General features: G+C 72.0%; 51 protein-coding genes and 3 pseudogenes (1 of these 54 running past the window's edge). 28 read left to right on the top strand and 26 right to left on the bottom strand.

Features of this window, described 5'->3' with window-relative positions; all coding sequences use genetic code 11:
- Positions 1-86 (bottom strand): annotated as a pseudogene (locus AC0NH5_RS37290) (MFS transporter); its annotated part reaches 148 nt to the left of the window's first position; the annotation flags it as partial.
- 119 nt (positions 87-205) lie between these two features.
- Between AC0NH5_RS37290 and AC0NH5_RS37285 the strand changes: the two are divergent.
- The 7 genes and pseudogenes from AC0NH5_RS37285 to AC0NH5_RS37255 all read left to right on the top strand — a co-directional run bounded on the left by AC0NH5_RS37285 (position 206) and on the right by AC0NH5_RS37255 (position 7160).
- A complete protein-coding gene (locus AC0NH5_RS37285; protein ID WP_474412105.1) occupies positions 206-1471 on the top strand; it encodes a threonine/serine exporter family protein in 1266 nt (421 codons plus the stop codon).
- A 342-nt stretch (positions 1472-1813) separates the two neighbouring features.
- Positions 1814-2251, top strand: a pseudogene (locus AC0NH5_RS37280) (threonine/serine exporter family protein); the annotation flags it as partial.
- 157 nt (positions 2252-2408) lie between these two features.
- The gene (locus tag AC0NH5_RS37275) at positions 2409-2801 is read left to right on the top strand and encodes a hypothetical protein (RefSeq protein ID WP_474412103.1); all 393 of its coding nucleotides are present in this window, start codon (positions 2409-2411) and stop codon (positions 2799-2801) included.
- Positions 2802-3026: 225 nt separating this feature from the next.
- Positions 3027-3611, top strand: a complete 585-nt coding sequence (locus AC0NH5_RS37270; RefSeq protein WP_474412101.1) for a DUF2231 domain-containing protein — start codon at positions 3027-3029, stop codon at positions 3609-3611.
- A gap of 173 nt (positions 3612-3784) precedes the next feature.
- On the top strand, positions 3785-5143 hold the full coding sequence (gene gadC / locus AC0NH5_RS37265; protein WP_474412099.1) for a glutamate/gamma-aminobutyrate antiporter GadC: 1359 nt from the start codon (positions 3785-3787) through the stop codon (positions 5141-5143).
- Positions 5140-5550: a hypothetical protein gene (locus tag AC0NH5_RS37260; RefSeq protein ID WP_474412097.1), complete on the top strand. Its 411-nt coding sequence runs from the start codon at positions 5140-5142 to the stop codon at positions 5548-5550. Before gadC ends, AC0NH5_RS37260 begins: the two co-directional genes overlap by 4 nt.
- A complete protein-coding gene (locus AC0NH5_RS37255; RefSeq protein WP_474412095.1) occupies positions 5550-7160 on the top strand; it encodes a M20/M25/M40 family metallo-hydrolase in 1611 nt (536 codons plus the stop codon). The genes AC0NH5_RS37260 and AC0NH5_RS37255 overlap by 1 nt, the downstream gene beginning before the upstream one ends.
- Positions 7161-7491: 331 nt before the next feature.
- On the opposite strand, the gene AC0NH5_RS37250 is transcribed toward AC0NH5_RS37255, so the two are convergent.
- Genes AC0NH5_RS37250 through ppk2 form a run of 3 tightly spaced genes read right to left on the bottom strand, consistent with a single transcriptional unit; the run spans position 7492 to position 9213 of the window.
- Entirely contained in the window at positions 7492-8169 is a 678-nt protein-coding gene (locus tag AC0NH5_RS37250) for a potassium channel family protein (protein ID WP_474412093.1), read from the bottom strand.
- Entirely contained in the window at positions 8166-8372 is a 207-nt protein-coding gene (locus AC0NH5_RS37245; protein WP_474412091.1) for a hypothetical protein, read from the bottom strand. Before AC0NH5_RS37245 ends, AC0NH5_RS37250 begins: the two co-directional genes overlap by 4 nt.
- Before the next feature lie 49 nt (positions 8373-8421).
- Positions 8422-9213 (bottom strand): polyphosphate kinase 2, encoded by a 792-nt coding sequence (gene ppk2, locus AC0NH5_RS37240; protein ID WP_474412089.1) that lies wholly within the window; start codon positions 9211-9213, stop codon positions 8422-8424.
- Positions 9214-9298: 85 nt separating this feature from the next.
- Here ppk2 and AC0NH5_RS37235 point away from each other — a divergent pair, with 85 nt between their 5' ends.
- The 3 genes from AC0NH5_RS37235 (at position 9299) to AC0NH5_RS37225 (ending at position 12185) form a co-directional block, all read left to right on the top strand.
- Positions 9299-10621, top strand: coding sequence for a diacylglycerol/lipid kinase family protein (locus tag AC0NH5_RS37235; protein WP_474412087.1), 1323 nt, complete (start codon positions 9299-9301; stop codon positions 10619-10621).
- Positions 10622-10762: 141 nt separating this feature from the next.
- Positions 10763-11164: a hypothetical protein gene (locus AC0NH5_RS37230; protein ID WP_474412085.1), complete on the top strand. Its 402-nt coding sequence runs from the start codon at positions 10763-10765 to the stop codon at positions 11162-11164.
- Entirely contained in the window at positions 11139-12185 is a 1047-nt protein-coding gene (locus AC0NH5_RS37225; protein ID WP_474412083.1) for a YihY/virulence factor BrkB family protein, read from the top strand. Before AC0NH5_RS37230 ends, AC0NH5_RS37225 begins: the two co-directional genes overlap by 26 nt.
- On the opposite strand, the gene AC0NH5_RS37220 is transcribed toward AC0NH5_RS37225, so the two are convergent.
- On the bottom strand, positions 12158-13693 hold the full coding sequence (locus AC0NH5_RS37220) for an MFS transporter (RefSeq protein ID WP_474412081.1): 1536 nt from the start codon (positions 13691-13693) through the stop codon (positions 12158-12160). The two genes, AC0NH5_RS37225 and AC0NH5_RS37220, sit on opposite strands and share 28 nt — an antisense overlap.
- Positions 13690-14238 carry an Rv1733c family protein gene (locus AC0NH5_RS37215; protein WP_474412079.1) on the bottom strand — a complete coding sequence of 183 codons (549 nt, stop codon included), beginning with the start codon at positions 14236-14238 and terminating at the stop codon, positions 13690-13692. The genes AC0NH5_RS37220 and AC0NH5_RS37215 overlap by 4 nt, the downstream gene beginning before the upstream one ends.
- A gap of 113 nt (positions 14239-14351) precedes the next feature.
- Between AC0NH5_RS37215 and AC0NH5_RS37210 the strand changes: the two genes are divergently transcribed.
- Entirely contained in the window at positions 14352-14846 is a 495-nt protein-coding gene (locus AC0NH5_RS37210; protein WP_474412077.1) for a hypothetical protein, read from the top strand.
- Between the two features lie 47 nt (positions 14847-14893).
- On the opposite strand, the gene AC0NH5_RS37205 is transcribed toward AC0NH5_RS37210, so the two are convergent.
- The 4 genes from AC0NH5_RS37205 to AC0NH5_RS37190 form a co-directional block, all read right to left on the bottom strand.
- Complete coding sequence (locus AC0NH5_RS37205) at positions 14894-15625, bottom strand: metallophosphoesterase family protein (protein ID WP_474412075.1); 732 nt, start codon at positions 15623-15625, stop codon at positions 14894-14896.
- A gap of 32 nt (positions 15626-15657) precedes the next feature.
- Positions 15658-17013 carry an arginine deiminase gene (locus AC0NH5_RS37200; RefSeq protein WP_474412073.1) on the bottom strand — a complete coding sequence of 452 codons (1356 nt, stop codon included), beginning with the start codon at positions 17011-17013 and terminating at the stop codon, positions 15658-15660.
- A 55-nt stretch (positions 17014-17068) separates the two neighbouring features.
- On the bottom strand, positions 17069-17905 hold the full coding sequence (locus tag AC0NH5_RS37195) for a class II glutamine amidotransferase (protein WP_474412071.1): 837 nt from the start codon (positions 17903-17905) through the stop codon (positions 17069-17071).
- A gap of 62 nt (positions 17906-17967) precedes the next feature.
- Entirely contained in the window at positions 17968-19962 is a 1995-nt protein-coding gene (locus AC0NH5_RS37190; RefSeq protein ID WP_474412069.1) for a phage holin family protein, read from the bottom strand.
- 86 nt (positions 19963-20048) lie between these two features.
- On the opposite strand from AC0NH5_RS37190, the gene AC0NH5_RS37185 reads away from it, so the two are divergent.
- Entirely contained in the window at positions 20049-20918 is an 870-nt protein-coding gene (locus AC0NH5_RS37185; RefSeq protein ID WP_474412067.1) for a YhjD/YihY/BrkB family envelope integrity protein, read from the top strand.
- On the opposite strand, the gene AC0NH5_RS37180 is transcribed toward AC0NH5_RS37185, so the two are convergent.
- Positions 20900-23437 (bottom strand): winged helix-turn-helix domain-containing protein, encoded by a 2538-nt coding sequence (locus AC0NH5_RS37180; RefSeq protein WP_474412065.1) that lies wholly within the window; start codon positions 23435-23437, stop codon positions 20900-20902. The genes AC0NH5_RS37185 and AC0NH5_RS37180 overlap by 19 nt on opposite strands.
- A 529-nt stretch (positions 23438-23966) precedes the next feature.
- Here AC0NH5_RS37180 and AC0NH5_RS37175 point away from each other — a divergent pair.
- A complete protein-coding gene (locus AC0NH5_RS37175) occupies positions 23967-24404 on the top strand; it encodes a DUF7144 family membrane protein (protein WP_474412063.1) in 438 nt (145 codons plus the stop codon).
- Between the two features lie 21 nt (positions 24405-24425).
- Here the strand turns inward: AC0NH5_RS37175 and AC0NH5_RS37170 are convergent, their stop codons facing one another.
- The 5 genes from AC0NH5_RS37170 to AC0NH5_RS37150 form a co-directional block, all read right to left on the bottom strand.
- On the bottom strand, positions 24426-27104 hold the full coding sequence (locus AC0NH5_RS37170) for a winged helix-turn-helix domain-containing protein (protein WP_474412061.1): 2679 nt from the start codon (positions 27102-27104) through the stop codon (positions 24426-24428).
- A 112-nt stretch (positions 27105-27216) separates the two neighbouring features.
- Positions 27217-28686: an alpha-amylase gene (locus tag AC0NH5_RS37165; RefSeq protein ID WP_474412059.1), complete on the bottom strand. Its 1470-nt coding sequence runs from the start codon at positions 28684-28686 to the stop codon at positions 27217-27219.
- Positions 28683-31373 (bottom strand): MGH1-like glycoside hydrolase domain-containing protein, encoded by a 2691-nt coding sequence (locus tag AC0NH5_RS37160; RefSeq protein ID WP_474412057.1) that lies wholly within the window; start codon positions 31371-31373, stop codon positions 28683-28685. The genes AC0NH5_RS37165 and AC0NH5_RS37160 overlap by 4 nt, the downstream gene beginning before the upstream one ends.
- A gap of 53 nt (positions 31374-31426) precedes the next feature.
- On the bottom strand, positions 31427-33127 hold the full coding sequence (locus AC0NH5_RS37155) for a SulP family inorganic anion transporter (protein ID WP_474412055.1): 1701 nt from the start codon (positions 33125-33127) through the stop codon (positions 31427-31429).
- Positions 33128-33209: 82 nt separating this feature from the next.
- Entirely contained in the window at positions 33210-33704 is a 495-nt protein-coding gene (locus AC0NH5_RS37150; protein ID WP_474412053.1) for a DUF1269 domain-containing protein, read from the bottom strand.
- 248 nt (positions 33705-33952) lie between these two features.
- Between AC0NH5_RS37150 and AC0NH5_RS37145 the strand changes: the two genes are divergently transcribed.
- From AC0NH5_RS37145 to AC0NH5_RS37125, 5 genes are read left to right on the top strand one after another with little or no spacing between them, the layout of a single operon-like run.
- Positions 33953-34243, top strand: a complete 291-nt coding sequence (locus AC0NH5_RS37145) for a hypothetical protein (protein ID WP_474412051.1) — start codon at positions 33953-33955, stop codon at positions 34241-34243.
- Positions 34240-34695 carry a DUF7144 family membrane protein gene (locus AC0NH5_RS37140; RefSeq protein WP_474412049.1) on the top strand — a complete coding sequence of 152 codons (456 nt, stop codon included), beginning with the start codon at positions 34240-34242 and terminating at the stop codon, positions 34693-34695. The genes AC0NH5_RS37145 and AC0NH5_RS37140 overlap by 4 nt, the downstream gene beginning before the upstream one ends.
- 54 nt (positions 34696-34749) lie before the next feature.
- The gene (locus AC0NH5_RS37135) at positions 34750-35922 is read left to right on the top strand and encodes an AI-2E family transporter (protein WP_474412047.1); all 1173 of its coding nucleotides are present in this window, start codon (positions 34750-34752) and stop codon (positions 35920-35922) included.
- The gene (locus tag AC0NH5_RS37130; protein ID WP_474412045.1) at positions 35919-36416 is read left to right on the top strand and encodes a DUF1269 domain-containing protein; all 498 of its coding nucleotides are present in this window, start codon (positions 35919-35921) and stop codon (positions 36414-36416) included. The genes AC0NH5_RS37135 and AC0NH5_RS37130 overlap by 4 nt, the downstream gene beginning before the upstream one ends.
- A 41-nt stretch (positions 36417-36457) precedes the next feature.
- Positions 36458-37894 (top strand): DUF2252 domain-containing protein, encoded by a 1437-nt coding sequence (locus tag AC0NH5_RS37125; protein WP_474412043.1) that lies wholly within the window; start codon positions 36458-36460, stop codon positions 37892-37894.
- 58 nt (positions 37895-37952) lie between these two features.
- On the opposite strand, the gene AC0NH5_RS37120 is transcribed toward AC0NH5_RS37125, so the two are convergent.
- Positions 37953-39473: a hypothetical protein gene (locus AC0NH5_RS37120; protein ID WP_474412041.1), complete on the bottom strand. Its 1521-nt coding sequence runs from the start codon at positions 39471-39473 to the stop codon at positions 37953-37955.
- Positions 39474-39630: 157 nt separating this feature from the next.
- Here AC0NH5_RS37120 and AC0NH5_RS37115 point away from each other — a divergent pair, with 157 nt between their 5' ends.
- From AC0NH5_RS37115 to AC0NH5_RS37105, 3 genes are read left to right on the top strand one after another with little or no spacing between them, the layout of a single operon-like run.
- Positions 39631-39837 carry a hypothetical protein gene (locus AC0NH5_RS37115; RefSeq protein WP_474412039.1) on the top strand — a complete coding sequence of 69 codons (207 nt, stop codon included), beginning with the start codon at positions 39631-39633 and terminating at the stop codon, positions 39835-39837.
- An 8-nt stretch (positions 39838-39845) separates the two neighbouring features.
- A complete protein-coding gene (locus AC0NH5_RS37110) occupies positions 39846-40301 on the top strand; it encodes a DUF6325 family protein (protein WP_474412037.1) in 456 nt (151 codons plus the stop codon).
- Between the two features lie 5 nt (positions 40302-40306).
- Positions 40307-40612 carry an SHOCT domain-containing protein gene (locus tag AC0NH5_RS37105; protein WP_474412035.1) on the top strand — a complete coding sequence of 102 codons (306 nt, stop codon included), beginning with the start codon at positions 40307-40309 and terminating at the stop codon, positions 40610-40612.
- A 68-nt stretch (positions 40613-40680) separates the two neighbouring features.
- On the opposite strand, the gene AC0NH5_RS37100 is transcribed toward AC0NH5_RS37105, so the two are convergent.
- From AC0NH5_RS37100 to AC0NH5_RS37090, 3 genes are read right to left on the bottom strand one after another with little or no spacing between them, the layout of a single operon-like run.
- A complete protein-coding gene (locus tag AC0NH5_RS37100) occupies positions 40681-41130 on the bottom strand; it encodes an RDD family protein (protein WP_474412033.1) in 450 nt (149 codons plus the stop codon).
- Complete coding sequence (locus tag AC0NH5_RS37095) at positions 41127-41636, bottom strand: hypothetical protein (RefSeq protein WP_474412031.1); 510 nt, start codon at positions 41634-41636, stop codon at positions 41127-41129. Before AC0NH5_RS37095 ends, AC0NH5_RS37100 begins: the two co-directional genes overlap by 4 nt.
- Before the next feature lie 11 nt (positions 41637-41647).
- The gene (locus tag AC0NH5_RS37090) at positions 41648-42121 is read right to left on the bottom strand and encodes a DUF6069 family protein (RefSeq protein WP_474412029.1); all 474 of its coding nucleotides are present in this window, start codon (positions 42119-42121) and stop codon (positions 41648-41650) included.
- A gap of 204 nt (positions 42122-42325) precedes the next feature.
- On the opposite strand from AC0NH5_RS37090, the gene AC0NH5_RS37085 reads away from it, so the two are divergent.
- The 5 genes from AC0NH5_RS37085 (at position 42326) to AC0NH5_RS37065 (ending at position 47506) form a co-directional block, all read left to right on the top strand.
- Entirely contained in the window at positions 42326-43588 is a 1263-nt protein-coding gene (locus AC0NH5_RS37085) for a pyridoxal phosphate-dependent aminotransferase (protein ID WP_474412027.1), read from the top strand.
- Positions 43589-43670: 82 nt separating this feature from the next.
- Positions 43671-44846: a GAF domain-containing sensor histidine kinase gene (locus AC0NH5_RS37080; protein WP_474412025.1), complete on the top strand. Its 1176-nt coding sequence runs from the start codon at positions 43671-43673 to the stop codon at positions 44844-44846.
- 29 nt (positions 44847-44875) lie between these two features.
- A complete protein-coding gene (locus AC0NH5_RS37075) occupies positions 44876-45460 on the top strand; it encodes a hypothetical protein (protein WP_474412023.1) in 585 nt (194 codons plus the stop codon).
- Positions 45461-45808: 348 nt separating this feature from the next.
- Entirely contained in the window at positions 45809-46975 is a 1167-nt protein-coding gene (locus AC0NH5_RS37070; RefSeq protein ID WP_474412022.1) for a S8 family peptidase, read from the top strand.
- A 147-nt stretch (positions 46976-47122) separates the two neighbouring features.
- The gene (locus AC0NH5_RS37065) at positions 47123-47506 is read left to right on the top strand and encodes a response regulator (RefSeq protein WP_474412020.1); all 384 of its coding nucleotides are present in this window, start codon (positions 47123-47125) and stop codon (positions 47504-47506) included.
- 280 nt (positions 47507-47786) lie between these two features.
- Here the strand turns inward: AC0NH5_RS37065 and AC0NH5_RS37060 are convergent, their stop codons facing one another.
- From AC0NH5_RS37060 to AC0NH5_RS37045, 4 genes are read right to left on the bottom strand one after another with little or no spacing between them, the layout of a single operon-like run.
- A complete protein-coding gene (locus AC0NH5_RS37060) occupies positions 47787-48479 on the bottom strand; it encodes an ABC transporter ATP-binding protein (protein WP_474412018.1) in 693 nt (230 codons plus the stop codon).
- Positions 48476-49297 carry an ABC transporter permease gene (locus AC0NH5_RS37055; protein WP_474412016.1) on the bottom strand — a complete coding sequence of 274 codons (822 nt, stop codon included), beginning with the start codon at positions 49295-49297 and terminating at the stop codon, positions 48476-48478. The genes AC0NH5_RS37060 and AC0NH5_RS37055 overlap by 4 nt, the downstream gene beginning before the upstream one ends.
- On the bottom strand, positions 49294-50241 hold the full coding sequence (locus AC0NH5_RS37050) for an aliphatic sulfonate ABC transporter substrate-binding protein (protein WP_474412014.1): 948 nt from the start codon (positions 50239-50241) through the stop codon (positions 49294-49296). The genes AC0NH5_RS37055 and AC0NH5_RS37050 overlap by 4 nt, the downstream gene beginning before the upstream one ends.
- Before the next feature lie 45 nt (positions 50242-50286).
- Positions 50287-50847: a nucleoside/nucleotide kinase family protein gene (locus tag AC0NH5_RS37045; RefSeq protein WP_474412012.1), complete on the bottom strand. Its 561-nt coding sequence runs from the start codon at positions 50845-50847 to the stop codon at positions 50287-50289.
- Positions 50848-50998: 151 nt separating this feature from the next.
- On the opposite strand from AC0NH5_RS37045, the gene AC0NH5_RS37040 reads away from it, so the two are divergent.
- Positions 50999-51964: a glycosyltransferase family 2 protein gene (locus AC0NH5_RS37040; protein WP_474412010.1), complete on the top strand. Its 966-nt coding sequence runs from the start codon at positions 50999-51001 to the stop codon at positions 51962-51964.
- A 129-nt stretch (positions 51965-52093) separates the two neighbouring features.
- Here the strand turns inward: AC0NH5_RS37040 and AC0NH5_RS37035 are convergent, their stop codons facing one another.
- Both AC0NH5_RS37035 and AC0NH5_RS37030 read right to left on the bottom strand, forming a co-directional pair.
- Positions 52094-53299 (bottom strand): DUF1444 domain-containing protein, encoded by a 1206-nt coding sequence (locus tag AC0NH5_RS37035; protein WP_474412008.1) that lies wholly within the window; start codon positions 53297-53299, stop codon positions 52094-52096.
- 29 nt (positions 53300-53328) lie between these two features.
- On the bottom strand, positions 53329-55302 hold the full coding sequence (locus AC0NH5_RS37030) for an MDR family MFS transporter (RefSeq protein WP_474412006.1): 1974 nt from the start codon (positions 55300-55302) through the stop codon (positions 53329-53331).
- A 368-nt stretch (positions 55303-55670) separates the two neighbouring features.
- On the opposite strand from AC0NH5_RS37030, the pseudogene AC0NH5_RS37025 reads away from it, so the two are divergent.
- A pseudogene (locus AC0NH5_RS37025) lies at positions 55671-56120 on the top strand (hypothetical protein); the annotation flags it as partial.

Genomic DNA, 56120 nt, shown 5'->3' with positions numbered 1-56120 from the left:
GTGTTGGCGTTGACGACCAGCGCCGAGACGCAGGCGGCCAGCAGCACTCCGAGACCGGCCACCCGGTCGGTACCCGTCGTCGACATGGGCGGCTCCTCACCGGCTGATCGATCTGGACGCGCCCAGACTCGCCGGTGCGCCGGGCGCGGGGATCCTTCGCGCCGGATGATTCAGGCGCGGCCGGGAGCCCCTAGCTTGCTGGTCTATGGCTCCTGTCCCGGAAAGCACGACCGCCGAACGCGAGCTCCAGGAGTTCCTGCTCTATCTCGGCAGCGCGCTCACCGTGGCCGGTGAGGCGGTCAACCAGATCCAGGACCGCCTTAAGCGGGTCGCCACCGCGTACGGCGCCCCGGAAGCCCGGGTCAGCGTGTTCCCCACTTTTCTGGTGGTGTCGCTGGACGCGTCGCGCCCGACCACGCAGGAGCCGACCCGGCAGCTGGGCGGCGGGTTGCGGCTGGACCAGACGGCCACGCTCTACCGCTTGCTCTACGCCGCCGAGCACGGCCGGGTCGAGCCGGCCGAGGGGATCCGGGAGGTACGCCGGCTGGTGGCGATGCCGGCGCGGTTCGGCCCCGTGGTGCGCGTGCTCGGCCACTCCGTGCTGACTGTGGGCATCTGCATGATCTTGAAGCCGGCCTGGGGTGACATCCTCCTGGCCGGGCTCTTCGGCCTGCTCATCGGTGTTCTCAAGCTGTCCGGCGCCCGCTGGCCCAGCCTTCAGATGATCATGCCGGTGATCGCCGCGTTCATCGTCGCGGGGATCACGTTCCTGCTCACCGGAAGCGGCTGGGGGGAGGCCGACCTGCGCGCCATGGTCGCCCCGCTGTCGACGTTCCTGCCCGGCGCGATGCTGACCATGGCGGTGGTGGAGCTCTCCGCGTACGAGATGATCACGGGATCGAGCCGCCTCGTCGCGGGCATCCTGCAGCTGCTCCTGCTCACCTTCGGGATCATCGGGGCGGCGCAGGTGGTCGGGGTGCCGGCGCCGGCAGCGGGCGTCGGGAACGGGCCGGACGCTCTCGGCGCGTGGGCCTCGTGGCTCGGCCCTCTGGTCGTCGGGGTGGGCAACTATCTGATGCTGGCCGGTCCACGGCGCTCGCTGGGCTGGCTGTGCCTGGTGCTCTACGCCGGCTGGATCGGCCAGAACCTGGGCAACCTGGTGCTCGGCGGCTATCTCAGCGGCTTCACCGGCGCCTTCGTGCTGACCCTGGTCGCCTATCTGGTCGAGCGGATGCCGTCCGGCCCACCCGCGCTGGTCTCCTTCCTGCCAGGGTTCTGGCTGCTGGTGCCCGGGGCGCTGACTCTGATCGGCCTGACCGAGTATCTCGGCCAATCCAGCGCGGTCGGCGCCGAGGACCTGATCGGGGCCACCGGGTCGATGGTCGCGGTGGCGCTGGGCGTGCTCTGCGGCCACCCGTTCTACCGGGCCATCGAACGCTCGATCGCGAGGAGCCGCCGTGCCTGGCGATAAGCCTGCCTCCACCGGCCCTGTCACTGCCGGCCCTGTCACTGCCGGCCCTGTCACTGCCGGCCCTGTCACTGCCGGCCCTGTCACTGCCGGCCCTGTTGCCGGCGGCCCTGTATTTGACGACGAGCAGGTACTCGGCCTGCTCGGTCCGTTGACGGAATGGCTGCTCACCTCGAGTTTCGAGGGCACCGTGCGCTGCGAGGCCATCGTCCGTGACTCGCCGCCTGCTACGGCCGGACCGTCGAGGTCACGTTCCTCGCCGACTCCGCGCTGCTGACGCTCGGCACGCGGACCCTGTCGTACGGGCGGGAGCCCGGCGTGCCACCACTGCACCAGGTGTCCCGGATGAAGACGTTGCTCGCCGAGATCCACCGGCACGACCTCACGCCCGGGGAGGCGTCCCGGCGGCTCGCCGCGATCCGCGCCCTGCCGCCCCGCTGGAACCGGCCGTGGCAGGTGCTGGGCCTGGTCGCCTTCACCGTCGGTTTCGGCATCTCGGTGCAGGCCACCTGGCAGCAGGTCGGCGTCTCGGCGCTGACCGGGCTGCTCGTCGGTGTGCTGGTGGTGGCCGGCGCCGGGCATCGCCGGCTGGTCCTGGTCTCGCCGTTCCTCGCCTCGCTCCTGGTCACCGCGACCGTGCTCCTACTGGACGAGCGGGGTCTGCTGGCGGGCGGCCCGATCCAGTTGATCGTGCCTGCGCTGTTCTACTTCATCCCCGGGGACGCCATCACCGCGGCCGCCCTGGAGCTGGCGAACAACCGGATGACCGCCGGGGCGGCCCGCCTGGTCTACAGCATGGCGGTGCTGTTGGTGCTGGCCTTCGGCGCGCTGGCCGCCACGGTCGTGGTGCGGGTGCCGCAGAGCGCCCTGTTCGACGTGCCGGTGCAGGCGAACCTCGGCCCGGCCGGTGTCTGGGGCGGCTGGGTCCTTCGCTGTGGGGGTGATGCTGACCTTCTCGATGGCGCCGCGGGACTTCGGGTGGGCGCTGGCGCTCGGGCTGCTCACCGTCGCGGCGACGGAGGTGGCGGTCCGCGCGTTCGGCGATCCGTTCGGCACGTTCGCCGGGGCGGTGGTGATGATGGGCACCGCCCTGCTGCTCGGCCGCCGGCCCGGTCTGCCGCCGTCCTACGTGCTCTATCTGGGCGCGTTCTATGTGCTCACGCCCGGCTCGCACGGGCTGCGCGGCCTGGAGAGCTGGGTCGGCGGCCATCCGATCCGGGGCCTGGCCGGCGTGGTGGACATGGTGGGGCTGCTGGTCGCCATCGCCGTCGGCATGCTGGTCGCGGCGGCTGCGGTCGGCCCGGGCCGGCGGATTCACCCGGCAGGGGACTGAATCACCCGCGTGGGGCGATCCCCGGCGGTGACCGGCGTACCAGGCTGGATCGGTCCGGTCATCGTGCCGTCCGGCAGGGGGAACCGCCGCATGCAGAGCCCACGGATGCAGAGCCGACTGCCGCAGAGCCCAGGGGTGCAGAGCCGACTGCCGCAGAGCCGACTGCCGCAGAGCCCACGGCTGCAGAGCTGACAGATGCAGAGCCGACAGATGCAGAGCCGACAGATGCAGAGCCGACTGCGACTCGCGGGACAGGCGGTGCAACCGCTGCTGCTGATGTTCCCGCTCGGACTGTTCGCGATGGCGCTGATCTTCGATCTGGCGACCGTGCTCGGCGCCCCGCAGCTGCTCGGCACGCTGGCGTTCTGGAACGTTCTGGCCGGTCTGATCGGTGGCGCCCTGGCCGCGCTGGCCGGCGGTTACGAGGCGGTGCGGGCAACGGACGCGGTCACTGCCCGGATCGCGTTCCTGAGCCTGCTGATCGACGTCGGCGTGCTGATCCTGTTCGCGGTGCTCACGCTCATGCGGGTGCGCAGCCCGGAGCGCGTCGTCGATGCCGGGCTGCTCGGCGTCGAGCTGCTCGGCCTCGGGTTCGCCGCGTTCGGCGCCTGGTACGGCGGCCGCTTCGGCGACCCGCGGGCGCCGATGAACAGCCCGCGACCGCCGGCGCACCCGTCCCGGTATCAACCTCAGCACCAGCCGCGGCAACGTGAGCAGCCCAGGGACCAGCCCAGGGAGCAGCCGCGGGGGCGGCCCCGAGACCGGGAACCGCTCTCCAGGGATGAGGCGGGCGCTCTCCTCGAAAGCTGATGATGCCGCCGGATCACTGATCAGTGAACGGGAGGCGGCATGAGCGCAATGGACGTGCCCGCCCAGCGGCCGGCGACATCGCCGGCCCCGGCGGCAGACAAGAGAACCACCCCGGTGGCGCAGACCGGACGAACCGCACGGTGGCCTACATCTCCTGGGTCGCCCTCGCCCTGATGACCACGAGTTCCGTCGCCAGTCTGCGCCCGGCGCCCACCATGGCGGTCTACGGGCTGGCGAGCATCTTCCTGTACGTCGTACCGGCCCTGGTCTTCCTGCTGCCGACGGCGCTCGTCTCGGCGGAGCCGGCCTCCGGCTGGGAGGGCGGCGTCTACAACTGGGTGAGCCAGGGGTTGTCCAAACCACTGGGATTTCTGGCGGTCTGGTGCCAGTTCGCCATGACGATCTTCTATTACCCCAGTCTGCTCGGGTTCGTGGCGAGCACGCCGGCGTACGTCATCAATCCCGATCTGGCCTCCAGCGGCGTCTGGACCGCCATCGTGATCATGGTCTGTTACTGGACCGGGGTCTGGGTCTCGTCCCGCGGCACCAGCGGTGTCGCCGGCCTGGCCAGCGGCGGCCTGATCATCGGCACGCTGATACCGGGCACCCTGCTGGTCATCCTCGGTGTCGCGTTCCTCGGCCAGGGCAACGAGTCGGCCGCGCCGATGACCGCGAGCAACCTGCTGCCGGCCTGGGCGGGTCTGTCCAGCCTGGTGCTGATCGTCAACAACTTCCTGTCGTACTCCGGCATGGAGATGAACGCCGTGCACGTCGGCTCGCTGAAGAACCCGGGCCGCGAGTTCCCGCGGGCGATGTTCATGGCGATGGGCCTCGTCCTGCTCATCTTCATCCTGCCCGCGCTGGCGATCAGCTGGGTGGTGCCGGCCGAGCAGCTGTCGCTGACGGCGGGCGTCATGCAGGCTTTCGACGCGGTGTTCGCGGCCTTCGGCTCAAAGTGGCTGACCCCGATCCTCGGCGTCATGCTGGTCGCCGCGTCCCTGGGCGGCATGCTGACCTGGTTGGCCGGTCCGTCCCGGGGCCTGCTGCTGATCTCTCGCCAGGAGGGCTACCTGCCGCCGTTCCTGCAGCGGCTCAACAAGCACGGCGTGCAGCAGAACATCCTGGTGACCCAGGGGCTGATCACCACGCTGATCGCACTGGCATACGCGTTCATCCCGGACGTCTCCAGCGCGTACTGGATCTTCTCGGTGATCACTACGCAGGTCTACCTGATCATGTACCTGCTGATGTTCGTCGCGGCCGTGCGCCTGCGCCGCTCCCAGCCCGACCACCCGCGCGGCTACCGGGCGCCGATGCTCACCGCGCTGTGCGGCGTCGGCTTCGCGGCGTCCCTGGCCGCCCTGCTGATCGGCTTCGTCCCGCCGTCGCAGTTCGGCGCCGGCAGCGTCGGGATCTACCTGGCAGTCGTCGCCGGCGGTGCGCTCGGCCTGGGCCTGTTCGTCCCGTACCTCTTCTACCGGCTGCACAAGCCGTCCTGGAAGAACGCGACTCCTGAGGAGGTTCAGGCATGAGTCACCGGGTTCTCTACATCACCTCCCTCGTCGTGCTGGTCGTCATGGCCGGCATCGCGCTGCTCACCTTCGGCAGCGCCCGGGAGACCGCGCAGGCGAACGAGAAGGCCGAACAGCTGATCGCCGAGACCCAGGCCGCCGGGCTGCGGGCGCCGCAACAGGACCAGATCGTCCGGGCGCTCGGTGACGACGGCGGGGCGGTCTGCGACGAGCCGGACGACGCGCTGCGCCGCTCGATCCTGAACGGCCAGCTCACGAACGGCGCGGCCGGGCCCGGGCAGCGGCCGGTCATCGCCGACAACAAGGTCGTCCAAGGCCAACTGCTGATCATGAAGGTCTACTGCCCGCAGCATCTGGAGGCTTTCCAGCAGGTCGTCGACGACCTCAAGCTCGAGGAGGTGGCGTGATGAGTCTTGCCGATCGGATCGCCGGGCTGATGGACCAGGCCCACGCGGACCTGTCCGAGCTGGTCGCCATCCCGTCGGTGGCCGACCCCCGGCAGTACCCGCCGGAGGAGTGCCTGCGGGCCGCGAACCGGGTGGTCGGCCACTTCGCCGAGCTGGGTTTCACCGACCTGGGACTGCACGAGACCAGTGACGGCAGCAGCGCTGTCTTCGGCGTCCGCCGATCGGCGACCCCGGGGGCGCCGACCGTGCTGCTCTACGCCCATTACGACGTCCAGCCGCCGCTCGACGAGGACGCCTGGCGCACCCCGCCGTTCCAGCTGACCGAGGCCGGCGGTCGCTGGTACGGCCGGGGGGTGGCCGACTGCAAGGGCAACATCGTCATGCTCCTCACCGCGCTGCGGGCCCTGGGCGACGACATCCCGGTCAACCTGAAGGTGATCGTCGAGGGCTCCGAGGAGCAGGGCACCGGCGGCTTGGAGGACTTCGTCGAGCATCATCCGGACCTGCTGCGCGCCGACGCCATCCTGATCTGCGACACCGGCAACGCGGCGGTCGGTGTGCCCGCGGCGACCGTCACCCTGCGCGGCATGGTCAACGTCGTGGTCGCCGTCGAGGCCCTCGACGGCGAACTGCACTCCGGCATGTTCGGCGGACCGGCCCCCGACGCCCTGGCCGCGCTCGTCCAGATCCTCGCCACGCTGCGCGACAGCGCGGGCAACACCACGGTCGCGGGGCTGGAGAACGGCCAGACCTGGACCGGTGCGCCGTACCCCACCGAACAGTTCCGTGCCGACGCGGGCCTGGCCGGCGGGGCGGGGCTGCTCGGCGACGGCACGGTGTCGGACATGCTCTGGGCCCGGCCCGCCGTCACCGTGCTCGGCATCGACTGCCCGCCGGTGGTCGGCTCGGCCGCGGCCATCCAGCCGCACGCCCGGGCCCGGCTCAACCTGCGTGTCCCGCCGGGCACGGACGCGGTCAAGGCACAGGACGCGCTGATCGCCCACCTGCACGCCGCCGCGCCGTGGGGGGTGCGGGTGACCGTCGAGAAGGAGGCCCTCGGCCAGCCCTTCGAGGCGCACACCGGCGGCCGTGCCCACCGGACCCTGGCAACCGCGATGCGGGAGGCGTACGGGCGGGAGATGGCCACGCTGGGGCAGGGCGGCTCGATCCCGCTGTGCAACGTCTTCGCCGACACGTATCCGCAGGCGGAGATCATCCTGATCGGGGTGGAGGAACCCCGGGCCCTCATCCACGCCCCCAACGAGAGCGTCGACCCCACCGAGATAGCCGGCGTCGCCCACGCGGTAGCCCTTTCCTGCAGCGCTACGGAGGATGACCCGTATCTGATCCGCTACAGCGGGCCCGGCGCCGAAAGACGTCGGGCCCGTTTCCGTGGCAGGGCCGCCGGCGGTCAGTCCTTCCGAGTGTCGGGCCGGCGTGCCGGCGCCCGGGGAAGGTCGCTGAACGCGGCGGCGACGAACGGGCCGACGAGGCCGGTGCGATCCGGCTCGGTGGCGGCGACCTCGATCATCGATCCGTCGCCGACCAGCAGCCGGACGGCTATCCCGTCCCGCCCGCAGCGCCGGGCGTCCCGCGGCCGGAGGGTGTAGACACCGATCGGGGAGACCTCGGCGGTCAGCCGGCGGATCCGGTCCAGGACCGGGCCGCGGCGGATCTCGAGAACCTCACCGCGCCAGCGCGCCCACATCGGCCGGGACCAGCGATGGCGGAACAGGCGCCGAACGCGGGCGGGTACGCGGACAGCCAGCCGGGCAGTGACTCGGCTCAGGAATCGCGCCCGGCGTGTCCTCGGGGTGCGGCCGCGGACGGTGCGGACACGGCACCGGAACGCGCCGCCGGTCTCGGCGAAGAGCCGCCGGCGACGGCGCTCGCGCGACACCGCGGTGAGCAGCAGGAGCAGGATGAGGAACAGCAGTGGCGTCATGTCCGGTCCTCCGTGGTCGCCTGCCAGTTGCGCGGCCGCCAGTTCTCCACCACCTTGGCCACCGCGGTGACCAGGAATAGCTGGCCGAGCAGGGCCTCCAGGACGGCGATGCTCTGTGCCGGATTGGTCACCGGGACGAGGTCGCCGTACCCGGTGGTGGTCATCGTGACGAAGCTGAAGAAGAGGGCGTCGGCGAGCGACGGGTCGCCGTCGGCGCCGAACAACGGGCCGGGCTGGAGAACGGCCACGCAGGCGTACGCGAACCCGAACGCCATCCCGATCAGCAGATAGGCGGAGAGCGCCCCGAGCAGGGTCTGCCGGTCCACCTCCCGGCGGCCGGCCAGGTCGCGCAGGATCGAGAAGGGCGCCAGCAGGTACAGCGTGCTGGCCGCCAGGAACGTCCATCCGGTCAGCGGCGACTTGGGCACGATCAGGTCGCCCACCGCCGCGAGCAGGGCCAGCACGAAGACCAGGGCCGCGGTGAGCCGGACCCCGGGCCGGGCCGAGGACACCCGCAGGACGTGCCACACGGTGAAGGTCTGCACGAACAGCAACACCGCGATGATCCAACGTTCGTCGGCGGACAGCGCCAGCACGTAGGTGATCCCGATCAGCAGCAGCACCGCGCCGTAACCACCGCGCGCCGGACGGGCTCGCCAGAGCCGCTGCCTCAACGGGACTCCTCCGGACTGTCCTGCGGGCCGTCCTCGGCCGGCAGGCGGCGCACCTCGATGAGCCGCAGCCCGAGGCCGTGGATCCGGGAGATGAGGCCAACCACGGCCGACTGGTCCGGCAGCGACCCGTGCAGCACGGTCTCCGGCGGCTCGACGCTGACCGTGAGGTCGCGCAGTTCCGCCAGAACCTCGTCGGGAATCATGCCGGACACTCTGAGCTGATATGACGCCTCGGGCACGATGATGGCCTCCTCACCCGGCGAACTTGCCGCTGCGCTCCCGCTCGGCCTCCATCGCGGCGATCTCCTCGACCCCGGGCACCACGATCGCGGGGTCCGGCGTGAAATCCAGACCGGGATCGCGTCCCTTGTAGTCGACCGCGTTGAGGATGACCTTCATGGTGTTCAGCCGGGCCTGCCGCTTGTCGTTGGAGCGGACGATCAGCCAGGGTGCGGCCCGGGTGCCGGTGCGGTGGAGCATCTCGTACTTGCGGTCGGTGAAGTCGTCCCAGCGGTCCTGCGCCTGCAGGTCGATCTCGCTGAGCTTCCACTGCCGCAGCGGGTCGGTGCGCCGGCGGTCGAACCGCCGCGCCTGTTGCTCACGGGTCACGCTGAAATAGAGCTTCACCAGCACGGTGCCCTGGCGGACCAGGTCCTTCTCGAAACCGGTCACGCCGCGCAGGAAGTCGCGGTACTCCTTCTCGCTGCAGAAGCCGAAGACCCGCTCGACCATCGCGCGGTTGTACCAGCTGCGGTCGAACAGGACCATCTCGCCGCCGGCCGGGAACTGGGCCACGTAACGCTGGAAGTACCACTGGGTGCGCTGTTCCTCGGTGGGCCGGCCGAGCGCGACGACCCGGTAGTGCTTCTCGTTCATGAATCGGGTGACCCGGCGGATGGCACCGCCCTTGCCGGCCGCGTCGCGACCCTCGAAGAGCACGATCATCCGGAGCTGTTCCAGCTCCAGATGCCGCTGCAGCTTCAGCAGTTCGACCTGCCAGGGGCGCAGCTCGCGCTCGGCGTTCAGCTTCGCAGCGGGTTCCATGGCTCCACCCTCGCTACGGGCCCGGCAGCGCACGTCATCCCAAGCGGATGAGGACCGGCCGCCGGGGCCGCGTGACGCTGACGACATGACTGAGCCGGCTGACCAGATGACTGAGCCGATCGAAGGGTCCCGGCGCTGGCTGGCCCGGCTGTCGTTCGCCACCGCGGCGATCGCCGTGCTGCTGGTGCTCGCCGTCGCGGGCCTGGCCCGGAGCCTCGCGTTGCTGCTGACCGGCGCGCTGGGCACGGCGGCGGGGCTGGCCGCGGCGTGGTGGTTCCTCACCCACCGGGGCGTGCTGCGCTGGCTGGCCGGCGCCGTGGTGGTCGTCGCGCCACTCGTGGTGATGACGCTGTTCGCCCGCGCGAACCTGGTCTGGGTGGTGGTGGTCTTCGGGCTGCTCTGGTCGGCCGCGGTCGCCGCCGGGCGGCATGCGCTGACCCCGGCCCGGCCGGACGAGGCGGTGGAGCACGAGACCACGGCGCCGCTCCGCCCGTACCTGATCATGAATCCTCGCTCGGGTGGCGGCAAGGTCGAGCGGTTCCGCCTGGCCGAACGGGCCCGCGCCCTCGGCGCGGAGGTGGTGTTGATGGACGGCCCGGCGGTGGACGTCGGCGCGCTCGCCCGGCAGGCCGTCCGCGACGGCGCCGACCTGCTCGGCGTGGCCGGCGGCGACGGCACCCAGGCGCTGGTCGCGGGCATCGCCGCCGAGCACGGGCTGCCCTTCCTGGTGATCTCGGCGGGCACCCGCAACCATTTCGCGCTGGACCTGGGCCTGGACCGGGAGGATCCGGCGAAGTGCCTGGACGCGCTCACCGACGGCGTAGAGATCCGGGTCGACCTGGGTCTGATCGGTGACCGGACGTTCGTCAACAACGCCTCGTTCGGCGCCTATGCGGCGATCGTGCAGAGCCCCGCCTACCGCGACGACAAGGTTCGTACGACCCTGAGCCTGCTGCCGGAAGTCCTCGCCGGAGAGCGTGGGCCGCGCCTGCAGCTGGACGTCGGCGACGTCTGCGTGACCGGGCCGCAGGCCGTGCTGATCAGCAACAACCCGTACACCGCGGACGACGTGGCCGGGCTGGGTGAACGGCCGCGACTGGACAGCGGGGTGCTGGGCGTGTTCGCGGTGAGCGTGCGCGGCGCCGCCGACGCGGCCGGCCTGGTCAGTGGGCGAGGGCGGCGCCGGTCGCTGATCGCGCGGACCGCCGGTGAGGCGGTCGTGGACGCCGACACGCCGACGCTGGCGGTCGGCATCGACGGCGAGGCGGTGAGCATGCCGACGCCGGTGCGGTGCGCGATCCGGCCAGGGGTGCTTCGGGTCCGGGTGCCGCGGGATCGTCCCGGGGTCCGCCCCGCCATGGACTGGGCCCGGCTCCGGCGGCTGGCCCGGTTCACCCGGCACACCTGATCCACGCCGCACTCTGATTCACCCAGCACCTCAGATTCACCCAGCACCTCAGATTCACCCAGCACCTCAGATTCACCCAGCACCTCCGATTCACCCCCCACAGATGACGCGCACATCCCGCTGCGGCGGGATCGTCAGGGCATGAGAATCCTGATTGTCGTGACGGCCATGGGCGTCCTCGCCGCCGGTGGGTGCGCCGGCCAGGACGAGCCGCAGGTGCCCGCCGTCTGCGAGAGCTGGGCCGCGGTGCAGAACACCGTCGGCCACATCCGCGAGGTGAACGTCTCGGAGAACGGCCTGACCGCGCTCCGTCCCTATGTGAGCGAGCTGCTGAACGAGCTCAACCAGCTGGTGCTGGACGCGAAGGCGCAGTTCGGCACGCAGGCGGACCAGCTGCGGACCACGGTGGAGCAGCTCCAGGCGAGCGTCGGCCCGGCACGCGAGGATCCGAACGTGACGAACCTGGCCGCGGTCCGCACGTCGGTCGCGGCCGTCCGGTCCAGCGCGCAGACCCTGCGTGAAGCCATCGCCGGGGTCTGCTGATGGCGGGCCTGCTGGTGGCGGGCCTGCTGACGGCGGGCCTGCTGGTGGCGGGCCTACTGACGGCGGGCGAGCAGAGCTGACCCTGCGCCGCCTGGACGAGCTGCAACGTCGACGTCCGGCGCTGGGCTTCGGGTACGCGGTGGTCCGCAAATTCCTGGACGACGGCGGGATGCGCGAGGCCGCCCTGATCACCTACTACGGCTTCCTCAGTCTGTTCCCGACCCTGCTGCTGGGTGTAGCGATCGTGTCCGAGGTACTGGCCCGCCGGCCGGAGCTGCGGGCCGAGGTGATCGCCGCGATCGTGCCGCCGGTGCTCCAGGACGGCATGGAGAGCGCGCTGGCCGGCCTGTCGGCGTCGGCCACGGCCTTCGTGGCGGGTGTGATCGGGCTGGTGCTGTCGGGGATCGGGGTGGTCGTCTCCGCGTACGAGACTCTCAACCACCTGGCGCACGTCCCGTTCCGGCTGCGGGCCGGCGTCGTCAGCCGTTATCTACGGGTCACCGTGGGCCTGACGGCCATCCTCACCGGCGCCCTCACCGCCGGCGGGCTGACGGTGGCGGCCGCCGCCCTGCCGATGCTGCCGATGCTGTCCCGGACCGGCGCGGTGCTCGGATCGTGTGCGGTGGCGTTCCTGGTGCTGCTGGCCGTGGCGTGGATCCTGCTGGCGCGGCCGGCGCCGTTCGCGGCGCTGTGGCCGGCCGCGGTGATCGGCGCTGTGGCGGTGACGCTGACCCTGAACCTCGGCGCGTTCGTGCTGCCCGGCCTGGTCCGCCGGGCCGGGCGCGTCTACGGCGGGTTCGCGACGGTGGCCGGGGTGTTCACCCTGCTCTACCTGTTGAGCAACCTGCTGGTGCTGGCGGCCGAGGTCGCGGCGGTCCGGCACGGGCGGCTGTGGCCGCGGGCCCTGCAGGAGAGCCGGCCGACACCGGCCGACGCGCGGGCCATGGAGCTGCTGGCCCGGGAGCAGGAGCGGTTGCCGGCGTCGACCATCGACTACGTGCTGCGCGACCCGCCGTCCTGATCGCTGACCCTCGCGCCGGGGAAGGCGGCCGGGTCGGAGACGGCAGCTGGATCAGGGACGGCAGCTGGATCAGGGACCGCAGCAGGATCAGGGACCGCAGCAGGATCAGCGACGGCAGTCTGGTCAGGGACGGCAGCCGGGCCGGTGCGGGGCAGGAACCACGCCGCGACGAGGCCGATCACTCCGGCGCCGGCCACAGCGATCATGGCCCAGACGTACGCACGACCCGGCGCCGCCCCGTCCACCCCCGCCACCAGGATCGTTCCGGTGAGCGCGGCGCCCAGCGACGAGCCCAGGTTGGACACGCTGCGCGACAGGCCGGAGATCTCCCCCTGCAGTTCCGCCGGGAAACTCGACTGCACCACGTTCACCGACGGTGTCAGCATCACGCCCAGCCCCAGGCCGATCACGAAGAGGCCGGGAAGCATCGCCACGATCCCTTCGGAGCCGCGGCCGAGCAGCAGGAGCAGCGCGATGCCCGCGATGGTGGTCGCGAACCCGGCGAGAATCAGGGTGCGCTGCGGCCGCCGCTTCGCCATCCGCTCGGCGAACAGCGACGAGATCAGCACCCCGATGGTGGTGGCGGTGAACACGCCGCCCGTCTCGATCGCGTTGTAGCCGCGGACCACCTGCAGGTAGGTCGACACCACGAACGAACACCCCATGACCATCAGCCACTGCGTGTTCTGCGTGACGAGTCCCAGATTGGAGACCCGGTTGCGGAACAGCGCCGTGGACAGCAGCGGCTCACGGCCGGTCCGTTCCTTCGCCCGCACCGTGGCGAAGAACCAGATGAGCGCGAGCGCACCGGCGACCACGAAGCCCAGCGACGCGAGCGGTTCGTCGTCGACGAGCAGGATGCCCAGCACGATCAGGATCAGGCCGGTCGCGGAGAGCACCGCCCCGGTGATGTCGAACGGCATCGACTTGTCGGCCGGCAGCGGGTCCCGCACCGCGCGCCGGCTGAGCAGCACGATCGCCAGGACGATCAGGGCCTGCAGGACGAAGGCGGCACGCCAGCTGATCGCGGAGGCGATGAAACCACCGATGAGCGGGCCCGCCACCGCGCCGATGCCACCCATCGCGCTGATCGCGCCGAAGGCGCGGGCCCGCGAGCCGATGTCCCGGAACAGCAGCGTGGTGAGGATGTAGACGGGCGGGATGAGCAGCGCGGTGCCGACACCCTCGAGCACCGAGTACCCGATGATGAGCACGCCCAGGTTCGGGGCGACGGCGCTGAGCAGCGCGCCCGAGCCGAACAGCAGCAGTCCGAGGATGAGGCACCACTTGCGACCGAACCGATCGGTCAGCTTGCCGCCGGGGATCATCAGGGCCGCCATGACCAGCAGGAAGAGCGTGATCGCGAACTGGACGCCGGCGACGGTGGTGTCCAGTTCCCGGCTGATGTCGGTGATCATCACGTTCATGTTGGAGCCGGCGAAACTGCAGATGAACTGGGCCAGCGCGAAGGCGGTCAGCGCCTGCCGCAGACCGGTCCCGCCGGTCATCGCTGGTCCTGGTTCCACCGGGGGCCGACCTCGAGCCATTCACGCTGCCAGGCCAGCGCCCGGCGCCGGTCCAGCAGGGCACACCCGGCGGCACGCAGGCCGGCCAGCGCGGCGGCCATGCAGAGCAGGACAGCCGCGACCACGAGCGCGGCCTGCGCGAGCGGATCGCGTTTCTGCGGCGGCGCGTGCAGCGCCCCGCGGTGGTCGGTCCAGATCAGCATCTGATCGCCGCGCCGCGCTTCCGGGGCGACCTGCATGATGCCGGTGCGCGGGGTGCCGTCCGGCGCCCGCCAGGTGGCGTTCGCGCCGCGTGGCGCGACTGTCCGCGACTCGCCCATGCCGACCGTCTCCGGCTCGGCGACCAGCACCGCCTCGACCTGGCGCAGGTGGTCGCGTTCCCACGTCGTGGCCCGGTCGTCGGCCAGGTAGCTGGACCGGGCGGCCCACCACCCCAGCAACGGCCCGGCCACGACGAACAGCAGGATCAGCGTGAGCGTCATGCCGCTCTCGATCCGGTCCGAGCGCCGGCGCAGCGGATTGTCCATGCGGCCAGCATCGGGCGCGGGAGGCGGCCGCCGGTTCATCCCGGCGGGATGAGGAGCCACCTCCCCGGCTCGGCGAGCCTGGATCCGGCCCAGCTTTCCCCGGGAGGTCCCACATGGCCGGCTCGATCCGCGTACGTCTGGCCCGGGAGACCGAGGAGGAGACCGCGACCGGCATCTACGGCTTGATCGTCGGCGCCGCCGTGGTGGTCGCCTCGCACGCGAAGACCGTGGTCGCGGTGGTCGCCGCCGTCCTGATCACGCTGACTGTCTACTGGGCAGCCGAGCGTTACGCGCGGATCGTCGCCGAGCGGATCCACACCGGACGGCGGCCGGCGTGGCACACGGTCCGGCACCACGTCACCCACGGCTGGGAGCTGGTGACCGCGACCTTCCTGCCGCTGCTGGTCATGCTGGGGTTCCGGCTGTTCCGGGCGGGACTGCTCGCCGCCGAGATCGCGTCGCTGGTCTGCACGACGGTGCTGCTCTGCGCCGCGGGGTGGCAGATGGGCCGGAACGGCCGGCTCAGCCGCACGGAGCGGCTGGTGTCGGCGATGGTGGCCGGCGCGTTCGGCGCGGCCCTGGTCCTGTTGAAGACCCTGCTGCACTGAAGACCCTGCCGCACTGAAGACCCTGCCGCACTGAACGCGCAGCAGGGTCAACCAGCGGGCAGCGTGACGATTCGCGCGGTGTGCCAGCCGGCCGGGCCGAACCGCCGCTCCCGGACCACGACACCGTTGCGATCCACCGTGATCAGGCTCCAGGAGCAGCCGGCCCCGCGCACCCGGCGGCTGGTCGCCGTGCCCGCGACCACGAAGACCGGCCGGGCCCGCCCGTCGGTCCGCACGTCCGGCACGTGCGTGTGCCCGGCCAGCACCAGGTCGACCCGGGCGGCGCGGACCGCGGCGAGCAGCCGGCGGCGCCCGAGGATCCGGGCGGTTCCGGTGGCGAGGGGCGGATGGTGCAGAGCCAGCAGCCGGACGTCGCCCGGCGGCGCGCTGCCCAGCACGCGGGTCACGGTGCTCACCTGGCGGGCGGTGACCCGGCCGTTCTTCCAGCGCCAGGGCGGCATCGACTGCAGACCGAGGGCGGTGAGGCCGGGCACCCGGCGGACCGGGTCCAGGTCAGTGTCGATCCAGGCTCGGTGCCGCCCGTAAGGGTCGACGACCCGCCGGAGGCTGAACAGCGGCACGTCGTGATTGCCGGTGACCGTCAGCAGCGGATCGGGCAGCCGGTCGAGGAGGTCCCGGACCAGGCGGAACTCCCGGGTCCGGGCCCGCATCGTGTTGTCGCCGGTGACGACCGTGAGCGCCGGGCGCGCCGCGGCCACGTCGGCGGCGAGGCTCTCCACAACCTCCGGGTGGTGCGCCCCGAGATGGAGATCAGACACGTGCGCCACGATCACCGGCCCGGCCGCGACGGTCACCGGAGGCGCGGGGCGGACGGGCCGCCGTGGTCGCGCGTGTTGCGGCTGGGTGGGAGGGAGCTGGGTGGGAGAGAGCTGGGTGGGAGAGAGCTGGGCGGGATGTGGAAGGCGACGCCCTCCTGGACGGCGTCGCGTTCGATCGGGCAGGTCAGGCACCGGGGACCGCCCCGGCCCCGGCCCAGCTCGCTGCCGGCGACGGTGATCACTTCGACGCCGTGCCGGCGCAGGAAAGCGTTGGTGGTGACGTTGCGCTCGTACCCGATGATCACGCCGGGCTCGACCACGAGGAAGTTGTTGCCGTCGTCCCACTGGTCACGCTGGGCGGCCCGGATGTCCTCGGTGGTCTCCAGCACCTGCACCTTGTCGAGGCCGAGGTCCTCGGCGATGGTCGCGAACAGGTCGTCGTTGCGCGTCACGCGCAACCGGTTCGGATCGTCGTCCGGCAGCACGGTCCAGGATCGTAACGCTTCCCGAAGGTACGGGTGGACCACGAAGGTGTGGCTGTCGATCATGGTTACAACGGTGTCCAGGTGCGTCGCGACAGGTGAGTTCATGGTGTGCGACCGCGGCAGCTCGACCGCGATCACCCTGGTCGCCGCCCCGGCCGCGAACAGGCTGCGGGCCAGGTTCTCGACGCCCATCGCAGTGGACCGCTCGCTCAGCCCGATCAGCACCGCGCCGCCGCCGAGCACGTGGATGTCGCCGCCCTCCGGGCCGACCGCCCGAGTGTGATCGTCACCGCCGTGCCAGACAGCGAAGTCGGCGACCGTGAACAGCGGATGAAACCGGTAGATCGCCGCGGTGTGCACCGACTCACGCAGCCGGCCCGGTATCGCCATCGGGGTGATGCTGACGCCGCCGTGGATCCACGCCGAGCCGTCCCGCTGGAACAGGTGGCTCGGCAGCGGGGGCAGCACGAACTCGTCGGCGTGCATCAGCTCCCAGCGCAGGCTGTGCACGGTGAAGCCGGCCAGCTCGCTCTTGAGCACCCCGCCGATCAGATATTCCGCCAGCCGCTCGCTCTCGGCCTGCTCGGCCAGCCGGCGCAGCGGACCGACCAGCGTGGGACCGACGGTGTCGTCGGTGACGACCCGGTCCATGACCCAGGCGCGGGCCGCCGGGATGTCCAGGACGTCGGCGAGCAGCCTGGCGAAGTAGTGCACCTTGACCCCCCGCTCGCGCAGCACCCCGGCGAACGCGTCGTGCTCCTCGCGCGCCCGGCGGGCCCAGAGGATGTCGCCGAAGTGCAGGTCCCGCACGGTGTCCGGGGTGAGCCTGCTCAGTTCGACGCCGGGCCGGTGCAGCACGACCCGGCGCAGCCGGCCGATCTCGGAATCGACGTGCAGGCTCATGCGCAGCTCCCGGGTGAGCGCTCGTGGGGTGGGACCGAAAGAGGGAGCGCCCCGGTCACGGCACCGCCGGCTCGAAGTGGCCGAGCTCGTCGTCGCCCTTCTGGATCACGCCGTAACTGGACTCCGGCACGGCCTGCCAGGCGCCCTCCAACTCGCCGAGGGGCTCCGAGACGACCAGCCGGGTCTCGTCGGACAGCCGGCGCAGCACCTGGTTGTCCGGGTAGAGCTGATGCAACGCGGTGATGTTGGTGCTGTAGTACAGCGATCGGCTGCGTCCCTCGCTGGAGTAGCGGAAACACCAGGTGCGGTCCCCGTCGGTGGTGGCCACGGTCATCTGCAGCGGGTGCGGCACGCCGTGCGCGCGGCCCACCGACTCGACCAGCCCGGCCATCCGTTCCACCGCCGCCACCGGCCGGTCCCGCAGGCCGAAGGTGAGCGCGAGGTAGAACATCACCTCGGAGTCGGTCGAGCCGGCCAGGAACGGGTACAGCTCCGGGTCGACGGCGAGGACGAGGTCCCGCTTGAGGCGCGCGAAATCGCTGATCGCGCCGTTGTGCAGCCACAGCCAGTTCTGATGGCGGAACGGGTGGCAGTTGGACTGTTGCACCGGTGTGCCGGTGCTGGCCCGGATGTGGGCGAGGAACAGCGGCGACATCGTGCAGCGGGCCAGCTCCCGCAGGTTGCTGTCGCTCCAGGCGGGGCCGACGCCGCGGAACAGGGCGGGCTCACCCGGCCCGTCCAGGGGGTACCAGCCGACTCCGAAACCGTCGCCGTTGGTGGTCTCCACGCCGTACCGGGAATGCAGACTCTGATCGATCAACGAGTAACGAGGCTTGTAGAGCAGCTCTTCGAGCCGGATGGGCGTACCGGAATAGGCCAGCCAGCGGCACACAGCGGATCCCTTCCCCAGCGGATGTTGCACGTCATCGTGTCCCGCCCGGTCATCGGCCGGACTCACCCCGGACGGATGAGGTCGCGCCGTGCGGATCGGCTGCCGGCCAGCTCCAGCCATCCGCAGAGGACGCGGTGCACGTGGTCCGCGCCGATCAGGTGTACGGGTGCCGGCCAGTCGCGCGGGTGGATCAGCAGCGGCCGGTTCTGCCAGCCGCCCATGCCGCCGTGACAGCCGATCAGGTCCTCGAACGCCGCGACCTCCTGGGTGATCGGATCCCAGAGGCTGTTCACGACCAGGTCGCCGGTGTTCGCCAGCCGGTCGTGCCGGCGCAGGTCGCCGGCCGCCTGCGGGCCGAACCCGAGCAGCGGGTCCAGCCCCTCCACCCGGTCGTCGCCGAGCCGGCGGCGCCCGGCGCGGCCCAGCACCATCGCGCCGTGCGCCTGGGAGCGGACCATCACCCAGCCGACGCCCGGGTGACTGGTCAGGCCGGTGAGCAGGGCCGGATACCGCTCCTCGAGTTCCTCCAGGGTCACCCGGCCGGGCATCCGGGCCAGATAGATCAGCGCCAGGTTGCCGGAGGACGCGATCACGATCTCGGGTCGCTCCGGCGCGGCGGCCGGGCCCACTGCCCGGTCCTTCTTCTCCACCGGCGGGGTACGGGTGAGCCCGGCCCGCAGCACGCCGGTCCGGCCGGCCTGCTCGTCCTCCTCGGTGGCCAGCACCGCGCCGGTCGCGGTGAGCCGCTCGACCAGGTCCTCCAGGCGCTGCCCGTAGCGCTGCTCGAACGTGTCGCCCTGGCTCTGCCCGTGGTCGGAGAGCACCACGAACCGGTAGGGCCGGGGCGCCGCCGCGGCCACCTCCTCCAGGGTGGCCAGCACCGCGTCGATCCCCTCCAGGGCGGCGAGGGACTCCGGCCGGGCCTGTCCCGCGTGATGGGCGATCTCGTCGTAGTCCACGAAGTCGCAGAAGACCGAGGGCGCGCCGCGCATCATCTGCTCGGCCACGACGGCCAGGTTGAGGTGCCGCAGCAGCACGTTGGTGACCCCGCGCAGCAGCACGTACGACCAGGTGCGCCGCATCCGTGGGCGGACACCGCGGATCCGCTGCCGGCGGGCCTGGTGCCGCTCCTTGACGATCTCGCCGACCGTCATCACCAGCGACCGGGTGAGGCCGAACGGGTCGAGCAGATAGGCGCTCAGGTAGCGGGCCGGGCCGTGCTCACGGGCCGGCAGGGTGCTCATCGTGAGCAGCGAGGTGGCAGCGTCGCCGGAGAACACGTTGGAGACGCTGACCCCGCCGTCGGCGAGCAGCCCCCGCCCGTCCGAGCAACGGGACTCGACCAGGGCGCTGTCGCGGGGGTGGTTGGTGACGACGAGGCGGCCGGTCGCCTTCTCGTACCACCGGAAGGCGGGCACCTGGTCGCTCGCGCCGTGCAGCAGCCCCGCCTGGCTGGCCGGCGTGGTCGCCGGCAGCTGCGCGTGCCACTCGGTCATCGTGTGGCTGCCGTCGCGCAGCCAGCGGCCGAGAGTAGGCAGGTTGCCTGCCTCGATCGCCCAGCGGGCCAGCGGCGCGGAGAGCCCGTCGATCTGGATCATGATGACGCCGGGCACGTCGCTGGGCGGCACGCTGCGCCGGAAGTGCCGGTTGACCCGGAGCAGGTGGTGGGTGACCGCGCCCGGCTGCCCGGCGGTGACCAGCCAGAGGCCTGCGCTCATCAGGACGGCGCCGAGCCAGGACGCCCAGAACGCGGCCCAGAACCCGTCCACGTGGATCCCCGGGGTGAGCAGCAGCGCAGCATAGACGAGCAGCGCCTGCACGACCAGCCATCCCAGCAGCACGCCGGGCCAGCCGATCGCGGTCAGCACGGTGATCAGCAGGGGGCGCAGCACGGCTCCGAAAACGCCGAGCAGCCCGGCCGCGACGAGCACCGACCATCCGTCCTCCATCGTGACGCCGGGTGAGAGCCAGACGGTGAGGTACACCGCGGCGGCGCCGAGGAGCACCGGGACCACGGTGGACAGCACCGGCCGGGGGCGTGGATCGATCGTCGGCATGCGGCCAGTGTCGGCACGGCCGGGCCCGGATACGCCATCCGCGCCGGATGATGCTTCCTCGCCACCCGGCCGCCCACCATGGCGGTGTGACCGAGCCCGACCGGCCCTTCGACGCCGGCAGCATCCTGGCCGCGGTGCCACGCCGGCTCCGCCCGCGGGCCGCGCTGCTTCTCGGCCATCGGGCCGGGAAGACTGTGCTGAACGCCGCGAGCGAGCTGATCCGGGTGCAGATCTTCGACCGCTCGATGACCCTCGCCGCGCAGGCCTTCACGTCGATCTTCCCGCTGCTGATCATGCTCGGCGCGCTCTTCGGCCATCAGGCGCGGGAGCGGCTCAGCGAGCTCGTGACGCTGCCGGACAGCAGCGTCCGGCTGCTCAGCGAGGCACTCAGCGGCAGCCGCAGCAACGCCTTCGGCGTGCTCGGCAGCCTCATCGTGCTGCTCTCGGCGACCGGGCTGGCCCGGGCACTGACCCGCGCGTACCGGGCGATCTGGTCGGTGCGCGGCCGTTCGGGTGGCGCGGCGGCGACGGCCTGGCAGATCGGCACCGTGGTGCTGCTGGCGCTGTTCCTGATCACCGCCCGGGTGCTGGGATGGCTGACCGGCATGCTGCCGGCGCCCCGGCTCTCCGGGGCGGTGGTGGTCATGCTCGCCGATGTGGCGCTCGCCTTTCTGCTGCCCCGGATCCTGCTGGGGCCGGGGCTCCCCCGCCGCCGGCTGTTCCTCGCCGCCGCCCTCTTCGGGGTGGCCATGGTCGGTGTCCGCGCGGCCGGCAGCGTGTGGCTGCCGGTCGCGCTGCAGTCCAGCGCCGACCGGTACGGCACCATCGGGCTGGCCTTCACCTACATCGGCTGGCTGTACGTACTGTCGTTCTGCCTGCTCCTGACGGCGGTGGCCGGCGGGCTGCTGGCCGAACTGTGGCCCGGCCGGCCCGCGGCTCAGAGCAGACCGAGCTGACGGGCGATCACCACCGACTCCCGCCGCCGCGCGGCGCCCAGCTTGCGATAGATCGACCGCATGTGCGCCTTGACCGTGTTCACCGAGATGCCCAGGTTCTGGGCGATCTCGCCGGCGGTCAGCACGGTCGGCAGATATTGCAGGACCTCCAGCTCACGTTCGCTGAGCGGCCCCGCGGTGTGCGCCGCGCCGATCGCCGGCAGCTCACCGGTGATCTCGCCCAGCACGCCGTCCCGGATCGTCGGGTTGCGGACCTCGTTCAGCCACTGCTGCCGTTCGACCAGGGCCAGGACGCGTTTCGCGTCGAAGGTGCGGAACGGCCGGCGGATCAACTCCGGCTCGGCGTCGGCGAGCGCCCGGGTGAGCGCCTCACCGGCCACGGCGCCCCGGCCCTGCGCGTCGGCGGCGAGCGCGGTCAGGAGCCAGGCGGAGACGGCGGCCACCCGGTCCGGGCTCTCCCGCACCCGGGCCAGGATCAGCTCGGCCGCCGACTCCCGGCCGACGGCCAGGTAGGCACGTGCCAGGCAGATCTGTTCCGCGGGGAGCAGCGCGGGCACGGCGGGCCGCCGGGCGTACCGGGTCACGACAGCGGCCGGGTCGCCAAGCGCGAGGTCCGCCTCCGCGTCGCCGAGTCCCATCAGCCGGTCGAGGTGCGGGGCGCACAGCTCCGGGCCGCCCTCCTCCCGGGCACGCTGCAGCGCGGCCCGGGCGGCGAGCGGCTCGCCACGATCCAGCAGCAGGCGGGCCCGGACCAGTGCCGCCAGCACCGCGGACGCCGTCTCCGGCAGGTCGTCGAGGGCGTGCAGGCCGCGGCGCAGCGCTTCCTCGGCCTCCGACTCCCGGCCGCGCTCCGACTCGATCAGAGCCTCGGTCAGATGGGCGCAGGCGACGACGGGCCGGGTGACGGAGTCGATCCGGTGGGCGACGTCCAGAGCCGCGGTCACGTGCTCCCGCGCGCCGCTCAGCGAGCCCTGGAGCAGGATGAGCAGGGCCAGGTGGGAGAGCGCGCTGCACTCCACCAGCGGGACGCCGGCGGCCCGTGCGCCGGCGGAGGCAGCCCACAGATAGCGTTCCGCGTGGTCCAAACGACCCGACCAGAGCAGTGCGGCCCCCTTGTTGTTCAGGGCGATCGCGCGGTATTGCAACCGGGCCGGCACCTGTTCCCAGCCCAGCGTGGCGAGCTGTTCCAGGATGTCGGTGGTGACCGCCGCGAGCCGCGGCATGTCGCCGTGCCGGCGGATGACGGCGCCGCTCTCCAGCACGGCAAGAGCCAGTTCCACGACCGCCCGGCCCCCGGGGCTGCGCCCGGCCAGCAGTGCGCGGGCCCGGGCCAGCCGCTGCGGCAGCCCCTCCAGGTCGTCCTGGGCGTAGGCGAGGATCGCCGCGCAGAGCCCCATCTCGGCGTTGTCGGTGAGGCGTTCGACCGGGATCCGGCGCAGGATCTCGTTCAGTTCCGCCGCGTCCGCCGACGCCACCAGGTGAAGTCCCCGGTCGACGGTCAGCCGGGCAACGAAGCCCCAGTCCTCCGCGGCCGCGGCGTGGGTCAGCGCGGCCAGCCCGTTGCCCTTGCCGGCGAACCACTGCGCGGCGAGCAGGTGCAGCCGCGGCGCGTGCTCCGGCTGGGTCAGCGCGAGCTGGTGGCGCAGCGTCGCACGGAAGATCTGGTGATACCGGAACCATCGCCCGGGCCCGATCCGCTCCACGAACAGGTTGGCCCGCTCCAGGTGCTCCAGGATCCGGTGGCCGTACCGCTGGCCGGTGAGCGCCTCGGCCAGCTCGCCGCAGATCCGGTCCGGCACGCTGGTGCGGAGCATGAAGTCGCGCACGTCGTCCGGCTGCCCGGCCAGAACCTCCCGGGCCAGGTAGTCCTCGGCCGCCTCTCCGGCGCCGAGACGCAGCCCGGCGCCCCACCCCTCGGTACGGCGTACCAGTGCCGCCAGGTCCGCCGCCGGAGGCCGGCGCCCCTGGAGCGCGAGCAGCTCGCCGGCCTCCTCGACCCGGAACGCCAGATCGCCGGCCCGGATCTCGGTCAGGCCCCCGGCCGCCCGCAGCCGGTACAGCTGGGCCGCCGGGTCGGTCCGGGAGACCAGCACGAACCGTAGCCGTTCCGGCAGATCCTGGAGGAGCACGGTCAGCCCGCCCAGCACCCGTTCGTCGGTCACCCGGTGCAGGTCGTCGAGGACGACCACGGTCACCGCGGTCAGCCCGGACAGGGCAGCGGCGAAGCGCTGACGGAAGTCGGCCTCGTCGACCACCGGCGCCGGGCCGAGCGCGGGCAGCTCGTCGTGCGGGGCGACCCCGGCGGTGCGCAACGCCAGGATCAGGTCGGACCAGAACGCGAACGGCTCGTTGTGGTGCACGTCCAGCGTCAGCCAGGCGATCGGCCCGGACACCGAACGGGCGCCGGCCCACGAGGAGACCAGGGCCGTCTTGCCCCACCCCGGTCCGGCGCAGAGCGTCGTCACCGCACCGCGGACACCGCTGTCGAGCGCCTCGGCCAGACGGGGACGCCAGAGCACCCCTTGAGGGACACGCGGGCGGGCCACGTGCCCGGCGGCTGTCGGTATGGATGGGCTGTCGGTCCTGAGCTCCCACATACGGCGTACCCCCAACCGCGCCGTGAGGTGGGCCGACCCGCTCGCGGAACGGGAGACCTCTCGCGGTGCTCTCCTGTGAAGCCGTCCGGCCCCTGTGCCGAGCCCCCGATCGGATCACAGGCCGCCACACGATCGACAACACGTAACGTCACCCTCAGCGGCATTACTGGCCCTGGAATTACCGCCGGACGTTCGAGCGCCACCAAGGGTGCGATGGTGGGCCCTTCAACGTCACCGAAGCACAGCAGGTAGGCAGGCGGCAACCCCCTGTATTGGCTTCCCGCGACAGGCACCGTGCTCAGAATGCAACTTGCAGGTTTGGCCATCACGTCCGATCACGAGATTGGTGCGAGACGGCTCAAGTCGCACAGGCCGCGCTTCATCCGGCCGGTATGAGGCGGCCGGTCACTACTCGGAGTCTGCTGAACGCAGTCACGAGAAGGGACCGAAGATGCAAAGCAGTTACGCGAGTGAACGTCCGGCCGAGACCGGTGCGGCGCCGCCGATGGCGCCGTGGATCGAGGTTCTGTCGTTCGCCGGGATCATGATGCTGGTGCTGGGCGGGTTCCAGATCATCGAAGGCTGGGACGCGCTGGCCGACCAGCAGGCCTACCTGGTGACCGCGGACAGCGTGATCGAGGTGGACGCCGCCGTCCGGGGCTGGACCCATCTGATCCTCGGCCTGATCACGGTGGCCACGGGCGCGGGCGTGCTCCTCGGGCAGATGTGGGCCCGCATCTTCGGCATCATCATCACCGCCGGGGCCGTGATCTCCCACTTCGTCTTCCTCGCCCAGGCGCCGCTGTGGATCAGCATCCTGATCTGCGTCGAGATCATCGTGATCTATGCGCTCGCGGTGCACGGCCGGGAGGTCCGGTCCCGGCCGTGATCCGCGGAGCAGATGCCTCGATCAGAGGAGATCGAGCGCCCGCGCCCGGCGGACCGCCTCGTTGCGCCGGGACGCGGAGAGCTTGCGCAGGATGCTCCGGACATGGGTCTTCACCGTGTTGACCGAGACGAAGAGGGTGGCGGCGATCTCCTCGGTGGGGAGCATGGCCGCCATTCCCCGCAACACGTCCATCTCACGCTTGCTCAGCCGCTCCACCATCAGCGGCTCGGCCACGGGGCCCGGCACGGCGGCAGCCGCGGTAGCGTTGCCGGGCCCTTCGACAGGCGCCGCCCCTCCGTACTGAATCGCCAATTGGTCGTCGTCGCGCAACATCCGGCGCAGCTGGCTCCACACCTGGTGCACCGGCCGGCGGTACGCCTCGGTCTGCGCCACCCGCGACGCCCGGCGCAGAGCCTCCCGGGCGCCCGCGGTGTCCTCCGCGCCGGCCGCGAGCATGGCCAGCAACAGCCACGCGTCCAGGGCGACCGGCGTCGGCACCCCGGTCGCGTCGGCCACGGTCCGGGCGACGTCGTGCGCCCGGACGACGTCGCCGCGGGCCATCCATAGGGCGGCCCGCACCACGGCGACGTCCGGCGACCCCGTCTCCGGCCAGCGTTCGAGCAGCTCGGCGGCCTCGTCCAGGTGCCCAGCAGTGATCAGCATCCGGGCCCGGCCGAGCGTGACCTCGCGGACCAGCCACTGCGGGGCGGCCGGGACCGCGTCGGACTCCGCCGCGGACCGCAGGGCGTTCGTCGCGCCCCGCAGCTCGCCGCGGATCTGCAGCCGGCGGGACCGCACCACGGCGTACGCGACGGAGGTGAGCCCGTCGCCGCAGAGTGGCTGCGCCGCTCGCAGATACCGGTCGGCGGCCTCGATGTCGTACCGCTCGAGGGCCACCCAGGCCAGCGCCACCTCCGCGGCGCCGGGCCGGCGTTCTCGCTCGAAGCCGGCCTCGGCCGCCAGGTCGAGGGCCTGCCGTGCGAAGGCCTCGGCCCGGCTCAGCCGTCCCCGGTACGCCTCCACCAGCGCCAGCCGCCGCAGGCAGTCGATGCGCAGGCCCGTACAGCCGGGCAGCACGTCGGCGACCGCGGCGGTCAGCACGTCCGCGGCGGCGTCCACCGTGCCGCCGTTGCTGAGCGCCACCCCTTCCGCGGCCCGCAGCAGCAACCGCAGCTCGGGATGGCGGGCCAGCTTCTCGGTCGGCGCCACGGCCAGGAACGCCTCGGCGACCGCCACCAGCTCACTGACCCGCGCCGGCTCCGGGCCGTCGGCCAGGAGCAGCACCTGGATCAGGAAGCCGGCCAGCGTCAGGCCGTCGCCGCAGGTGCTGCCGCGAACTCCCAGGAGCTTCCCGGCGTAGGCCAGCCGTTCGCCCGCCTCGTCGCGCCGTCCGTCGCCGTAGGCCAGGGCCGCCCGGATCATCGCCGCCTCCGGCAGCTCCAGGTGCTCCGGCATGCGGGCGAGCACCGTGCCGAGCCGGCCGGCGCTGCCCTCGATCATCAGCTGCCCGACCGCGTAGTCCTCGATCACCATGGCCGCCGCGGCGCCCCAGTCACCGGCCCGCGCCGCATGGCTCACCGCCTCGTGGAGGCGGCCCTGCCCGGCGAGCCAGGCCGCGGCCCGGCTGTGCAGGCCGGCGACCTCCTCCGGTTCCGCCCAGGCCAGCTGGGCGCGGAGCAGCTCGGCGAAGAGCGGGTGATACCGGTACAGATCGGAGCCCGGGCCGACCGGCTGAATGAAGGCGTTCTCCCGGGTAAGCGTGGTGAGCAGCCGGTACGCGTCCGGCCGCGCGGTGACCACGGCCGCCAGCTCCGGGCTGAAGGTGCCCAGCACGCTGGTCTCCAGCAGGAAGCGGCGCACCTGCGGCGGCTGCAGCCGCAACACCTCGCCGATGAAGTACTCGGCGATCGTCGAGTCGTCGCCCGAGATGGTGCCGACCAGCCGCTTCACGTCGGTGCTGGTCTGCAGCGCGCAGGCGCAGAGCCGGATGCCGGCCGCCCACCCCTCGGTGTGCTCCAGCAGCGTGGTCAGCTCGGCCTCACCGAGGGACACGCCGTGCAGCGCCATCAGCCGGGCCGTCTCGACCCGGGTGAACGCCAGGTCGGCGGTGCGCAGCTCGCGGAGCCGCCCGGAGAGCCGGTAACGGTAGAGCGGAAGCGGTGGGTCCCAGCGGCCGGTGAGCACCACTCGCAGCCGGGTCACGTGGCCGAGGAGGAACTCGAGCCCGGTCGCCCAGTCCCGGCCGGGAAGCTGGGACGCGCCGTCCAGGACCAGGACGACGGGGGTGGGCAGGGCCTCGACGGCCGCCGCCAGCCGGCCCAGCACGGCCCGGCTCACGACGCCGCCGGGCACCGGGGGCACCGCGATGCCGGCCCGGCGCAGGCCCTCCATGACGTACGTCCAGAACGCCGTCGGCTCCTCGTCGTCCTGTTCCAGGGTGATCCACGCGACCGGCCAGTCCACCGCGCCGCTGCGCGCCCAGGAGGCCAACAGTTGCGTCTTGCCGCAGCCGGCCAGCCCGGTGACCAGGGTGATCGGGCCCTGCACCCCGTCGGTCACCCGCTCCAGCAACCCGGGCCGGGCCACCATGAAGGGCGGCGGCGCCGGAACCGCGAACTTGGAGGCGAACAACGAGCTGTCCGGCGATTCGCCGACCAGTGCTTGCGTGACCAGGTCTGACCCCGTGAGTTCGACAGACACGTTCCAGCACCTCCGTGAGCCCGCCGGCGATCGATCTCCGTTCAGACTCGTCCCGGCGACTCATCCGCGCATCGTCCGTATCGGATAGTCGTGACCCACGGTGTGGCGATCATTACTCCACCGCGAGAACGTGCGTTCCCCACGGCGGCAGGTCGATGTAGAGCCCGTTGTGGGCCAGGTCGTCGCCGCCGCGTTCGAAGACCCGGCCGTCGAGCAGATCGGTCAGCCGCCACGCCTGACCGGCCAGCTCCGGCCACGGCAGCACCACCCGGCCCTGCGAGGCGTGCCCACTGAAGTTGATCACGACCACGTGCCGCGGGGTGTCCCCCGCGTACCAGGCCCAGGACAGCAGATCGTGATGGCTGGGGTTGTCCGGCCAGCCGTGACAGTCGAGCAGCCACCACTCACCCTGCCGGACCGGAGCCGTGACCTCGATCAGCCGGCGGTAGAAGTCCCGCAGGTTGAGGTCGGGGCGCTCGTCCGGGAACCGCCCCAGGAACACCGGGAGGTGCGTGCGCCGGCCCTCGAACTGCCCGTCGTTCCAGAGCGGTGCGCCGGGCAGGGTGGCGATCGCGGTGGCCGCCGCCCGGCCGCGGTCGTCCGGCACGGCGTGGGCGGCCCGCGGCTCGTCGTGGTTCTCCAGGAAGCGGAGCAGCCGGTTCTGGTAGTCCCGGCCGGCGGCCAGATGTTTGCGCACCGCGCCGGCGTCCTCATGCGCCAGCCGGTCGTAGAGCCGTTTGTCGTAACAGAAGTCGAAGCCCTGCTGCTGCAGCTCCCACTCCATGTCCCAGTACGCCTCGGCGACGAGCACCAGGCCGGGGTGGGCGGCACGGACCCGCTCGAGCACCCAGGGCCAGAACTGCTCGGCGGGCGCCGGGCCGGCCCACCGTCCCCAGGTCTGCCCGAAGATCTCGTTGGTGAGCAGCATCGCCATGTCGCAGCGCACGCCGTCGCACTGCTCGCCGATGCCGGTCAGCGCGGTCACCGTCGCCTCTCGCAGCCCCGGATCGAACGCGTTGAGCTGGGCCACGTCCGGCCACGGCGGGAAGTACGGGTCCCGGCCGCGGGCCAGCACCCGGTCACCGGCGGTGAACCAGCCCTCGGGGTGGCCGGCCAGGTCGCCGGCGGTGCCCTGGACGAACCAGTTCGGGTGCTCGACAGTCGCCGGGTGGTCCGGCGCCACATGGTTCGGTACGTAGTCGAGCAGCAGCCGCAGCCCGCGGCGGCTCAACTCGGCGCGCGCCGCGGCCAGCCCGTCCGGGCCGCCGAGCCGGTCGTCCACCCGGTAGCGGCGCACACAGTACGGCGAGCCGACCACGTCGGCGGGCTCGAGATCGGGCAGGGCGTGCCGGAACGCGCGCTGCAGGTCCTCGTTCGCCCGGGCGACCGCCAGGCCGGCCGGGCTGCGCTCCCAGACTCCCATCAGCCAGACCGCGTCCAGACCGGGCGCGGCCACCTCGTCCCAGATCTCGCCGGGCACGTCGCCCAGGGTCACCGGGCGGCCCAGCCGCCGGCTCACCTCGGCCAGCCAGGGCCACGTGCTGATTTCATAGATCGCGGGCGCGGACGGCCATCCGCTCACTGTTGATCCTCCTGTCCAGGCTTGCGGTGGAAGACCCCGGCCATGCCGTGCTCCAGCAGATCCCGCCCGCTCAGCCCGGCGAAGAGGTTGGGGAAGACCGCCACGAGCCCGGTCCAGCCGGTCTGGTGCGCGGCGCCCAGGCCCGCCCCGTTGTCGCCGTGGAAATACTCCGAGAAGAGGATCAGATCGCGCCAGTGCTCGGTGGCGAACGTCTGCTGGCCACCGTAACAGGGGCGGCGTCCCTGCGCGTCGGGCAGGAAGATGCGGGTGAGCCGCTCGGAGATCTCGTTCGCCACCTCGAGCAGGGTCATCTTGACCCCGGAGCCGGTCGGGCACTCGACGGTGAAGTCGTCGCCGTACCCGACGTACAGGTTGACCAGCGATCGGATGATCATCGCGTTCACCGGGAACCAGATCGGGCCGCGCCAGTTGGAGTTGCCCCCGAACATCCCGCTGTCCGACTCCGCGGGCCGGTAGGACACCTGGTAGGCGCGGTCGCCGACGTCGAACTCGAACGGGTGCTCGGCATGGTGACGCGACAGCGAGCGGATGCCGTACGGGCTGAGGAACTCCTCCGGGTCCAGCAGCCGGGTCAGGATCCGCCGCAACCGGCTCTCGTCGAAGAGCGCGAGCAGGTGCTCGCCATGGCCGCCGAGCGCGCCTCCCCGGGTCAGCACCGAGCTGACACTCGGATGCCGGTCGATGAAGTCCTGTGCGTTCCGGATCAGCTGCGGGAACCGGGTGGTCACGGCCGGCTCGATCACGGTCGCCGCGGCCAGCGGGAGCAGCCCCACCATGGAGCGCACCCGCAGCCGGGTGGCGTTGCCGTCCGGCAGGCGCAGCAGGTCGTAGAAGAAGCCGTCCTCCTCGTCCCACATGGCCGCGCTGCCGGTGGCCCGGTTCACCGCCACCGCGATCCAGGCGAAGTGCTCGAAGTACGTCTGCGCCTGCTCCAGATAGACCGGGTCACGCAGCGAGAGCTCCAGCGCGATCTGCAGCATGCTCTGGCAGTACAGCGCCATCCACGCGGTCCCGTCCGCCTGGTCCAGGCTGCCGCCGGTGGGCAGCGGGGCGCTCCGGTCGAAGACGCCGATGTTGTCCAGGCCGAGGAAGCCGCCCTGGAAGACGTTGTTGCCGTCGGCGTCCTTGCGGTTCACCCACCACGTGAAGTTGCGGGACAGCTTGTGGAAGACCGCCTCCAGCCAGGCGTGGTCGCCCACGCCGTTACGGGCCTTGTCCAGCTCGTACATCAGGTGGGCGGCCCACCCGTGCACCGGTGGGTTCACGTCGCCGAAGTTCCACTCGTACGCCGGGATCTGGCCGTTGGGGTGCAGGTAGCGGCGGCTCAGCAGCAGGTCGATCTGGCCCTTGGCGAACGCCGGGTCGACCAGGGCCAGCGGGATGGCCTGGAAGCCCAGGTCCCAGGCGGCGAACCAGGGGTACTCCCACTTGTCCGGCATCGAGATCACGTCGTGGCAGATCATGTGGTACCACTCGCCGTTGCGGATGTCCCGGGACTCCAGCGGGTCCCGGCCGTGCTCGGTCAGCCAGCGTTCCACGTCGTAACCGAAGTACTGCTTGCTCCAGAGCATCCCGGCCAGGGCCTGCCGGACCACCTGCTGCGCGGGCTCGCCGAGCCGGTCGGCGAGCAGCCTGGCGTAGAACTCGTCGGCCTCCGCCCGGCGCCGGTCCACCAGCGCGTCGAAGGACGCCTCGTCATGGTCGGGGTCCGGCTCGCCGGCCAGCCGCACCCGGACCACGGCTGAGCCGCCGGCCGCGACGCTCAGGGTGACGTCGGCGGCGGCCTTGGTGCCCAGCCCGCCCGGGTTCACCGCGCTGGTCTCACCGTGCACGACGTAGCGATCGAAAGCGTCCTTGGCGAAAGGCCCCGCACCCCGGGAGTCGTTCTCGGTGAACAGCAGCGGCGGCCCGCCGAGGCAGGACCACCAGCGGGTGCCGGAAATCGGGTGCGAGACCTCGACCTGCGCGGCGCACGACATGCCGGGCACCGAGCGCAGCAGGGGCCGGGGTTCCGAGCCGCCCCACGACCACGTGTTGCGGAACCAGACCGTGGGCAGCACGCGCAGGCCGGCCGCCTCCGGGCCCCGGTTGTGCACGGTGATCCGGGCCAGGATGTCCTCCGGCCCGTCCTTGGCGTACTCGATCACCACGTCGAAGTACCGGTCCTCGTCGAAGATCCCGGTGTCCAGGAGTTCGTACTCGAAGTCCTCCCGTCCGCGGCTCCCGTTGGTCGCCACCAGGTCCGCGTACGGGAACGCGCGCTGCGGGTACTTGTAGACCATCCGCTGGTAGGAGTGCGTCGGCGTGGCGTCGACGTAGAACCAGTACTCCTTGGCGTCCTCGCCGTGGTTGCCCTCGCCGTTGGTCAGGCCGAAGAAGCGCTCCTTGAGGATCGGGTCGGCGCCGTTCCACAGCGCCACCGCGAGGCAGACCGACTGCTGGTCGTCGCAGAAGCCGCCGATGCCGTCCTCGCCCCAGCGGTACGCCCGGGATCTGGCCTGGTCGTGGGTGAAATGACGCCAGGCTTCGCCGTCCTGGCTGTAGTCCTCGCGGACCGTTCCCCACTGCCGCTCGCTGAGATATGGTCCCCACCGCCGCCACGGCACAGCGCCGGTGTCCGCGTCCTGCAGGCGCCGTCGCTCGGCGCCGGGTTCAGTAATGGCCATGCCGTCAGGCTGGTCCCGCCGCGGCCAGCACGGCGTCGCCCGGCGCGGATGAATCAGGATGCGCCAAAGGATCGGGGTGTGACCCGGTACGCCTCCACGGCCTCCTCGACCGTCGGATAGAAGTGTGCCGGATCGATGGTCCGGGTCAGCTTGTACCTGTCGATCTTCTGCCGGACCGGGTCCTTCATCTCGGCGAAGACCAGCGAGATGCCCTTGCGGTTCAGCTCCTCGTCGAGGTCCTCGAGCATGTCCGCGGCGGTGGTGTCGATGTCGGTGATCGGTTCCGCGGCGATGATGATCCACCTCGGCGCCGGCTCGGCGTGCGAGAGGTGCCGGATCTCCTCGCGGAACGTCCGGGCGTTCGCGAAGATCAACGGCGCGTCGAAGCGGAACAGCACGAGGCCCGGGATCAGCTCGGCGTCGGGGTAGGAGCGCAGGTCGTGGTAGCCCGCCACGCCCTCGGCCCGGCCCAGCTCCGCCCGGTACGGCAGCCAGACCCGGCGGAACACGTTCAGCACCGACAGGCCCACCGCCACCGCGATGCCGGGCAGCACGCCGAGCAGCGCGACACCCAGGAACGCCGCCACGGCCAGCGCGAACTCGACCCGGCGTTGCCGCCACAGCCGTCGCATCCCGCCGAGGTCGGCGAGTGACAGGGAGGCCGCGATCACCACGGCGGCCAGGATGGGCTGCGGCAGGTTCTTCAGCAGGCCGGGGGCGAGCACCAGCACCAGCGTGATCGCGGCGGCGCCGACCAGGCCGGTGACCTGCGAGCGCGCGCCGGCTTGCACGGCCACCGCGGTCCGTGAGCCGCTCGTGCTGACCGGGAAGCCCTGGAACAGGCCGGCCGCGAGGTTGGCCGCCCCGATGCCGGCCATCTCCTGGTTGCCGCGCACCTCCTGGCCGGTGCGCTCGGCGAACGCGGACGCGGTGGAGATGGTGTCGGTGACCGAGACCAGCGTGATGCCGAGCGCTCCCGCCGCCAACAGGCCCAGGTCCGACCAGTCGATGACGGGGATGGTGAACGGCGGGAAGCCCTGCGGCAGCGGGCCCACCACGTCGACGCCGCGTTCCGGCAGGGCGAACAGCGAGACCGCGACGATCGCGGCGACCACCGCGATCAGGATGCCCGGCACCTTGGGCAGCCACCGCTGCAGCACCAGGATGGCCAGCAGACCGCCGGCGCCGACCACGAGGGATGCCGGCACGGTGTCGCCGGCCGCCACCCCGCTGACGAAGCCGGCCAGCTCGTCGAGCAGGCCGTCGGCGTCCACCGAGAACCCGAACAGCTTGGGCAGCTGACCGATCAGAATGGTCAGCGCCAACCCGTTCACGTACCCCAGCTGGGTGGGATGCGACAGCAGGTCCGCGACGAAGCCCAGCTTGAACGCCGCGGCAGCGGTCATGAACAGGCCCACCAGCAGCGCGAGCACCGAGGCCAGCGCCACCGCCTTCGCCGGATCACCGTCCGCGGCGACCAGCGGCAGGATCACCGCGGCGATCATCGGGCCGAGCGAGGAGTCCGGGCCGAGGACCAGCACCCGGGAAGGACCGAAGACCGCGTACCCGAGCAGGCACAGGATCGAGGTGTACAAGCCGGTGATCGCCGGCAACCCGGCCAGCTCGGCGTACGCCATGCCCTGCGGCACCAGCAGCGTGGTCAGCACGATCCCGGCGACCACGTCCTTCGGCAGCCAGGCCGGCCGGTACTCGGCGACGGCCCGGACTCCCGGGATCCAGTCGGTGTTCGCCATCGCCCCTCCCCAGGACTGCCCTCACCCACGACGGACGCCGCCCGAATCCTCGGGCGGCGTCCCGGCCACTGTCGGCGAGACCCTACTTCGCGCCGCCGCCGTGCAGCGCTTCCTGCAGCTCCGCCTCGGTCTCCTTCGGCAGCGAGGACTTCAGGACCGTGCCGCCGAACTTGCTCAGCGCCTCGACCGCCTTGTCCGGGGTCACCGCCTCGACGATCAGGAACAGCGCCGAGGTGCCCGGCTGCAGTTCGTCCCGGATCCGCTGCTGGAACTCCTTGCTGATGGCGTTCTTGGTGAGCTTGCCGGTCAGCGCGCCCAGGCCGGCGCCGATCGCCATGCCGAGCACCGGGATGAAGAACAGCATCCCGAACAGCAGGCCCCAGAACATGCCCCAGCTCGTGCCGCCGGCCACCGCGTGATGGTTCGTCGTGACGTGGAACTTGCCCTCCCGGTCCCTGATGATCACCGCGATGGCGTCCGGCTGGATGATCAGATCCTTTGCCAGCCTGCCTGCTTCCAGCGACGCCGCCGTCGCCGTGGTCTCGTCGGGATACCCGATGGCGACCAGAGTTGCCATGGTTCGCTCCTTCTCCACGCTCGTGCACGACTGCGCCGTGCTCGTCTGCCGCTTGGGGCGGCGTCGCAGACCAGTGAGCCACGGCGGGCCACCGGCCTTCCTCATTCCGAGGGGATGAACTCCGGGTCGATCCCGGCGGTCCGGTCGCGCTTTCGGCAGCCCTTTCATCCGGTACGGGGGACGCGGGCCGGCCGCCGGTCGGCGAGGGTCGGGAGTCTCCGGTACCGCCGAGACGAAGGAGTCCGGTCATGTCCGAGCGCTACGAGTTCCGGGTCCACGGCTTCCTCGGGCCCGTGCTGCGAATGGCGTTCAAGGACCTGCGCTGCCGGACCCTGCCGTACCAGAGCACCATCCGCGGGCGGCTCTCCGACTCCGATCTGGAGCAGTTGCTCACCTGGCTGGACCACTCCGGCGTGGAGGTGGTCTGCCTGAACCGGGTGGGCGCCGGGTCATCCGCCACGGATGGCGTGCCGGCGCCGGCACCGGACCCACGATCGGACCGCAGCCGCACCGGCTCGGACAAGGGAGAGGGAACATGACCGACACGGAATCCACGGCGTCCCGGCGCACCTACGACGACCCGCCGTACACCCCGCCGGCCCGGCGCGAGCCGAGCGGCTGGGTGGGCATGGTCGTCTTCGCCGGCGTCATGCTGCTGATGCTCGGATCGTTCCAGGCGATCGAAGGGCTCGTCGCGGTGTTCCGCGACGACTTCTATCTGACCACCGCGAGCGGCCTGGTCATCTCGATGGACTACACCGCCTGGGGCTGGATCCACCTGGTCATCGGCGTGATCACCGCGCTGGCCGGCTTCGGCGTCCTCAACGGGCAGATGTGGGCGCGCGTCGTCGGCATCGTCATCGCCGTGATCAGCGCCCTGGCGAACCTGGCCTTCCTGCCCGCCTACCCGGTCTGGTCGACCATCGTGATCGCCCTCGACGTCCTGGTGATCTACGCGCTCACCGCCCACGGCCGTGAGGTCCGCTACTGACTCCCGCCCGGCCGGGACCGTTCGAGGAGGCGGTCCCGGCCGGAGCGGGCCCTCATGAACCGTCTGACGGCCCGTCCGCCCCGGCATCCGGTGCGGACGGGCGGCGGTGCCCCGCCCGGTCTGCCGCGCGGGGTGATCGTCCTGCTCGGCACCGCGAGCGGCGTCGTCGCCGTGGCCGGCATGCGGGGGGTCGCTGAGCTGCTCGGACCGATCTTCCTGGCGCTGATGCTGACTGTCACGGTCAGCCCGGTCACCGGCTGGCTGCGCCGCCACGGCGCGCCGGTGTGGGCGGCGATGCTCGCCACCATCGGGGTGGCGAACGTGATCCTGATCGGGCTCGGCGCCGCGCTGGCAGTCTCCCTCGCCCAACTCGTCACGCTGCTGCCTGACTACGCGACCGAGTTCTCCGCCCTGCGCGACGACCTGGTCGCCGCCCTCAGCGGGCTGGGGATCGAGACAGCGACCCTGCGCGACGCGGTGGCCGGCGTGGACCCGAGTACCGTGCTCGGCCTCGCTCAGGCGTTGTTCGGCGGTCTGGCCGGTCTGCTGTCCAACTCCTTGTTCCTGCTCGCCACGCTGCTGTTCATGTGCGCCGACGCGGTGCACTTCCCGGCCCGGCTGACCGCGGCCGTGTCGCAGCGCCCCGAGGTGGTCGGCGCGTTCCGGTCGTTCGCCCGGGGCACCCGCCGCTACCTGCTGGTCTCCACGGTGTTCGGGCTGATCGTGGCGGTCGTCGACACCGTCATGCTGTGGGCGCTGGGCGTGCCGCTGCCACTGCTCTGGGGGCTGCTCGCGTTCATCACCAACTACATCCCGAACATCGGCTTCGTGATCGGTCTGGTGCCGCCGGCCCTGCTCGGCCTGCTCCAGGGCGGCCCGGAGCTGATGCTGACCGTGATCGCGCTGTACTGCGTGGTCAATTTCGTGATCCAGTCGATCATCCAGCCGAAGGTGGTCGGCGACGCGGTGGGCGTGTCGGCCACCGTCTCGTTCCTGTCGCTGGTGGTCTGGGCCTGGATCCTCGGCCCGCTCGGCGCGCTGCTGGCGATCCCGCTCACCCTGCTCACCAAGGGCCTGTTGATCGACATCGACCCGTCCACCCGCTGGCTGGGCGGCCTGATCTCCGGGGGTGCGCCCGCCGAATCCCTCGCGCCGGATGAGGCGCCCGTGTCCCGCAACGGCAGACGATGGCCGGCGAGGAACCGATCCGTGAGGAGCATGCGATGACCACATTCACGGTATGGAAGTTCGACGATCCCGACCGCGCGGAGCAGGCGGCGAAGATCGTCCGCAACGCGGCCGCCGACGGCCTGGTCCGGATCGTCGACCACGCGGTCGTCACCTGGCCGCGGGGCGCCGACCGGCCGGAGACCCACCACGAGCACGACTCCTCGTGGCGGCACACCGGGTGGGGCGCCGCGTTCTGGGGCGTCGTGATCGGCGGCCTGTTCCTCATCCCGGTCGCCGGCGGCGTGATCGGCGCCGGGGTCGGCGCCCTCGCCAAGTCGACCGAGGGCACCGGCATCGACCGGGAGACCCTGGAACGGATCCGGACCGAGATCACCGAGGGCACCTCGGCGCTGTTCCTGGTCACCGACCATGGCGACCTGGACCGGCTCGGCGAGCGGATGCACGGCCTGCACAGCCGGCTGGTGGCCACCAACCTCACCGAGGCCGAGCGGGACGTGCTCCTCGAGACCTTCAGCGACCACCGGCCATGAGCGACTCGGCCACCATCGCACCGACCCCGAGGAAATCGGCCATGGACGAGCGGGCCGGGCCCCGCGATCCCGCCGCACGAGCCGCCGTGGGACGCGCCGCGCGTAAGCGCACGCCGCTCGACAGGCACGCCGAGTGCCCGGCGGCCCCCGGACGGTCCGTGGTCGACGACATCGTCGCCGAGGAGGCCGACCGGCTGCCCGAGCTGCTGCCGATCCGGCACGGGCGGATGGCCGCCTCCCCGCTCGCGTACCTGCGGGCCACGGCGGCGGCGATGGCCGGCGACCTCGCCGCCGGCCCCTCGTCCGGGCTGGACAGCCAGCTCTGCGGTGACGCCCACCCGTTCAACTTCGGGCTGTTCGCGTCACCCGAGCGCCGGCTCGTCTTCGACCTGAACGACTTCGACGAGACCTACCCCGGTCCCTTCGAGTGGGACGTGAAACGGCTCGTGGCCGGTCTGGCCCTGGCCGGGCGCGCCAACGGTTTCCGGCGCCGGGAACGGGTCGCCGTGGTCCGTGCCGCCGCCGCCCGGTACCGGGAGGCGATGATCGCGTTCGCCGGCCTTCCCGAGCTGGCGGTCTGGTACGCCCGCGCGGACGTCGATGAGCTGCGCGAGCAGATCGGCAGCCGGCTCGGCAAGGACCGCAGCAGACGGCTGCTGAAAGCCGGCGCCCGGGCCCGCGCCCGGACCAGCCTGCAGGCGTACCGCAAACTCACCACGGTGGTGGACGGCCAGCGGCGCTTCGCCGCCGACCCGCCGCTGCTGACCCCGGTCGGCGATCTCGTCCCGGACGTGGCCCGCAAGCAGCTGGAGAGCCGGATCCGCAAGCTGCTCGCCGGTTACCGGGAGAGTCTGGCCGACGATCGCCGGCGCCTCTTCGACGCGTTCACCTTCGTCGACCTGGCCCGCAAGGTCGTGGGCGTCGGCAGTGTGGGCACCCGCTGCTGGGTGGTGCTGCTGACCGGCCGCGACGACGGCGACCCGCTGCTGCTGCAGGTGAAGGAGGCCGGGCCCTCGGCGCTCGCCGGCCGCGCCCCGGCCGGCGAACACGAGGGCGGGACCGCCCTGCCGAACGGAGGCGGCAAGGCCCAGCAGGGCCGCCGGGTCGTCGCCGGGCAGCGGATCATGCAGGCGGCCAGCGACATCTTCCTCGGCTGGCACCGGGCGCCCGGGTTCGACGGGCGGACCCGCGACTTCTACGTGCGCCAGCTGCGCGACTGGAAGGGCGGCGCCGAGATCGAGGAGATGGATCCGGCGGGCATGACGGCGTACGCCCAGGTGTGCGGCTGGACCCTGGCACGGGCGCACGCCCGTGGCGGTGACCGGATCGCGATCGCCGCGTACCTCGGCAACAGCGACCGTTTCGAGAAGGCGCTCAGCTCGTTCGCCGAGTCCTACGCCGACCAGACCGAACGCGACCACGCCACGTTCGCCGCCGCGGTCGGTGCCGGCCGGCTCGCGGCACAGACCGGCATCTGACCCCGGACAGAACGCTCCCGGCCGACGTGACGTCGGCCGGGAGCTTTCTGCCGTGGTACTACACCGGCCGGGGACTCGGGCCCGGAGCCGCACCGGCCAGGGGCTCGTCGGCAACCGGGCGCTCGTCAGCAGCCGGCGGCTCGTCAGCAGCCGGCGGCTCGTCAGCAGCCGGCGGCTCATCGGCGGCCGGGGGCCGGTCCTCGACGTACCGGCTGGCGATCAGGGTGACCGCCACCTCGAAGAGCGCGAGCAGGACCACGATCACCAGCAGCGACGTCCACGACGACAGGATCAGCGCGAGCACCCCGGCCACCACCACGCCGGCCACCCGCACCGGATCCAGGTACCGGGTGATCAGACCGGGTCCTCGGCGGGCCGCGATGCGCGTACCCCGGCCGATGCCCTTGCCCGCCAGGACCGTGCCGCGCCGCACCTGCCCGCGCCCCCACACCGGCAGGCGTCCCGGACCCACCAGCCAGGCGACCAGAGCGAGCGTCGCGCCGATCCAGATGATCTGCGTGCCGCGCTCCCGGAGCAGGCTGAACACCGTGGTCATGGCGGCGTCCACACCGTCGTGATAGGTGCCGGCCGGCACCTGGGCGAGGATCTGGCGGCGCACCGCCCGCAGCACGGCGGTGATCGTGACCGCCGCGACGACCAGCCAGATACCGAGTTGAACAGCGGTGCGCCGGCGGCCCGGCGAGATCGCGAAGGCGGCGATCAGCAGCAGCACGGTGGCGCCGACATAGAGCGCGAGATCCCGCTTCGCGGTGGCCACCGCCTGCTGCGCGGCCCACAGCTTCCCGGAGTCGTAGACGGTGAACTGCGCGAAGTTCGCCGGCAGCGCGACGCCGAGCTGCTCCTCCACCCGCAGCCGCAGGTTCTCCGGGATCGCGCCGCTGCTCAGGTCGGGCAGCGTGATCTGCTTGCCGAAGAGGGTGGGCAGCTGCGCGCTCAGCTCCCGCAGCACCTGGTTGATCAGGGGCAACAGGTCGATCCGGACCTGGTCCGACTCCGCGGTGATCAGCGTGCTGGTGCCTTCCAGGACGGCGAGGATCCGCTGGTGCAGCCGCTGGTTCAGCTCCACCCAGACCACCTGGAAGCGGTCGCTGGCCAGGACGTCACGCACCGTCTTGCGGACCTGCTCACGCAGCTGGCCGGTGATCGGGCCGGCGACGAAGGCGGCCTGCGCGGGCAGCACCTCGCGCAGCCGGGTCTCGACGTCGAGGACGCGGAACACCTCGGTGGTGGCGTACTCGGCGACCGCCGCGTTCACCCGGGGATCCTGCGGCAGCGGCGCGACGGTCGCCACCCAGCGATCGGTGTTCAAGGTGGTGCGCGCGGCCCACAGGCCTACCACGCTGGTCACCAGCGCGAACGCGGCGAGCGCCACGAGCACGGCGGCGAGGGCCCGCCGGAACGTGCTGACGCCGGACCGCCTGCGGCGCCCGGACCCCAGTTGGGCACGCAACGCCGCCACTTCGGCCCGGAGTCGCTCCACCTCCACGACGTCATCGGGTACGGGTGTCGCGCTCTGGTTCGCCGCCGGCTGTGCCGAGGTCTCCGCCGGGATCGTCATGCGGCCGACGCTCCCCGACCCTCGGTCGGGTCGCCTCATCCGGCGCGGATGAGGTTCCCCCCGGCCGTTCGGAGCACGCTGAGGCCATGGCATTCAGGCCGCTGAACAGGCCACTGAACAGGCCACTGAAACCGGGCCGCTGGAGCAAGGGAGTGCGATGAGAAGAGGACACAGCACACGGCAGCGCGCCGTTCAGGCGTACGGCGTGCTGCGCGGCCGGCCGGTCCGGCCCGACTACGGCGTGCTGGTGGTGCTGCCGCTGGTGGCGGCCGCCGGTGGCGCGCTGATCGGGCTGAGCGTGGAGTCCGCCGTCAGCCGCCGGAGCACCGCCGGACCGGCACGGCAAGTGCCGGCCGCGAGTTAGGAGGCGTCATGCGTGAACTCGAGGAGATGGGCCCGATCGACTATCTGTGCGTGGAGTTCCCGGACGGAAGCCTGAAAGGCACCGCCTTCCCGCTGCTGCTGGACCTGGTGGACCGCGGGACCATCCGGCTGCTGGACATCCTGTTCGTCCGCAAGGGCCACGACGGCACGGTGACCGCCCTGGAGGGCCGCGACGTGGAGCTCGCCGGGCTCGGCGCCTTCCACGGTGCGGAGTCCGGCATGCTCGGCGGGGACGACCTGCGGGAGGCCGGCTCGGTGCTGACGGCAGGCTCCGCGGCGGTGCTGGTGGTGTACGAGAACGCCTGGGCGGCGCCGCTCGCCGTCCAGCTGCGCAAGAACGGCGCCCAGGTCGTGGCCGGCGGGCGGATCCCCGTGCAGTCGCTGATCGCGGCCCTGGACGAGACCAAGCCGGAGGCCGCGACGGCCTCCACCGGGGGGCGGTGATCGCGATGCCCGGTCTTCTGAGAGGGATGGCCCGCACCGCGGTGGTCGCCGGAACAGCGACCGCGGTCTCCAACCGGGTGTCCCGGCGGCAGGCCGGCCGATGGTCCCGGCAGGCCGACGAGGAATACGCCCAGCAGCAACAGCAGGCTCCGCAGCAGCAGTACGCCGCGCCGCCACCGCCGGCCGCGCCGGCGCCCGACCCGATGGCGGCGAAGCTCGAACAGCTGAAGCAGCTCGGTGAGCTGAAGCAGCAGGGTGTGCTGACCGACACCGAGTTCGAGCAGCAGAAGGCCCGGATCCTGGGCGGTTGAGAGTGGGCGGTTGAGAGTGAGCGGTCGCGCCGGTCATCCATGCGGTGACCGGCGCGACTGCCGTCCGGTCACCGTTGCGGCGCCGGCGTCACCTCACCCACGGCGGGCGCGACCCGGATCACCGCGGTCCGCGCCACCTTGTCGTGCAGGGCCTGATGGCGGCGGTCGACGAGCAGCCAGAGCGCGCCGATCGGGAAGTACGCCAGCAGCAGGCCCCGGATCAGGGCGGCGAGCCAGCGCACCGGGCGGCCGCCGGCCGTCGTCACCCGCAGGCCGAGCACCGCCATCCCCGGCGTACGGCCGGCGAGCACCCAGAACAGCGCGCAGTAGAGCGCCATCACCGCCGGCAGGCAGATCAGATAGGTGGAGAACAGGAACCGGGCGATCTCTTGGGCCCCGGTGCCGGCCACGGAGGCCACCAGCCCGAGCACGGTGACCGAGGCGCCGGCCAGCACGGCGACGGTCAGCGCGTCGAGGAAGTACGCCAGGGCGCGGCTGATCAGCCCGGCGGAGATCACGGCGGTCCGGCGGCACCGCCCCGCCGGGTCATCCGCAGAGTGATCCGGTCCACCGCCGCGTCACCGGCTGCCGCACCGGACCGGACCCGCCCGACGACCTCGCCGACCATGGTGTCGCGCTGTCCCCGGACCAGCACCCGGATCCGCTCCGGCTCACTCTCCAGCGAGGCCAGCACCCGGTCCGCCTGAATCTCGACGATGCGGTTGACGACGGGCGAAGTGGCTATCGCGGTGATCGCGGCGTCCAGCCGGCGTGCGGCACGGGTCTGTCCCTTGACCCGTTCCGCCGCGCCCCGCTCGGTCAGCTCGGCCAGCCTCCTGCGGAGGACAGCGGCTCTCTCCTGCAGGACAGCGGCTCTCTCCCGAAGGACGGGGGCGGAGGCCTGGGCGTCCGCGGCGTCACGCGCGGTCCGGAGCCGGGTCAGCACCACGGCGGCGCTCTCGCCGGCCCACACCGCGGCACCCAGAGCCAGGTCGCCGAGGTCCAACAGTCCCGGTCTGCTCATCATGCGCTCCCTCAGTACGGACGCGGGGTCGGCCGCCGCAGCGGGACGGCGATCGTCGAGGTCCGGGCGACACCGGCCACCAGGGATCCGATGGCGACGCCCAGCACGAAGTTCAGGCCCGCCGTGTACATCCGGGCGCCCAGGCTCGCGTCGGTGACGAACGGCGCCAGCATCGCCACGACGGTGCTCAGCCCCACCACCCAGCCGAAGAAGCGCATCGGCCGGGGTGTAGTGATGATCAGCACGTGCGCCAGCCCGGTGGCGGCGAGCGCCGCGCCGGCCGCGCCGAGGGCGTACCAGCCGGTGGAGGCGTCGCCCCAGGTGCCTTGGCCCTTCGGCGCCAGCACGTCGATGTCGAACAGGCCGCGGCCGAGCAGGATGCCGGCGATCGCGATGAGCGCCGCCACAGCGGCCGTCGCGGTGCCGCCGGCCCAAAGTTTGCCGGCGTTGATCGCCGGTCGCGGGGTGGGGTCCATACCGGTCATGCCGTCCTCCGCAGGGTCGGGAAGCTACCGCCTGCAGCCTCTCCGCACCGGCTGCGCACCACCTCATCCGGTGCGGATGAGGTCCGGATTTCAGACGCGCCTCCCGGCCGGCCGGGAGGGTGCGGCACGCTCCACGCTGAACGAATCCCGGCCCGGGGCCGTACCCGACAGCGGCAACGTCAGGCGAGGGTTCGGGAGGACACCGTGGCACGGACCGGAATCGACACGTCGATCCTGCACAAGGGCTCACACAGCGCGTCCTACTTCGACGTGGCACGGGCCGCCGGCGAGGGATCGGAGATCGTCGACTTCTGCATCCCGTGCAACCCGTACTTCCCCACCCCGGAGATGTTCGACGAGCTGACCGCCGACCTCAGGAACATCCTCAAGTACTACCCGAGCGACTCATCCACGATCACCAAGAAGCTGGCGAGCGTGCTGGGCCTGCACCCGCAGACGGTGGCGATGGCCAACGGCTCCACCGAACTGATCACCTGGATCGACCACCTGCTGGTCAAGGAGAGCCTGGCCATCCCGATCCCGACGTTCGGCCGGTGGACCGACCAGCCGCTGGAGACCGGCAAGCGGGTGGACATGTTCCCGCTCCAGGAGCGCGACGGCTTCCGGCTCGACCTGGAGGAGTACGTGCAGTTCATCCGCGAGCGCAAGTCCCGGGTCGCGGTGGTCTGCAACGTCAACAACCCGGACGGCAACTATCTGCCGCGGCGTGACGTCATCCGGTTCATGGACGCGCTCGGTGACCTGGACCTGGTGGTCATCGACGAGTCCTTCATCGACTTCTCGGACGCCGAGCGCTATCCCTCGGTCGGCCCGGACGCGGTGATCCGCCCCAACGCGGTGGTCCTGAAGAGCCTCGGCAAGAACTTCGGCCTGCACGGCATCCGGTTCGGTTACATGCTGGCCAACCCGGCGATCGCCGGCCGGATCGCCAAGATGCTGCCGAAGTGGAACCTCAACTCGCTCGCCGAGAAGGTCGTCCACATGATCCAGGACCACGAGATGGAGTACGAGGAGTCGCTGCGCCTGCTCAGCCGGGACCGCCGGTCGATGGCCCGCGAGCTGAGCCGCGTCCCCGGGCTCACCGTGTTCCCGTCGCAGGGCAACTTCTTCCTGGTCAAGCTCCCCACCGAGTGGTCCGGCGTGGCGCTGCGCGACTACCTGGTCGCCAACCACGGGATCATGACCCGGGAGTGCGGCAACAAGCTCGGCATGACCAGCCAGTTCATGCGGCTCGTGGTGCGGCCCTCCGCCGACGTGGACCGGCTGGTGGACGGGATGATGGACTACGGGCAGCGCTTCCACGGCCGGTCCGTCTACGACGCCGACCCGGTCGAGTCGGCCGGCCGCCGCTGGGCCGAGTCGTACGACGAGCAGCCGGACAATCTGATCCCGTACCCGGGGCAGCGCGGCACCGAGTACACCGCCCGCCGCGCCGCCGTCGGCTGAGCCGGGCGCCGGGGGCCGGCAGCGGCGCCAGGCAGGTGACCGGTTCCGCTCAGCTGTGATGAGAGCGGGTCGATGGACAGACGTGGAGGAAAAGGAGGAGGCGCGACTCGCTGCGCTGCGCTCGTACCAGGTCCTGGACCGCCCGCGCACGCGAGTGCTGGACGATGTCACCCGGCTGGCGGCGAGCATGTTCGACACGCCGATGGCCGCCGTCTCCCTGGTCGACCGGGACCGGCAGTGGTTCGCCGGCAGCGTCGGGCTGGCCGAGAAGCAGACCGCTCTCGACGTGTCCTTCTGCGCCCGGGTCGTGCCGCTCGGCGAGCCGCTGATCGTCCCGGACGCCACCCTCGACCCCCGGTTCGCCCGATATCCGAACGTGACCGGGGAGCCGCACATCCGCTTCTACGCGGGTGCTCCGATCGTCGACGAGCAGGGTTACACGCTCGGCGCCATGTGCGTGATCGACGACCGGCCGCACGAGATCGGCCCCGGGCAGGTGGCCGACCTGGTCACGTTCGCCGGGCAGGCCGCCGGCCACCTGGCCGCGCTCCGCAACCGGCTGCGCGTCGCCGACCTGGACGACCGGCTGGCCCGATCCGCCGAGCGCGAGGACGGCCTGGTCGCGAGCATCACCCACGAGCTGCGCACCCCGGTCGCCGCCATCCAGGGCTATCTGGAGCTGCTCGGCGACCAGGACGAGCTGGCGCCGTACCGCGACCTGATCGCGCCGATCCACCGCAACGGGCAGCGGCTGGTGGACATGGTCGACCACATCCTCGCCGGCACCCGGCCGCCGGAGGCGCCGCTGCCCCCGCCGGTCGCGATGGTGGACCTGGCCACCGTAGTCGCCGCCGCGGTCACCGCCTGCCGCCCGCTGATCGCCCTGCGGCCGGTGCCGGTCGCCGTGCACGCGGACCAGCCGGTGATGGTCCGCGCCGACCTGACCCGGCTGGCGTACGCGATCGCGCAGGTGCTGCGCAACGCGCTGCTCTACACCTCCCAGGACCGTCCGGTGACGGTCCGTATCACCGGGCCACGGCCCACCGTCGAAGTGGCCGACGCCGGCATCGGCATTCCCGGCGACGAGCTGCCGCACGTCTTCGAGCGCTTCCACCGCGGCCGGCACGCCCGCGAGCAGGCGGTGCCGGGGGTGGGCCTGGGACTCACCATCGCCCGCAACATCGTCGGCGCGCACCACGGCACGCTGACCCTGACGAGCTCGCCGGACGGCACCACCGCCCGGATCCTGCTGCCCTAGGCCGGCGTGTGCGACGCTACGGTGAGGAGATGGACGACGCCGGTGCGATGCGAGTCGACGACATCGTCGCGGTCATCGTCCGGCGGCTCACCGCGCAGCACCGCGTCGTCCCGGAATACATCGTCCGGGACGCCGTCGAGGCCGCCCTGCGCCGCCGCTTCCCCGGCCTGCCGACGGCCACGCTGGTGGTGCCCGCCGAGGCCGCCGACGAGCTGATCACCGGTTTCTGCGCGGGCGCCGTCAAGACCGAGGACGACGCGGCCACCATGCCCGCCGTGCTCAGCGGCGACGAGACCGGCCGGCTGATCACCGCGCTGGGCCTCGCCGTGCACGTGGCCGCCTTCAACCTCGACCGGGACCGGCTGCACGTCGCGCAGGTCCTCAACGGGGCCGCGGCGGCGCTGGTGGCGCTCGGCTCGGCGGCCCGCGCCGCGCACGCCGACGGTACCTCGGCGGTCCTGCTCTCCCCCGCCACGCTGCGCACGGTCAACACCGTGATGGCGGGCGTCCTGCAGGGCCTGGCCGACCGCGGCTGGCACGCCGAGCACCTCGACCAGGACGCCACCACCACGCTGTTCGGCGCCGTCCTGACGATGCTCGGCGCAGTGCCCTGACCAGCGGACCGCCTTAGCGGGGTGGTCCCGGCCGGGATCAGGTCGAGCGCGTGATCGATCAGCTCCCAGCCGCCGCAGCGGGCGGCTGCCCTGCTCGCCGGCCCACAGACCGGGCAGCCAGCGGCTCATCGCCACCGCGAGGACCAGCGCGGCGAGCACCGCCTCGGGTCGCAGGGAATGCCTTTACCACCCAGTTCGGCACGAGCGGCGATTCCCTGAACATCAGCCGCAGGCGTGCCGTTGATATAGCCATTTCGATATAGCCACGTCAGTCGCCTCCCCACCTACGCTCTTGGCAGGACTGAGCGACGAGCATCAATTCGTCGGCAGGCGTGAGAGAGGAAGAACATGGCGATTCGACGACACGGCCGCATCCTGGCCGCCGGTCTGTTCGCTCTGGCCACCGCGGTGGTCGCGACCGGCACCCCGGCCGCGGCGGCACCGGCGATGGGCGAGATCCGCCTGGCCGGCAGCGCCGACGCGATCCCCGGCAGCTACATCGTGGTCCTCAAGTCCGGCGCCCAGCAGGCGAAGCTCAGCAAGGCCTACGGCGCGTCGGTCAAGCGCAGCTTCGGCAAGGCGCTGAACGGCTTCGAGGCCGCCATGTCGGAGACCCAGGCGAAGCGTCTGGCGGCCAACTCCGAGGTCGCGTACGTCGAGCAGAACCAGGAGATCCAGCTCGCCGCCACGCAGAACAACGCGACCTGGGGCCTGGACCGGATCGACCAGCGGAACCGGCCGCTGAGCACCACCTACACGTACCCGACCACCGCGTCGAACGTCACCGCCTACATCATCGACACCGGTATCCGCTACACGCACAGCCAGTTCGGCGGCCGGGCCACCCCCGGCTACGACGCGGTCGGCACCGGCGCGGTGGACTGCAACGGCCACGGCACCCACGTGGCGGGCACCGTCGGCGGCTCCACCCACGGCGTGGCCAAGGCTGTCCGCCTGGTCGGCGTCCGGGTGCTGAGCTGCACCGGCAGCGGCAGCACCGCCGGTGTCATCGCCGGCGTCAACTGGGTCACCCAGAACGCGGTCAAGCCGGCGGTCGCCAACATGAGCCTCGGCGGCGGCGTCAGCACCGCCCTGGACAACGCGGTGGCCAACTCGATCGCCTCCGGCGTGACGTACGCGGTCGCGGCCGGCAACTCGAACACCAACGCCAGCAGTTCCTCGCCGGCCCGCCTCGCCGCCGCCATCACGGTCGGCTCCACCACCAGCACGGATGCCCGGTCCAGCTTCTCCAACTACGGCACCGTGCTCGACATCTTCGCGCCGGGCTCGTCGATCACCTCGGCCTGGTACACCAGCAACACCGCGACCAACACCATCAGCGGCACCTCGATGGCCGCACCGCACGTGGCCGGCGCGGCCGCCCTGGTGCTGGCCCGCAGCCCGGGCCTCACCCCGGCCCAGGTCCGCGACAACCTGGTCAACAACGCCACCACCGGTGTGGTGACCAGCCCGGGCAGCGGCTCGCCGAACCGCCTGCTCTTCGTGACGCAGTAGGACAATCGTTGAGACGGGGGCCCGCGATCGCGGGCCCCCGTTTTGCAACCGGGCTTTACCTGGCGCGGCCACGGCACGCGCCGATTGCTCCGGTCACTCAGGCGACGCCCCCGGGCACCGCCGACCGCTCGAGGGATCGGAGCCACCATGACGGCCGTCTCGCAGCCCACCGTGCTGATCGTGGACGACGACGAGAGCGTGCGCGACCTGGTCAGCTTCAAGCTCGAGACGGCCGGCTACCGGACCGTGACGGCGGCCGACGGCTGCACCGGGCTCTCGCTGGTCGGCCGGGTGCGTCCCGACCTGGTGGTGCTGGACATCGCGATGCCGGGCCTGGACGGGTTGAGCGTCTGCTACCGGATGCACGCCGACCCGGCCACCGCCGAGATCCCGGTGATCATGCTGAGCGGCTGCGCCACCGAGACCGACATCGATCTCGCCTTCGTCTCCGGCGCGGAGGAGTACCTGCCGAAGCCGCTGAATCCCGCGGGCCTGGTCCGCCGGGTCCGCCGGCTCCTACCCCACCGGTGACCTGTGACGGCGGTCACCGCGCGCGGGATCGCCGGTTCCCCGGACGGCTTCGCGGTACCGTCCGAAAATGGCCGCCGACGACTCCGGCACCGTCATCGCCGCCCGGCTGGGCGGCGAGAACATCGAGGTACGCACGGTGCAGCGCGCCGGCGGCAGCGGCTGGTACGTGCACGACCGCCGCGACGGGTCCCGCTACCTGGGTGGCGCCGTCGTCGCCGACCTCTCCGGCGATCATCTGACCGCCGTGCTGCAAGCGCTGGGCCGGCAACTCGATCAAGCGCTAAGCCGGCAGCGGTACGCCGAGCAGGTTCAGCAGCCGGCGCCGCAGCTCGCCGAAGCCTGGGGCGTCCGGTGCGCGCGGGTGGTCCAGGGTCACCGGCAGGTCGGCGGTGATGCGGCCGCCGTCCAGCACCAGCGCCCGGTCCGCGAGCAGCAGTGCCTCGTCGACGTCGTGTGTCACCAGCAGCGCCGCGAAGCCGTGCCGGGCCCGCAGCCGGCCGAACAGTTCCTGCATGCGCAGCCGGGTGAGCGCGTCCAGCGCCCCGAACGGCTCGTCCAGCAGCAGCACCTCCGGCTCCCTGGCCAGCGCCCGGGCGAAGGCCACCCGCTGCGCCTGCCCGCCGGAGAGCTCGGCCGGCCAGGCCCGTTCCCGGTCGCCGAGACCGACCTCGGCGAGCGCCGCCCGGCACCGGGCCGGCTCGCCCGGCACACCCAGCGCGACGTTGTCGAGGACGCGCTTCCACGGCAGCAGGCGGTGTTCCTGGAAGACCACCCCGTACCGGCTCGGCACCGTGACCGAGCCGGTCGCCTCCGGGTCCAGGCCGGCCAGGATCCGCAGGAGCGTGCTCTTGCCCGAGCCGCTGCCGCCGAGCAGCGCGACCACCTCGCCGGCGCCGATGGTGAGGTCGACGCCGTCGAGCACCGGGGTCGGGCCGAACGATCTGCGCACTCCGCTGACGGTCACCGCGCTCATGCCGCCACCAGCCCGCGCCGCCAGCCGAGTGCCCGGCGTTCCGCCACGCGCAGCAGCACGTCGGAGACGAGGCCGAGGATCGCGTAGACGAACAGGCCGAGCACCACCACATCGGTCTGGCTGAACTCGCGGGCCTCCATCATCAGGAAGCCGATGCCGCTCTGGGTGTTGGTCTGCTCGCCGACGACCAGGCTGAGCCAGGCCGCGCCGATCGACAGCCGCAGGCCGAGGAAGAGCGCCGGCAGCGCGCCCGGGATCACCACGTGCCGCAGCCGGGCCCAGCTGCCCAGCCCGCAGGTCCGTGCCGCCTCGACCAGCCGCTCGTCGATGTCCCGGATCCCGGCGTAGGTGTTGAAGTAGAGCGGGAAGAACGACCCCAGCGCCACCAGCGTGATCTTCATCGACTCGCCGATGCCGACCCAGATGATCAGCAGTGGGACGAGCGCGAGGTGCGGCAGCATCCGGGCCATCTGCACCGGCGGGTCGACGATGTCGTCACCGAGCCGCAGCAGGCCGGCGACCGAGCCGAGCACGAGGGCGAGGAGGCCGCCGATCAGCAGCCCGAGCGCGGCCCGGCTGAGCGAGGAGAGCAGGTGCTCGCCCAGCGTGCCGTCGGCGGTCAGCCGCCAGCCGGTCCCCAGCACCGTGCTCGGCGCCGGCAGCTTTTCCGCGGAGATCACTCCGGCCCGTGCGCCGGCCTCCCAGACGATCAGGATCGCCAGCGGGCTGACCGCCCGCTGCCAGCGCACCCGCCGGCGCCGCGGTGGCGTCGCGACTGCCGGGGCCAGGTCGGCCTCCGGGGCGGCGACCAGGGTCACGGCGCCACCGGCCCGGTGAACTGCGGGTCGATCAGCGACGCCGCGTCGATCTTGCCGGGGATCAGCCCGAGCGCGCTGAACCCGTCCGCGATGGTCTGCAGCTCGGTCCCGATCTCCGGCGTCAGCGGCGCCATCGGCTGCGCGGCCCGGGCCAGCGCCCGTTTCGTCGTCGCCTCGTCGATCTTCAGTTCCGGCGCGAGCACCGCCGCCCGCTCGTCCGGATGCTCGATCCCCCAGGTGGTGGTCTTCTCGTAGGTGGTCAGGAACTCCTTGATCTGGCCGGCTTTCGCCCCGGCCGCGTCCTTGCCGGCAAGGATGTATTCCCGGTTGTTGGCCACGCCGGTCGCGTCGGCGAGGATCTGCACGCCCGGCTGTTCGGCGAGCGCGAAATACGGGTCCCAGATGATCCACGCGTCGACCTGGTCGTTGTCGAAGGCCGGCCGGCCCTCGGCGGGCTTCAGATATTTCACGGTGACGTCGTCGAGCGTCATCCGATGGGCCTCGAGGAGCTTGACCAGCAGCCAGTGCACGTTGGAGCCCTTGTTCAGCGCGATCGTCCGGCCGCGCAGGTCAGCGAAGGTCTTGAAGCCCCGCGCCGACTTGACCAGCACCGCTTCGCTCTTCGGCGAGGGCGCGCTGGTCGCGGCGATGACGAACGGCGTCCGCGCCGCGGCGGCGAAGATCGGCGGCGCCTCGCCGGTCTGCCCGATGTCGATGGCGCCGGCCTTGAGCGCCTCGGTCAGCGCCGGCCCGCTCTCGAACAGCGACCACTCGACGCCGGGCGCGTCCCCGCGCGCCTTGACCAGGCTCAGGCCGCCGAACCGCTGGTAGCCGACGCGGAGCGGGCCGGGGCCGGAGCCGGCGGTGTCGTCGTCGCCGCAGCCGGTGAGGAGGCCGGCCGCGGCCAGGGTGAGGGCAGCGAGAACCGCGAGGGAGCGACGCATGCCCATGACTCTATCTAACCGATAGGAGATATCGATAGAGTGGAGTTAGTTCCGGATCACCAGACCGGCGGCCGCGCGGACCTCCTCGGCCGCGTAGAACGCGTCCTCCTGCCGCGCCCACCGTGCCCAGTGCGGGGCATAGGTGGCGCCGTCCCGGGCCAGGGCACGCCGCTTGCGCAACGCGGTGGGGCTCTCCAACCAGACCACCCCGCTGAGGTACGACCGGAGCACCCGCCCCCCAGCTCCGACTCCCTCGACGACCAGCCAGTCCGCGTCCGGCACCCGATGCTCCTCGGCGTACTCCCCCGCCGCCCAGTCCCACCGCCGCCACACCGCCGGACGGCCCGCCGCCAGCGGCACGAGCACCCTCTCCCGCAGCGCCGCCACGCCGTCGGCCAGCCCGTCCCACCCGGCATAGAAGTCGTCCATGTGCAGAACCGGCGCGCCGAGCCGCTCCGCCACCGCCGCCGCCAGACTCGTCTTGCCCGAGCCGGAGCGGCCCTCGACGGCCAGCACCCGTCGCCTCCCGGCCGCCGCGGGCAGCCCGGCGGCCCAGGCGACGACCCGGACGGCGGCCTCCACCGGCCAATCAGCGTTCGCACCCACCCGCGCAACCTATCCCGGGTGATCCGTACGGCGCGGATTCGCGGCACCGGCTCCGGCCCACAGGCTCACCACAGGAAACTCGGCAAGGCTCCTGGTCAGCGGCACTTCTGCCGATCTCTGCACCATCGTCACGACCGCCCCGGGAGCACCGTTGGAGCCGTCCAGTTCCGCCGTCAGCATCGTCATTCCCACGCACAGCGCGAAGCGGTGGGACTCCCTCGTCCGGACGATCGCGTCGGCACACGGGCAGACCCGCCGCGCCGCCGAGATCGTGATCGTCGTCGACCACAACCCGGCGATGGCGGCCCGGGCCCGGCAGACGTTCCGCGGCGTCACAGTGCTGGAGAACGCGTACGCCAGGGGCGCCTCGGGCACCCGCAACACCGGCGCGTTCCACACCCGTACGCCGTTCATCGCCTTCCTCGACGACGACACCGTGGCCAGCCCCACCTGGCTCGCCGGCCAGCTGGCGCCGTTCGCCGACCCGGCCGTGGTCGGCACCGGCGGCGGCATCCTCCCGGCCTGGTCGCGCACCCGGCCGGCGTGGATGCCGGACGAGCTGCTGTGGGCGGTCGGCGTCTCCTACTCCGGGATGCCCACCAGCACCGCCCCGATCCGCAACGTCTGGTCGGCCAACATGATCGTGCGGCGGGACGCGTTCCTGGCGGTCGGCGGTTTCCGCACCGGCTTCGGCAAGCTGGGCGACCAGAACCGCCCCGAGGACACCGAGCTGTGCCTGCGGATGAGCGCGGCCGGCGGCGGCCACTGGGTGTACGTCCCGGACGCCACCATCGACCACGAGGTGCCCGCCGACCGGTCGACGTTCGGCTTCCTGATGCGCCGCTGCTATGCCGAGGGCCGCGGCAAGGTGCAGATGGCCGGCCTGCTGCCGAAGAACCGGCAGCTCGGCGCGGAGAAGGACTACCTGCGGCGCACCCTTCCCCGGGCCGTCGCGCGCAACCTCGCCGAGGCCGGCACCGGGCGCGGCCTGTTCCACGCCCTGCGCGCCGCCACGGTGGTCGCGGCCGTGGCAGCCGCCGCCTTCGGTGGCGGCGTCGAAACCCTCGCCGCCGTCTTCGAGCCCGGAACCACAACTTTCAACGACCCCACCGTGTGAACTTCAGGCGCGATACGCACCCCAACTTCACACACTCACCACCGCGCCGAGAGCGCACCCGGCACGCCGAGAACTTGCGTGTGAACTTCGGGTGCGAATCGCACCCCAACTTCACACACTTGGAGTGGGTCAGAGGGCGTGGGGGCGGAGCTCTGCGAGGACCTCCGGCGGCGGCCAGTCGTCCACGCGGTATCGCGCCGGCGCCAGGATCGGCTCGGGGCGCAGGCCGGTGTGCTCCTCGACGACGCGCCAGGGCACCCGCAGCTCGACACCACCGCCCGGCCGGGCGAAGGCGATCGTGTCGGCACGCGGCAGCAGCGTGCTCGCGCCCTGGACCCAGGTGGCGATGGTCTCGGCCGGGCCACCGTCCGGCGGCTCGACCGCGATGAGCCGGCCGACGTGCACGCCGACCTCGGCCTTCGCGTACTGCTCGGCGAGCCAATCGGTCTGGTTGGAGTACTCGGTGAGGGCCAGGACCGCCTCGGCGCGCCGGGCGGCGATGTAGTCCTGATGGCCGGGCGGCGGCGCGTACGGCACCGCCCGGCCGGTCGCGGAAGCCACGTACCCGACCGGTGACAGGTACCGCACCGCCTCCTGGAAGTTCTTCTCGACCAGGGCATAGAGCTGGTCGGCGCCCTCGTCCGGGAGCGGCGCGATCAGCAGGGTGTTGTTGTCCGGGGCGAAGGCGAGCACCGGGGCGCCCATCCGCTCACCCACTTCACCGAGCCAGCCGGGGGTGAGCAGCAGCGACGTGAAATACCCGTCGCCGTCGTCGATCATCCGGAGCACGCTGGGCCCACCCGGCCACGGCTGCTCCAGCGAGCGGCGGGCGATCCGGGCCAGGTTGTCGCGCGCGGCGGCGAAGACCTCGTCGGCGGACACCCCCCACTCGTCGAGGCGGTCCGGGATGACGTAAGCCATCGCCTCCGGGGTGTCGATCACCACGAGCTCGCGCAGGAACGGCATGGCCGGGCGGGACAGCGGCGGGCGCAACCCGACCGGGCCGGCGACGCCGAACGTCACCGGGCGCACGACGGGACGCAACTTCGCGCGTACGGTCTCCCAGGTGTCCTCGGGCGGTGGGGTGGCCATCAGCCGGACCAGTTTGGCCAGCCGGTCGCGGCGTTCCGCCGGGGTGGCGTCCGCGGTCTCGCGGTAGACGTTGGACAGGTAGAGGTGGGCCGGGCCGGCGCCGCCGGCCCGATGGATCGCGATGGCGAACGCCTCCGGCTCGTAGTCCGCCCGTTCCACCCCCGGGGTGCCGCGCGCGACCCGGAGGGCGAGCTGGGCGAACCGGCGCTGCGGTGAGCCGACGAACCTGTCCAGCAATCCCATTCGAGGACAGTATCGGAATGTCCGGATCTTCAAAGACGGTGCTCGTCGACCAACCGGGTCGCGATCTTCTCCAGCGCCTGGTCGAGGAGCGCCCGGTCGCCCGGATCGGCCATCGTGATGTCGTCGAGGTGCGCGTCGAGCCAGCCGCGCCAGGCCTCCCGCACCCGGTCGAACTGTTCCTCGCCGGCCTCGGTGAGCAGCACCGTGTCACCCTCCAACCGGGCATATCCGGCCTGGCAGAGCTCGGTGAACGCGGGTCGCAGCACGTCCGCCGGCATCCGGTGCCGGTCGGCGATCTCGGGCAGCTCGGCCCGGCCGAGGGCGGTGGCGTGCAGGTGCGTCTGTCCCATCGCCCACGCCTGCGCCGGGCTCAGCCGGGTGCCGGAGCCGGCCAGCAACCGGTCGAGCTGCACCCGTTCGCGGCTCATGGTGTCGCTGATCTGTCTCTCCAGCTGGCTCACCCGGTCGTCCGGCGCGGGCGGCGAGAAACCCTCGCCGACGTCGGCGGCGTGCACCCGGGCGCTGTCCCGCAGCGGCAGCTCCTTGAGGAACCAGGCGATCACGAAGCCGAGCACGGCGACCGGGACCACCCAGATGAAGACGTAGTCGATGGCGTCCGCGTACGCCGCGACGATCGGCGCCGCGAGGGCCGGGTCGAGAGCGTTCAGGGCGGCCGGGTCCTGCGCGGTCAGCGGCGGCACGCCGGTGACAGCGAGCGCGCCGGACAGCTCCGACTCCAGGCGGCTGCTGTAGAGGCTGCCGAAGACCGCGGTGCCGAACGAGCTGCCGAGGGTACGGAAGAACGTCACCCCTGAAGTCGCCGTACCGAGGTCGGCGTAGGGAACCGTGTTCTGCACGACGATCGTGAGGGTCTGCATGGAGAAGCCGATCCCGGCGCCGAGCACGAACATGTAGAACGACTCCGCCGCGGTGCCGGTGTTCGCGTTCATGGTCGACATCAGGTACAACCCGATCGACATCACGGCGCCGCCGGCGATCGGATACACCCGGTATCGGCCGGTGCGGCTGACCAGGTTGCCGGAGAGGATCGAGGTGGCGAACAGACCGACCACCATCGGCAGGATCCGTACGCCCGACGCGGTGGCGGAGACGCCGTCGACGTACTGGAGATACGTCGGCAGGAACGTCATCGCGCCGAGCATCGCGAACCCGACGATGAAGCTGAGTGTCGAGCACACGGTGAAGACGGAGTTGCGGAACAGCCGCATCGGCAGCATCGGCTCCTCGGCCCGCAGCTCCACCGCGACGAAACCGGCGAAGAGCGCGACCGCCGCGGCGAACAGGCCGAGGATGACCGGCGAGCTCCAGGGGTACTCCTTGCCGCCCCACTCCAGCGCCAGGATCATGCTGGTCGCACCGGCCGCGACCAGCGCGATGCCGGCGTAGTCGATCACCGGCCGGCCGCCCGCCCGGATCGACGGGAGGGCTCGGGCCGCCACCACGATCACCAGCGCGGCCACCGGCAGGTTGATGTAGAACGCCCAGCGCCAGGTCAGATGGTCGGTGAGCAGGCCGCCCAGGGTGGGCCCGACGACCGTGGTGATGCCGAAGACCGCCCCGAGCGCGCCCTGATAGCGGCCCCGGTCGCGGAGCGGGATGACGTCGGCGATCAGCGCCATCGCGGTGACCATGAGGCCGCCACCGCCGACACCCTGGATCGCCCGGGCGATCACCAGCATCAGCATGTCCTGGGCCACCCCGCACAGCGCCGAGCCGGCCACGAAGATCACCGCGCTGACCTGGAAGACCACCTTGCGGCCGAACAGGTCGCCGAACTTGCCGGCCAGCACCGTGGCGACCGTGTCGGCGAGCAGGTACGACGTCACCACCCAGGACATGTGCCCGCCGCCGCCGAGGTCCGCCACGATCGTGGGCAGCGCGGCCATCACGATCGTCTGGTCCAGGGCGGCGAGCAGCATCCCGAGCATGATCGCGGTGAAGACGACATTCGTCTGTCGCCGGCTCAGCGCGGCGGTCCCCATGATCCCGAGTCTCCAGCCGAACCGGGCGCCGGGGACGCCATTCGCCGAAAGTGGCCGCACTTCGCCGCGCCCGCCGGACGCCGTGGCTCACATCTCCGCGCCGCCCACGTATCGGCGGCCGCTCACGTATCCGCCGCGCTCACCGCCGATTTCGGGCGGAGGCCGCGCCTTGTCGGGGTGCTCACTTCAGGGACCGTACGGCCCACCCGGGCCAGACGGGGCGACGCCGCCCAGCGGCCCGCATACCTCTATCCCTCCGGGGCCAACCCGGTGTCCCTTCGCGCCCGATTCCCTCGAACGGGGAGTGGCGTCCACACCGCCCGTGCTCAGCTGAATGGGACATAGCCACCTGAAGAGAAAGGTATGACATGCGCAAGGCGACACGGGGCATGACCATCGCGGGTCTCGGGCTACTGGCCGGAGCCGCTCTCGGGGCCGGCCCGGCACAGGCCGCACCGGGCAACCCGCCCCCGAATGGTCAGGGCAGCGCGGCCGGCTCCTCCGACACCAGCCAGGCCTGCGAGGCCATGAGCGGGCTCGGCGCCGGCCTCGGGCTGTGGCACCAGGACTGCCAGGTCCGGCTGGACGGCCTCCATCGGGTCTTCATCCTCTACGCCGAGTTCGACACCGGCCGGCCGGGCGGGCCGGGCGCTGGTCAGGGCGGGCCGGGCTTCCCGTGGACGCCGCCCGCGCCGTCCACGCCCGACGCAGGCCAGACGCCCGACGCAGGCCAGACGCCCAACGCAGGCCAGACGCCCAACGCAGGCCAGACGCCCAACGCAGGCCAGACGCCCAACGCAGGCCAGACGCCCAACGCA

It is taken from the genome of Actinoplanes sp. 13 (assembly GCF_056134165.1).
This window is presented reverse-complemented; position numbering and strand designations above follow the sequence as displayed.

What these genes read in the sequence shown, in the direction of transcription:
- AC0NH5_RS37285 (WP_474412105.1), top strand. Translation starts at nt 206, where the DNA reads ATGGCTCCTGTCCCGGAAAGCACGACCGCCGAACGCGAGCTCCAGGAG.
- AC0NH5_RS37270 (WP_474412101.1), top strand. Translation starts at nt 3,027, where the DNA reads ATGCAGAGCCGACTGCGACTCGCGGGACAGGCGGTGCAACCGCTGCTG.
- gadC (WP_474412099.1), top strand. Translation starts at nt 3,785, where the DNA reads ATGACCACGAGTTCCGTCGCCAGTCTGCGCCCGGCGCCCACCATGGCG.
- AC0NH5_RS37260 (WP_474412097.1), top strand. Translation starts at nt 5,140, where the DNA reads ATGAGTCACCGGGTTCTCTACATCACCTCCCTCGTCGTGCTGGTCGTC.
- AC0NH5_RS37255 (WP_474412095.1), top strand. Translation starts at nt 5,550, where the DNA reads ATGAGTCTTGCCGATCGGATCGCCGGGCTGATGGACCAGGCCCACGCG.
- AC0NH5_RS37245 (WP_474412091.1), bottom strand. Translation starts at nt 8,372, where the DNA reads ATGATTCCCGACGAGGTTCTGGCGGAACTGCGCGACCTCACGGTCAGC.
- ppk2 (WP_474412089.1), bottom strand. Translation starts at nt 9,213, where the DNA reads ATGGAACCCGCTGCGAAGCTGAACGCCGAGCGCGAGCTGCGCCCCTGG.
- AC0NH5_RS37235 (WP_474412087.1), top strand. Translation starts at nt 9,299, where the DNA reads ATGACTGAGCCGGCTGACCAGATGACTGAGCCGATCGAAGGGTCCCGG.
- AC0NH5_RS37230 (WP_474412085.1), top strand. Translation starts at nt 10,763, where the DNA reads ATGAGAATCCTGATTGTCGTGACGGCCATGGGCGTCCTCGCCGCCGGT.
- AC0NH5_RS37220 (WP_474412081.1), bottom strand. Translation starts at nt 13,693, where the DNA reads ATGACCGGCGGGACCGGTCTGCGGCAGGCGCTGACCGCCTTCGCGCTG.
- AC0NH5_RS37215 (WP_474412079.1), bottom strand. Translation starts at nt 14,238, where the DNA reads ATGGACAATCCGCTGCGCCGGCGCTCGGACCGGATCGAGAGCGGCATG.
- AC0NH5_RS37210 (WP_474412077.1), top strand. Translation starts at nt 14,352, where the DNA reads ATGGCCGGCTCGATCCGCGTACGTCTGGCCCGGGAGACCGAGGAGGAG.
- AC0NH5_RS37200 (WP_474412073.1), bottom strand. Translation starts at nt 17,013, where the DNA reads ATGAGCCTGCACGTCGATTCCGAGATCGGCCGGCTGCGCCGGGTCGTG.
- AC0NH5_RS37190 (WP_474412069.1), bottom strand. Translation starts at nt 19,962, where the DNA reads ATGCCGACGATCGATCCACGCCCCCGGCCGGTGCTGTCCACCGTGGTC.
- AC0NH5_RS37175 (WP_474412063.1), top strand. Translation starts at nt 23,967, where the DNA reads ATGCAAAGCAGTTACGCGAGTGAACGTCCGGCCGAGACCGGTGCGGCG.
- AC0NH5_RS37160 (WP_474412057.1), bottom strand. Translation starts at nt 31,373, where the DNA reads ATGGCCATTACTGAACCCGGCGCCGAGCGACGGCGCCTGCAGGACGCG.
- AC0NH5_RS37155 (WP_474412055.1), bottom strand. Translation starts at nt 33,127, where the DNA reads ATGGCGAACACCGACTGGATCCCGGGAGTCCGGGCCGTCGCCGAGTAC.
- AC0NH5_RS37150 (WP_474412053.1), bottom strand. Translation starts at nt 33,704, where the DNA reads ATGGCAACTCTGGTCGCCATCGGGTATCCCGACGAGACCACGGCGACG.
- AC0NH5_RS37145 (WP_474412051.1), top strand. Translation starts at nt 33,953, where the DNA reads ATGTCCGAGCGCTACGAGTTCCGGGTCCACGGCTTCCTCGGGCCCGTG.
- AC0NH5_RS37140 (WP_474412049.1), top strand. Translation starts at nt 34,240, where the DNA reads ATGACCGACACGGAATCCACGGCGTCCCGGCGCACCTACGACGACCCG.
- AC0NH5_RS37135 (WP_474412047.1), top strand. Translation starts at nt 34,750, where the DNA reads ATGAACCGTCTGACGGCCCGTCCGCCCCGGCATCCGGTGCGGACGGGC.
- AC0NH5_RS37130 (WP_474412045.1), top strand. Translation starts at nt 35,919, where the DNA reads ATGACCACATTCACGGTATGGAAGTTCGACGATCCCGACCGCGCGGAG.
- AC0NH5_RS37125 (WP_474412043.1), top strand. Translation starts at nt 36,458, where the DNA reads ATGGACGAGCGGGCCGGGCCCCGCGATCCCGCCGCACGAGCCGCCGTG.
- AC0NH5_RS37120 (WP_474412041.1), bottom strand. Translation starts at nt 39,473, where the DNA reads ATGACGATCCCGGCGGAGACCTCGGCACAGCCGGCGGCGAACCAGAGC.
- AC0NH5_RS37115 (WP_474412039.1), top strand. Translation starts at nt 39,631, where the DNA reads ATGAGAAGAGGACACAGCACACGGCAGCGCGCCGTTCAGGCGTACGGC.
- AC0NH5_RS37110 (WP_474412037.1), top strand. Translation starts at nt 39,846, where the DNA reads ATGCGTGAACTCGAGGAGATGGGCCCGATCGACTATCTGTGCGTGGAG.
- AC0NH5_RS37105 (WP_474412035.1), top strand. Translation starts at nt 40,307, where the DNA reads ATGCCCGGTCTTCTGAGAGGGATGGCCCGCACCGCGGTGGTCGCCGGA.
- AC0NH5_RS37095 (WP_474412031.1), bottom strand. Translation starts at nt 41,636, where the DNA reads ATGAGCAGACCGGGACTGTTGGACCTCGGCGACCTGGCTCTGGGTGCC.
- AC0NH5_RS37090 (WP_474412029.1), bottom strand. Translation starts at nt 42,121, where the DNA reads ATGACCGGTATGGACCCCACCCCGCGACCGGCGATCAACGCCGGCAAA.
- AC0NH5_RS37075 (WP_474412023.1), top strand. Translation starts at nt 44,876, where the DNA reads ATGGACGACGCCGGTGCGATGCGAGTCGACGACATCGTCGCGGTCATC.
- AC0NH5_RS37070 (WP_474412022.1), top strand. Translation starts at nt 45,809, where the DNA reads ATGGCGATTCGACGACACGGCCGCATCCTGGCCGCCGGTCTGTTCGCT.
- AC0NH5_RS37065 (WP_474412020.1), top strand. Translation starts at nt 47,123, where the DNA reads ATGACGGCCGTCTCGCAGCCCACCGTGCTGATCGTGGACGACGACGAG.
- AC0NH5_RS37060 (WP_474412018.1), bottom strand. Translation starts at nt 48,479, where the DNA reads ATGAGCGCGGTGACCGTCAGCGGAGTGCGCAGATCGTTCGGCCCGACC.
- AC0NH5_RS37050 (WP_474412014.1), bottom strand. Translation starts at nt 50,241, where the DNA reads ATGCGTCGCTCCCTCGCGGTTCTCGCTGCCCTCACCCTGGCCGCGGCC.
- AC0NH5_RS37035 (WP_474412008.1), bottom strand. Translation starts at nt 53,299, where the DNA reads ATGGGATTGCTGGACAGGTTCGTCGGCTCACCGCAGCGCCGGTTCGCC.
- AC0NH5_RS37030 (WP_474412006.1), bottom strand. Translation starts at nt 55,302, where the DNA reads ATGGGGACCGCCGCGCTGAGCCGGCGACAGACGAATGTCGTCTTCACC.